At 38.8% G+C, this 57,671-nt stretch carries 41 protein-coding genes and 1 rRNA gene; 17 read left to right on the top strand and 25 right to left on the bottom strand.

Annotation, left to right across the window (positions count from 1 at the left end):
* The first annotated feature begins 243 nt into the window (after positions 1–243).
* The 4 genes from METLIM_RS07560 (at position 244) to METLIM_RS16570 (ending at position 1,861) form a co-directional block, all read left to right on the top strand.
* Positions 244–1,089 (top strand): MerR family transcriptional regulator, encoded by an 846-nt coding sequence (locus METLIM_RS07560; RefSeq protein ID WP_004077361.1) that lies wholly within the window; start codon positions 244–246, stop codon positions 1,087–1,089.
* A 35-nt stretch (positions 1,090–1,124) separates the two neighbouring features.
* The gene (locus METLIM_RS07555; RefSeq protein ID WP_048145751.1) at positions 1,125–1,304 is read left to right on the top strand and encodes a hypothetical protein; all 180 of its coding nucleotides are present in this window, start codon (positions 1,125–1,127) and stop codon (positions 1,302–1,304) included.
* Between the two features lie 224 nt (positions 1,305–1,528).
* Positions 1,529–1,663, top strand: coding sequence for a hypothetical protein (locus METLIM_RS17550; RefSeq protein WP_281034216.1), 135 nt, complete (start codon positions 1,529–1,531; stop codon positions 1,661–1,663).
* 57 nt (positions 1,664–1,720) lie between these two features.
* Positions 1,721–1,861 carry a hypothetical protein gene (locus METLIM_RS16570; RefSeq protein WP_157202258.1) on the top strand — a complete coding sequence of 47 codons (141 nt, stop codon included), beginning with the start codon at positions 1,721–1,723 and terminating at the stop codon, positions 1,859–1,861.
* A 22-nt stretch (positions 1,862–1,883) separates the two neighbouring features.
* On the opposite strand, the gene METLIM_RS15565 is transcribed toward METLIM_RS16570, so the two are convergent.
* Positions 1,884–3,977: a histidine kinase N-terminal 7TM domain-containing protein gene (locus tag METLIM_RS15565; protein ID WP_004077360.1), complete on the bottom strand. Its 2,094-nt coding sequence runs from the start codon at positions 3,975–3,977 to the stop codon at positions 1,884–1,886.
* Positions 3,978–4,667: 690 nt separating this feature from the next.
* On the opposite strand from METLIM_RS15565, the gene METLIM_RS07545 reads away from it, so the two are divergent.
* Complete coding sequence (locus METLIM_RS07545) at positions 4,668–5,348, top strand: nitrite/sulfite reductase domain-containing protein (RefSeq protein WP_004077359.1); 681 nt, start codon at positions 4,668–4,670, stop codon at positions 5,346–5,348.
* Between the two features lie 452 nt (positions 5,349–5,800).
* Here METLIM_RS07545 and METLIM_RS07540 read toward each other — a convergent pair whose 3' ends face one another.
* From METLIM_RS07540 to METLIM_RS07530, 3 genes are all read right to left on the bottom strand, one after another.
* A complete protein-coding gene (locus METLIM_RS07540) occupies positions 5,801–7,246 on the bottom strand; it encodes a PKD domain-containing protein (RefSeq protein WP_004077358.1) in 1,446 nt (481 codons plus the stop codon).
* Positions 7,247–7,456: 210 nt separating this feature from the next.
* The gene (locus METLIM_RS07535) at positions 7,457–8,842 is read right to left on the bottom strand and encodes a COG1361 S-layer family protein (protein ID WP_004077357.1); all 1,386 of its coding nucleotides are present in this window, start codon (positions 8,840–8,842) and stop codon (positions 7,457–7,459) included.
* Between the two features lie 16 nt (positions 8,843–8,858).
* Entirely contained in the window at positions 8,859–10,145 is a 1,287-nt protein-coding gene (locus METLIM_RS07530; protein ID WP_004077356.1) for a COG1361 S-layer family protein, read from the bottom strand.
* 351 nt (positions 10,146–10,496) lie between these two features.
* Between METLIM_RS07530 and METLIM_RS07525 the strand changes: the two genes are divergently transcribed.
* Positions 10,497–12,743 (top strand): efflux RND transporter permease subunit, encoded by a 2,247-nt coding sequence (locus METLIM_RS07525; protein WP_004077355.1) that lies wholly within the window; start codon positions 10,497–10,499, stop codon positions 12,741–12,743.
* A 117-nt stretch (positions 12,744–12,860) separates the two neighbouring features.
* Complete coding sequence (locus METLIM_RS17545; protein ID WP_157202257.1) at positions 12,861–13,535, top strand: CatB-related O-acetyltransferase; 675 nt, start codon at positions 12,861–12,863, stop codon at positions 13,533–13,535.
* 110 nt (positions 13,536–13,645) lie between these two features.
* Here METLIM_RS17545 and METLIM_RS07515 read toward each other — a convergent pair whose 3' ends face one another.
* The 5 genes from METLIM_RS07515 to METLIM_RS07495 form a co-directional block, all read right to left on the bottom strand.
* Complete coding sequence (locus tag METLIM_RS07515) at positions 13,646–13,930, bottom strand: YciI family protein (RefSeq protein WP_004077353.1); 285 nt, start codon at positions 13,928–13,930, stop codon at positions 13,646–13,648.
* A gap of 85 nt (positions 13,931–14,015) precedes the next feature.
* Positions 14,016–14,705 (bottom strand): hypothetical protein, encoded by a 690-nt coding sequence (locus METLIM_RS07510; RefSeq protein WP_004077352.1) that lies wholly within the window; start codon positions 14,703–14,705, stop codon positions 14,016–14,018.
* Positions 14,706–14,887: 182 nt separating this feature from the next.
* Entirely contained in the window at positions 14,888–15,073 is a 186-nt protein-coding gene (locus METLIM_RS07505; protein ID WP_004077351.1) for a hypothetical protein, read from the bottom strand.
* A gap of 139 nt (positions 15,074–15,212) precedes the next feature.
* The gene (locus METLIM_RS07500) at positions 15,213–16,544 is read right to left on the bottom strand and encodes a BaiN/RdsA family NAD(P)/FAD-dependent oxidoreductase (RefSeq protein WP_004077350.1); all 1,332 of its coding nucleotides are present in this window, start codon (positions 16,542–16,544) and stop codon (positions 15,213–15,215) included.
* 74 nt (positions 16,545–16,618) lie between these two features.
* Positions 16,619–17,374, bottom strand: coding sequence for a TrmB family transcriptional regulator (locus tag METLIM_RS07495; RefSeq protein ID WP_004077349.1), 756 nt, complete (start codon positions 17,372–17,374; stop codon positions 16,619–16,621).
* A 77-nt stretch (positions 17,375–17,451) separates the two neighbouring features.
* Here METLIM_RS07495 and METLIM_RS07490 point away from each other — a divergent pair, with 77 nt between their 5' ends.
* Positions 17,452–17,871, top strand: coding sequence for a hypothetical protein (locus METLIM_RS07490; RefSeq protein WP_004077348.1), 420 nt, complete (start codon positions 17,452–17,454; stop codon positions 17,869–17,871).
* A 59-nt stretch (positions 17,872–17,930) separates the two neighbouring features.
* On the top strand, positions 17,931–20,270 hold the full coding sequence (locus METLIM_RS07485) for an efflux RND transporter permease subunit (RefSeq protein ID WP_004077347.1): 2,340 nt from the start codon (positions 17,931–17,933) through the stop codon (positions 20,268–20,270).
* A gap of 80 nt (positions 20,271–20,350) precedes the next feature.
* Here the strand turns inward: METLIM_RS07485 and METLIM_RS07480 are convergent, their stop codons facing one another.
* A complete protein-coding gene (locus tag METLIM_RS07480) occupies positions 20,351–20,569 on the bottom strand; it encodes a hypothetical protein (protein ID WP_004077346.1) in 219 nt (72 codons plus the stop codon).
* A gap of 225 nt (positions 20,570–20,794) precedes the next feature.
* On the opposite strand from METLIM_RS07480, the gene METLIM_RS07475 reads away from it, so the two are divergent.
* A complete protein-coding gene (locus METLIM_RS07475; protein WP_048146279.1) occupies positions 20,795–21,982 on the top strand; it encodes an ammonium transporter in 1,188 nt (395 codons plus the stop codon).
* A 26-nt stretch (positions 21,983–22,008) separates the two neighbouring features.
* Here the strand turns inward: METLIM_RS07475 and METLIM_RS07470 are convergent, their stop codons facing one another.
* Complete coding sequence (locus tag METLIM_RS07470; RefSeq protein WP_245543616.1) at positions 22,009–22,950, bottom strand: AEC family transporter; 942 nt, start codon at positions 22,948–22,950, stop codon at positions 22,009–22,011.
* Between the two features lie 353 nt (positions 22,951–23,303).
* Between METLIM_RS07470 and METLIM_RS15560 the strand changes: the two genes are divergently transcribed.
* Positions 23,304–25,385 (top strand): S8 family serine peptidase, encoded by a 2,082-nt coding sequence (locus METLIM_RS15560; RefSeq protein WP_169312369.1) that lies wholly within the window; start codon positions 23,304–23,306, stop codon positions 25,383–25,385.
* Positions 25,386–25,443: 58 nt separating this feature from the next.
* On the opposite strand, the gene METLIM_RS07460 is transcribed toward METLIM_RS15560, so the two are convergent.
* Positions 25,444–26,637, bottom strand: a complete 1,194-nt coding sequence (locus tag METLIM_RS07460; protein WP_004077342.1) for a M24 family metallopeptidase — start codon at positions 26,635–26,637, stop codon at positions 25,444–25,446.
* Positions 26,638–26,860: 223 nt separating this feature from the next.
* Positions 26,861–29,551: a UPF0182 family membrane protein gene (locus tag METLIM_RS07455; RefSeq protein ID WP_004077341.1), complete on the bottom strand. Its 2,691-nt coding sequence runs from the start codon at positions 29,549–29,551 to the stop codon at positions 26,861–26,863.
* A gap of 264 nt (positions 29,552–29,815) precedes the next feature.
* On the opposite strand from METLIM_RS07455, the gene METLIM_RS15555 reads away from it, so the two are divergent.
* The gene (locus tag METLIM_RS15555) at positions 29,816–34,822 is read left to right on the top strand and encodes a PAS domain S-box protein (RefSeq protein ID WP_004077340.1); all 5,007 of its coding nucleotides are present in this window, start codon (positions 29,816–29,818) and stop codon (positions 34,820–34,822) included.
* A 27-nt stretch (positions 34,823–34,849) separates the two neighbouring features.
* Here METLIM_RS15555 and METLIM_RS15550 read toward each other — a convergent pair whose 3' ends face one another.
* Positions 34,850–35,503 (bottom strand): response regulator, encoded by a 654-nt coding sequence (locus METLIM_RS15550; protein ID WP_004077339.1) that lies wholly within the window; start codon positions 35,501–35,503, stop codon positions 34,850–34,852.
* Positions 35,504–35,738: 235 nt separating this feature from the next.
* Here METLIM_RS15550 and METLIM_RS07440 point away from each other — a divergent pair, with 235 nt between their 5' ends.
* Positions 35,739–37,019 carry a PAS domain-containing protein gene (locus METLIM_RS07440; RefSeq protein WP_004077338.1) on the top strand — a complete coding sequence of 427 codons (1,281 nt, stop codon included), beginning with the start codon at positions 35,739–35,741 and terminating at the stop codon, positions 37,017–37,019.
* Positions 37,020–37,026: 7 nt separating this feature from the next.
* Positions 37,027–37,605 carry a hypothetical protein gene (locus METLIM_RS07435; protein WP_004077337.1) on the top strand — a complete coding sequence of 193 codons (579 nt, stop codon included), beginning with the start codon at positions 37,027–37,029 and terminating at the stop codon, positions 37,603–37,605.
* Positions 37,606–37,734: 129 nt separating this feature from the next.
* On the opposite strand, the gene METLIM_RS15545 is transcribed toward METLIM_RS07435, so the two are convergent.
* Positions 37,735–39,975 carry a sensor histidine kinase gene (locus METLIM_RS15545; RefSeq protein ID WP_004077336.1) on the bottom strand — a complete coding sequence of 747 codons (2,241 nt, stop codon included), beginning with the start codon at positions 39,973–39,975 and terminating at the stop codon, positions 37,735–37,737.
* Between the two features lie 275 nt (positions 39,976–40,250).
* Here METLIM_RS15545 and METLIM_RS07420 point away from each other — a divergent pair, with 275 nt between their 5' ends.
* The 3 genes from METLIM_RS07420 (at position 40,251) to METLIM_RS07410 (ending at position 45,662) form a co-directional block, all read left to right on the top strand.
* Positions 40,251–40,439 carry a hypothetical protein gene (locus tag METLIM_RS07420; protein ID WP_245543615.1) on the top strand — a complete coding sequence of 63 codons (189 nt, stop codon included), beginning with the start codon at positions 40,251–40,253 and terminating at the stop codon, positions 40,437–40,439.
* A 429-nt stretch (positions 40,440–40,868) separates the two neighbouring features.
* Entirely contained in the window at positions 40,869–44,333 is a 3,465-nt protein-coding gene (locus METLIM_RS15540; protein WP_169312368.1) for a RecQ family ATP-dependent DNA helicase, read from the top strand.
* A gap of 405 nt (positions 44,334–44,738) precedes the next feature.
* Positions 44,739–45,662 (top strand): flavodoxin family protein, encoded by a 924-nt coding sequence (locus METLIM_RS07410; RefSeq protein ID WP_048146270.1) that lies wholly within the window; start codon positions 44,739–44,741, stop codon positions 45,660–45,662.
* 113 nt (positions 45,663–45,775) lie between these two features.
* Here the strand turns inward: METLIM_RS07410 and corA are convergent, their stop codons facing one another.
* The 10 genes from corA to rrf all read right to left on the bottom strand — a co-directional run bounded on the left by corA (position 45,776) and on the right by rrf (position 57,587).
* On the bottom strand, positions 45,776–46,927 hold the full coding sequence (gene corA, locus METLIM_RS07405) for a magnesium/cobalt transporter CorA (protein WP_004077332.1): 1,152 nt from the start codon (positions 46,925–46,927) through the stop codon (positions 45,776–45,778).
* A 119-nt stretch (positions 46,928–47,046) separates the two neighbouring features.
* Complete coding sequence (locus tag METLIM_RS15535) at positions 47,047–49,914, bottom strand: PAS domain S-box protein (protein WP_052300893.1); 2,868 nt, start codon at positions 49,912–49,914, stop codon at positions 47,047–47,049.
* Between the two features lie 529 nt (positions 49,915–50,443).
* Positions 50,444–51,583: a sulfopyruvate decarboxylase subunit alpha gene (gene comD, locus METLIM_RS07395; protein WP_004077330.1), complete on the bottom strand. Its 1,140-nt coding sequence runs from the start codon at positions 51,581–51,583 to the stop codon at positions 50,444–50,446.
* The gene (locus METLIM_RS07390; protein WP_004077329.1) at positions 51,570–52,856 is read right to left on the bottom strand and encodes a cysteate synthase; all 1,287 of its coding nucleotides are present in this window, start codon (positions 52,854–52,856) and stop codon (positions 51,570–51,572) included. Before METLIM_RS07390 ends, comD begins: the two co-directional genes overlap by 14 nt.
* Before the next feature lie 14 nt (positions 52,857–52,870).
* A complete protein-coding gene (locus METLIM_RS07385; RefSeq protein WP_004077328.1) occupies positions 52,871–54,097 on the bottom strand; it encodes a methanogenesis marker 16 metalloprotein in 1,227 nt (408 codons plus the stop codon).
* Positions 54,094–54,726: a (Fe-S)-binding protein gene (locus tag METLIM_RS07380; protein ID WP_004077327.1), complete on the bottom strand. Its 633-nt coding sequence runs from the start codon at positions 54,724–54,726 to the stop codon at positions 54,094–54,096. Before METLIM_RS07380 ends, METLIM_RS07385 begins: the two co-directional genes overlap by 4 nt.
* Position 54,727: 1 nt before the next feature.
* On the bottom strand, positions 54,728–55,435 hold the full coding sequence (locus tag METLIM_RS07375) for a GTP-binding protein (protein ID WP_004077326.1): 708 nt from the start codon (positions 55,433–55,435) through the stop codon (positions 54,728–54,730).
* Positions 55,432–56,385 carry an ATP-binding cassette domain-containing protein gene (locus tag METLIM_RS07370; RefSeq protein ID WP_004077325.1) on the bottom strand — a complete coding sequence of 318 codons (954 nt, stop codon included), beginning with the start codon at positions 56,383–56,385 and terminating at the stop codon, positions 55,432–55,434. Before METLIM_RS07370 ends, METLIM_RS07375 begins: the two co-directional genes overlap by 4 nt.
* A gap of 241 nt (positions 56,386–56,626) precedes the next feature.
* Entirely contained in the window at positions 56,627–57,268 is a 642-nt protein-coding gene (locus METLIM_RS07365) for a class I SAM-dependent methyltransferase (protein WP_004077324.1), read from the bottom strand.
* Between the two features lie 196 nt (positions 57,269–57,464).
* A 5S ribosomal RNA gene (gene rrf / locus METLIM_RS07360) occupies positions 57,465–57,587 on the bottom strand.
* Positions 57,588–57,671: the final 84 nt, after the last annotated feature.

The following is a 57,671-nucleotide window of genomic DNA, read 5'->3' as shown; positions in this document are numbered from 1 at the left end:
TTGCTGTTGTTTCTTCACAAAACAAGCAAATCGTATTTAAATGAATCAGTAGTTACATTTTCTATTAAATAGCCTTATTTTCTGTCACACCAAAAAAATTATCATACCTGTTCCAGGGCAGCAGATAAAAAAATCCCCGACAGAGTTTTCAGAGATAAAAGAACCAGAAAACGGGATATAAACCATAACCCGGGTAAGAGAAATACAGAATATAACAGATCCGGAATAATAATTAGATGTAATATGCAGTCCGACAGAATAACCATCAGCAGATTTTCACTTTATACATACCTGTCACAGAAGGCCCTGCGCCTCTATGACAAAAAGGGAATACTTGTACCTGAAGTAAAAGACCGTTTTACCGGATATCGCTATTACACAACCAGCCAGATTGAAGAAGCGCTTAAAATCAAGACATTGTGCAATCTTGATTTCAGCCTTAGTGATATTTCAGACCTTCTTCAGGCAGTGGATGAGAAAGAGGACAAAAAGGTCCAAAAGATCATAACAAAGTACCACAGCAGGACAATGAAGGAAATTAAGCGGCTGGAAAAGATAGAATCCCTTCTTAAGGAGAATAAGGATTTTACAGAGTTGTTTAAGATGAATGTATCAGAACCAGTTATAAAAGATATACCTGCAATGAGAGTGATCTCAGGCAGAAGAACCGGATCATATGAAGAAGTCTGCTCAGAAGTCTCAGAAGAACTCTTCAAAATTATATTCAGTCCCGTAAACCAGAAAAACGGAGTCAGAATTACCGGACCGTGCATGTCCATATGCTATGACAAAGAATACAGGGAAAAAGATGCAGATATTGAGATGGCCGTTCCTATACAGGGACAGATTGAAACCGATGGTGACAGATACAGCATCAGAAATCTTGAACCATGCAGAGTAATATCCGTCATTTACAAAGGGCCGTATGAACATGAAGGATTTTCAGCAACCTTCAACACTGCATTTAAATTTGCGGCTGATAAAAATCTTGAAACAACCGGCCCTGAAAGGCAGATATATATCAGTAATCCTAACGAAACAGCACCTGAAGAACTGCTGACAGAAGTTCAGATCCCTATTAAAGGCTAAACTATTTTTTTTATTGAACATACAATCAATAATAAATGAGTGATGAATCTCCCGGTTCAAATCCGGTCACAATTGTCAGAACCCATTTTGTAAAACCGGGATTTAAAGACAAATCTGAAGAGGAAATAATTCGCCTTTCAAAGATATTATCACAATATCCCGGATATCCGGGTGTAAACTTCTTCAGGCCGCCTGACCCTGCCGACGGAGACTAAAGGGTCGTCATAAAATTCCGGACTGAAAACGAGCATAAGAGCTGGAGAGAATCAGATGATTATAAAAGTTGGGAGGTAATTGAGAAGAAAATGGGAACTGTCTGAAAATCCAGTGATGACTGATCATTTATACTGACCAGTTCCTTTTCCGGTTGATTTGAGCAGGCAAAATCAGTTTCCTACTTATGCATCACTGAAAAATCCTACTGTGCCAGAAAATGACTATGGCTCCTCCCAGAACCTATAAAATAGACGATCCTGAAACATGGTTTACACTCCCGGGAAACATAGTTATGAAACCACCGGGAAAAGAGAGGCAGTATTTCATAACCTGGCTTGCAATCTGGCCGATCATATAAGTACTGGGGCCTGTTGAAGCCGTAATTTTCGGGGACCTGCCATATCTTCTTCAGAATATGCTCGATGTTGCGATCCTTGTATTTCTGGTGACATATATTGTAATGCCTTTCATGACAAAAATATTCCGAAAATTCCTCTACCCCGAAGGAACAAGAAAAATTCCTGAAAGTGATGACAGGCTGATAAACGAATATTAAACTCCCATATTCAAAAATATCTTCAGAGAACAACATCTAAGCGATAGGACCCTTTTGGAACTATAATCTCAAACCTTGCCCCTTCACCCGGAATACCGGTCTCTTTTATATTAATACCCGTGATTGAAAGAATCTCCCGTGATAAAAACATCCCAAGCCCTGTATTTCTGAAATATTTCCGATTAAAAATATTCTCCTTTTCACTCTCAGGAATCCCGATTCCGTCATCCTCAAAGACCAGAATTACGAATTCATCCTCCTTAATTAAGGAAAGCGAAATTTTAGTCAGCTTATCTCCATAATGAAGCGCATTTTCAACAAGATTGTAAAAAACCTTCTCCAAAAGAGGATCGGCATAAATTTCAATATTCCCCACATCTACAAGGATATCTACTCCGTTTGAATCAATATACTGAACAGACCGGACAAATATATTTTTAACATTCTGCCATTTAGGGGACTGAATTCCGATATCCTGATAATCTTCCGTAAATTTGATCTGCTGATGAATAATATCTGCCGCAGAAGATTCCTTCTCAAGATATTTCATTAACAGTGAATCTGAATTAACTGTTTCACTGAGATATTCCATGGATAAGTCCTGATAACCTTTCAGTATTGTGAGCTGATTTAAGATGTCATGCCGGGTTATTCCGGAGAGAAGGTTAAGCTTTTTGTTAGCCTGATTCAAAGATTCTTCATTTTTCTTCCGGGCCGTTATATCATGCAGAATACAATGTGTCCGCACAAAATTATATTCGGAATCGCGCTGAATTCGCCCGGAAATTATTGCTGTAATTATCTGACCGCTTTTATTGACCAGTTCCAGTTCCCTGTATATTGAACCCTCAGTTAAAAAATTCCTGAAATAATCTATAAATAAATGGGAGGTCCTCTCAGAAAAGAAAGAAGAAAATGGTTTGCCTAATACCTCTTCTCTTTCATACCCTAAAATATTACTCCATTCAGGATTAATTTCAATAATTTCACCATCACAGTTTAACGACTGATAAGCTACAGGCGACTGTAAAAAGAGGTTTCTGAATCTCCCCTCACTTTTACGCAATGTTTCCTCAGCATTTCTGCGCTCAGTCACATCAAGGAGAATAATGATCAGTCCTTCATTATGTCCGTACCTGTCCTTTAACGGAGTTGTCCGTATATTGATCGTTTTACTTAAGTCACCATGCTGATAAGAGAGTTCCACCTCCCGGGTGACAGGATTATTTTTAAGAATATCACTAATATATGCATCAAATTCAGGCCAGTCAAAATAGTATTCAGAGATAAGTTTCCCGGAATCTTCCCTGATATTGCATTCCAAAAGCTTATCCACAGAATCATTCGCTCCAATAACATAACCGGAATTATCAACTATCAGCACTCCTGAAGGTATAGCATGGAATATCAGATCATATGCAAGAGGTGTAAGCGAGAATAGCCTGTACCGGAATAATGCCCAGAAAGTTATAACAGAGACAGAGAGGAAGGCCAGAGGTGATATATCAATATGATAATATGGCCCTAAAATGAAAATATAAGCAATATATGCAGCAAGAGGGATTACAGCTCCATAAATTATAATTGTAACCTGTTTTTTAATTATCCCGTAAGTTCCGGGTAAAAAATCAAAAAGAACAATAATTCCGGCAGCAAAAGCAAGTATAAAATATGATGCATTCAGGAGATATACAAGTCCGGGATTAATGGACAGCAGCAGCAGGTCACCATATTTAACAAAATCCACAGACTGATACAGAAGAGGTATAAGATACCCGGAATTTATAACAATAAGAGTAAGAACCGGAATTGAAAAGAACAATGCGTAAACCGGAAATTTCAGCTCATCACCATGCCGGGTATAAGTTAAAACAAATATCAGCCATAGCGGGGGTATAAATACAATCCCAAAGTATTCGATCCGAATCATCAGCAATATCTGCTCCGGATCAGTAAGTGCCAGTTCTATACCATATGTAATTGAGTAATATGATACTGCCAGCAGAAGCAGTATAAATACATTGGAAGTACTGGATGGTTTCTTTGCAAGAACAAAGGAGATCAGTATTAAACCAAAAATTCCAGTGAACAGAAATATAGCCGATACAAAAATCATAATTCTGTATTACTCCCCAATTCCGGATTTTTCAGAATTTGTTATAGACCAAAATAATATACCGAACATAATATTTATACTCTCAATCACCTGCAAATGGATAAATTGCTTAATCATATCTGATGAATTCTTATGATACAGTTTTACAGCAATTATCAATCACCTGCAAATGGATAAATTGCTTAATCATAAGTAATTCTTATGAAATTATTATACCACCTGCAATTCACGAGCATTCTTTATTAGATCACAACCACACATCTGATTAAAATTTAATCATCCGGATTAAACATCTGCCCCATAATCAGCACCACACCATAATCTGCAACAGAATGTTTTACAGATTGTTTTATTAATTACTACTAAATACATGAAATAAATACCTGCCAATAATTATTCCGGTTGACAATTTCGGATGACATAATACCAATTTTTAAAAATATGCCATATTATTATAAATAACCATCGTGAGGGAGAAGCAGCTGAAATGAATGTTAAGAAAGACAATTATTTATCCCGACCCTATTTCCGGAGAGCATAACAATTTGCAGCAAAAATCCGGCAATATAAACCAATACAATTCATCCTTACCCATGAAACCGAAAGATGAAATTTCCGGACCACGTCAGTAATATATATTATAATAACAGATGGTGAATCAATTCCTTTAGTAAGGGAGGAGAAATGATCATGACTGAGAAAATACGAGGAGCAATAATCCAGAGAGACAGAGAGACTTATGCCATTGTCCCCAGAAGTCCGGCAGGGATAGTCACAACAAAAAATCTTGAAGATATTGTAAAAACTGTCAAAAAATATGATATTCCAATCATTAAAATGACATCAGGACAAAGAATGGTCCTGGTAGGTATTAAAAAAGAAGATATTGAAAATATTAAAACAGAACTTGGAATGCCTATTGGAGAGGCTACTGCACCCTGCCTTCATTATGTGCAGACCTGTCCCGGCACAGCAGTATGCAAGTACGGAAATCAGGACTCACTTTCACTTGGTCTTGAGATAGAGGAATTATACAAAGATCTAAATCTTCATGCAAAACTGAAATTCGGCATATCCGGCTGTCCAAGATGCTGCGGTGAGAGTTATGTCCGTGACATTGGAATATTTGGCTCAGGTAAAGGATGGACCGTAACATTTGGAGGTAACTCCGGCGGAAGACCAAGAATAGCCGATGTAATAGCTAAGAACATTACAAAGGATGAGGCTCTTGACCTGACAAAACGCCTGCTTGAATATTATAAAATTAGTGGTAAACCAGGAGAGAGGACAGCACGTTTCATGGAGAGAATCGGCTTTGATACCCTTCAGAGTGAACTTCTGACTACAATTCCATACATTGAGCTGAAATAATAGAAAGCTGATGAGGCTGTTGCACGGTTATTTTTTTGTAGATAATAAGATAATTTTATTTGGCAAACGGATATTTTTTTGACAATTTTCAACCAATAAATATAAATAATTTATCCATCAGTCCACCAAATTTTATTCACGCAACAGCCTCTGATAATACCCGGCAAATCTTTTTAGAGAATCATACCACAATATAACAATAATATTTTAAATTTAAAATAATGCTCAAAATTCAGAGTTCGCAGGAATGCCTAGAAAAATTAAGAATTTTCAGAATAATAAAAGATTAATATTACAAAATAGTCACTCATGAACAAGCTGGTTCACAGATAATGAATGAAACGGTGTATTGTTTCATAGGAGCTGTAAAAAAAACATTTGTGACAGATCATATCAGCCACAGATAAAATTAGAAGGCAATGAGATCGCCCATATCCGGAGATCAGGCATAACTATAATGCTGAAATCCTTCCAATGATAAAATAAGCAATCTTTGCCGCATCACCTACCTCAACAACATAATTTTCATTGAAATCTGCTGCTGGATCAAGGGTTTCCTTATCTGCAACCATATATGCAACTTTTGAGACATCTCCGATATCAACAACACCATTCCCATTGAAATCACCCTTTACCCCGACTGTAATGTTTCCCGAATTGTAAACACCCCCGTAAATTATTCCTTCAGCACTCTTACATTCCGGATCTGTAATCGGGAGATGAGTTGTTTCACCCGGAATTCCGGTACCTCTTACAACAATTTCAAAGAGAACTACCGGATTTTCGGATGTGAACCCATAATCATTATTAAATTCAAGCCGTGCTCCATATTCCTCATACCATACACTCATTTCAGCACCCTCAAATGCAGAATTCAGAATACTAAGGCCGGTGACATTCACTATCGCAGGATCATATGAAGCAGTACCTGAAAGGCTTTTAATTCCGGAACAATTGCTCAGATAAACCGGAATTATCGTATATCCATCTTTTGGTACAGTAACATCAGGAAGAGTCAGAACTGCACCGGTGGCAGATGACCTTATACTGATAAATTCATATTTTGTCACTGTATCAGAACCGCCTGCATTTGTCACAGTAAGAGTTACGTCATAAACTCCCGGTGCTGCATATGTATATTCGGGGTTCTTTTCATCTGATGTATTACCATCCCCAAAATCCCATAACCATTCTGAAGGACTGCCCGATGAGAGATCGCTGAACTGAACTGTAAGTGTATCCACACCGGTCAGATTCCCGGCAGTGAAATTCGCCACAGGAACCGGAGGTGTTCCTCCCACTTTAATATCTTCTGAAGAAATCACTTCACCGTCAACAAGAACGGTTATAACAGCATTACCCTCATCCATACCCTTAAGACCGAAAGTTATTGATGAATCGTCAGCACCGTTCTTTTTGCCTTCAAGCTGGAGTGTAAGATTAACAGTTGAAGTCCCTGTATCCATTTCACCAAAAAGTTTCAGAGAATCAACAGTTCCGGAACCTAAACTGTCAAGTCCCTGAGAGAAATCCACAATTTTATCTTCACCTGCGATATATTCAGCTGACTTAACTGAACCGTCATTCTGTGCCCTTAAACCGGCGCTGATTACGGGTTCTGCCCTAACATATACATCAGGTTTTTCAAGCGAAAATGGAAGGAAAACACTGGTTGCCTCAAAGGCAAAACTTTCAGAACCTTCAACATTCATATCAGACTGCATCCTGAGTCCGAATATGCTTTCGTCAGCCAGATCCTGAATGCCTATTGTGATAGTATCTCCTTCCTGAATATATCCGGGACTGACTGTAACTGTAACAGCAGATGCCCCGGCACAGATAAATGCCAGGAAAAATATGCATCCGGTAATGATGTAATTACTGTAATGATAGTTCATAAATTATCTCACTAAAAAGATTTATCCCTTAATTTTTGTGTTCAGAAGTTAAATGTGTACTGAAATACCTCAGGGAAAAACAGACCGGAAAAATATAAAGCGGGAATCTTAACCGGAAATTTACAGAATATTTAAAAAAAGAAATAACCCCCAAAAATTCACATGAAACGCATTCTGAATAAATTAGATCAATATTGTTCTGAATTTGATCTAATTCTTCTTTCTTCTCAGTGAATAGTACAATCCAAAGAGAATAACTGCCAGAATGACAGCATCTACTACAGGATTTGTAACCAGTTCACCAATGCCGGACTTATTTACTGCAACAAATTCCACCTTCAGTTCATCGGAAAGGCAGAGATTATCAGATTCATCTCTGTATTTTATCTCAGAATTTAACGCATAGGGCTTTAAAATTGCCGTTCCCCCAAGTGATAGTTTATATTCAGCAGTGACTGTCTCTCCCGGCGCAATATCACCCAGAATTACTGAATCAGTCACTGCCTTAAACGGATTTTTTGCAGTAATTTTTGAATTTGCACCATATGCAGTTGCATCTCCGGTATTTCTGTAACTGACACTAAAGCTTCTGGTTTCTCCCGGAGAAAATACAAATTCTTCAGACAAAATATCAAATTTCGGACCTTTGCCAACCGGAATTCCGACAATTTCAGCCTCGGACTTCGCTGAATTACCAGATTCATCAGTATACATTACAATAAACTCTGCCGGATATACTCCGCTCTCAACATCTCCGGAAACGACTGCCTTAAACCTGGCATTGCCGGAATCTCCAAAAGCTATATCACCGAGATATACACAGCCTTCCTCAATCTTTACCGGAGAATAGGGCGACATAATAATCTCTGCTTCGGCATCTTTTCCGGAAGCATAACCGGAATTGACAAAACCAACATTGATATAGCCTTCCTTTCCGGAATTCAGGTTTTCTGTTGTGACATTCAGATCCGATGGAATAAATTTCCCCTTAACCTTTACCGGAATTTCAATTTCCTGGAGAGAATTTCTGAAATCGTACCTCAACTCCCCCGACTCGTCAAAATAACCGGAGAAAACATATCTGGATTCAGTCATTAAGAACAGATTATAATTGCCTGCCTCTGCCTCATCGTCAATATAAATAAAATATGTAACTGTAAGGCTTTCACCCTGTTCGATATCACCCACCATATAGCTGTCACTCTTTACGTTTACAGGTGCATCACCGGATGTTAAAGCAGCATCAGTGCCGAGTGCAGTTGCCGGATCAGTCTCCACCATTGGATACTCCAGCCCTAAAAGCTCTTCAGTATCAACAGCTTTATTCTCAATCAAAATAGTCACAGGATATGTATTTCCGGGGAAGAACTCATTTGAACCTTCAATTGTTGCAGTAAGCTTTGGTTCACTCCAGATAAATTTCTCACCCGCACCAGATACCGGCATAACAAGCATGCAGATCAACAGTGCAGCAGCAAGAACACAACCGGTCAGAGAAGAACTCATTTTGCCTGAAATATGAGGGTCAGGCACAACAGATGTGACATTCTCTTTAATCCACCGGAATAAAAATATTATAATATCAAATATTATCATAATCTTTTCCAGTCAGTTATTTACCGTTCTTCTTTCTGGAATAAAACCATGCTCCCATTGCAAGAAGGATAACAAGCACCAAAAATCCGGCAATAAACATCGTACTGTCTGACCTCTTCTCAACAGACACCAGAACTTTGACAGTATCTGAGACATAATTATTATTCTCAGCATCATTATACCGGATCTCAGAGTCAAGTGCATATTCCTTTGCAGTTGCATCAGCAGATACTTTTACTTTATAGATGCTCTGCACTGAATCTCCGGGTTTTAAATTACCAAGATAAACATTGGAGTCATCACTTGAGAAGGGATCAACAACACTAATTCTCCCCTCTGCCTGATATGCAGTCGAATCTCCGGTGTTTTTGTAAGTGACATATATCAATGCGTCTTCACCGGAACTGACGACAGTCGGATCTCCGGTAGACTTAAACTGGATCTTCCCTTTAAATCCGACTCCGACAGATACAGGAGCGGTCTTCTGAACCTGATCTTCATAATTCTTATATGCCGCATAGACCTGCACCGGATAGACCTGTGTTGGATCGGCATCCTTTGAGACCGAAACTTTAAATCTGACACTGACCACATCTCCGGAATTCATATCACCAATATATACACTGTCCTCAACCGGAGTTATGGGGCTTTTTCCAACCGGCTGAATGAATATTGCTGTCTCTTTACCATCGTCAGAACCGTCATTTTTAATCTTGATTGTGACATAGCCCTCACCTCCGGCATAAAGCTCTTCAGAACTTACGCTCTCAACTTTGAGGTGAAGTGACGGTTTAATGATTATCTTAACCGGAATTTCCTCAGATACTTTTTTGAAGGTATATGAGATTTCATCAGTGCCCGACTGATCAGCATTATACATATATTCATATTCGACCTTCAGAAGAATTTCGTAACTTCCCTCCTTTGCATCCTTCGGGATATTAATCTCAAATTCTGCCGGTTTGTAATACCCTGAAGGAATGTCACCCAATATCTGATGGGCGGATTTTACAGTCAGGGGAGAATCTCCTGGCATAAGTGATGCCTTTACAGACTTTGCGGTAGTCGGGCTGTAATCCGGAGTTATATCCGTTGCCTTGACAAATTTCATATCTATAAGCCCACGGTTTTCAACAAGAATCACAATCGTCGTATCAAGTCCGGGAGGCAGCTCATTTGTCCCCTGAACCGCCGCAGAAAGTTCAGGTCCGTTTGAATAAAATTTATCTCCGGCTGATGCCGGGATTATGACTGCCGTAAATATGATAAATACGGCAAGGAAGAAGAAAGATATTCTTTTCATTGTTATCACTGGTTATTCAGGATATGCTCTCAAATAATATAAGTGATATTGAATTGTTCTTATTATCATATTGACAATTTCACCACAAAGAACAGCTATCACAGGTAAAGAAAAAATATCCATTTTATTCAGTTAAAATAAGAAATTATATCTGCCATTGTGATAAAATTCTCCGGTACAGAAAAATATGAAAGAAAAAGGTGGAGTATCCGGTTTTTTTACCTTCAGGTCTTTAAAATATAATTGGCCGGAGTAAGATTGACCTTCCGGGATTTCTGAAAAATATGTCCGCAAAAAAATACAGGAATAAAATAATGTCTAAAATCCGGATTGAAGACAGGAGTCTAATTAATGTCAGGGTTAAATGAAGCATACCGGAAAACCGGAGAGATAATAAACAGGCATCCGAAGACAATCCTTCTGTTACTGGTTGTTCTTTTCATCTGCGCCGGATATTTCACAACGTATATAAAATCGCAGAATATGTCAGATCAGTATCTTGACAAATCAACTCCTAAGGGGATAATCTATGACCAGTACAATGACAATTTTGTATCTGACACCTATATACTTTTAATTCAGACTGCAAATCCTGCCGATTACGAACTGCTAAAAGATCTGCTGATACTGGAGGAGCAGATAAACAGACTTGATTATATCAAATCATCAACGTCAATTGCAGATATTGTTTCAGAAATGAACGGCGGAGTTCTGCCGGATAATAACAAAGATATAAATGAACTGATTTCACTTCTGCCGGAAAAAGATTCCGGGATGTTTATACCTGACAGTGAAACCGCCATTGCATATATAGAAGTTGAACAGGGGATATCAACTGACATTTCAGCCACAATTCTCCCCGGTGTGCAGTCAATTGTTGATACTGCCGTTCTTCCGCCGGGAGTTTATATTGAGGTCACAGGCGGCACACCGTATAATGTTGAGATGCAGACAGCAATGGTTGAGAATGGTATTGTACTTGTCCTTGGTGCATTTGCCCTGATGTTTGTCGTTCTTGGCATTCTCTTCTCAAATATGAGACACTGGTATCTGCCGATTGTGCTTCTGCTTGTAAGTTTAATTTACACCTTCGGCTTTATGGGTGCATTTAATATTCCGTTTAACAACGGTGCTGTAGCAGCACTGCCGATTCTTCTTGGCCTCGGTATAGATTATGCAGTTCAGTTTCATGCAAGATTTGACGAGGAGAGAAGAAAAGACCAGTCAATACATGATTCAGTGCTTGAAACAGTATCAAACACAGGTCCGGCAGTCCTCCTTGCAATGCTTGCAACTACAATGGGTTTTATTGCAATGATTTTAACCCCGATTCCAATGATTCAGAGTTTTGGAATTGTGGCAATAATCGGAGTTGCATGCAGTTATTTAACTGCACTATTCGGATTCCCGGCAATTGCATCAGTCATGTCATACGAGCCGAAATATGACAACAGCGGCCCTGCACACAGAATAATGTCAGCATACGATCATGTCCTTGGCAGGTTATCCAAAAAGATCGTCAGGGTATCAGTTCCGATATTAATAATTGCAGTCTCAGTTGCGTACATCGGTGTGGTAACCGATTCAACTATTGCAATAGATACAAGTACCAAAGACATGGCACCGCCTGACCTTCCTGCACAGTTATCCCTTGATAAAGTGCAGGATGTCGCAGGATCTGTGACTGCCTTTCCCTATTACATAAAAGGGGATGAGCTTACAAATATCGAAGTAATACAATGGATTGACAGATTTGGCAGTTTTGCTGAGGACAATCATGAAGAAATCACCGGAGTTGACAGTATTGCAACTATTATCCGGAAATACAATAACAATGAGATTCCAGATGACCAGGGGACTCTGAACTATATCCTTGAAGAAATTCCGGATGATAAAAAAAATCCCTATCTTCAGGGACCGGATGAAGCAGTGGTTTCATTTTCAACAGTAAGTCTCTCAATGGATGAAGAGAGTGAACTTAAGGCAGCGGTTTCAGCAGATATTACCTGGCTTAATCCTCCGGCGGGTATAGAACTCTTCCCCACAGGCGATTTTGACCTGTATACTGCCCTGATATCCCAGATTGCAGAGAGCAAAGACCAGATGACAATTACAGGATTTATCCTGATATTCCTCTTCCTGCTTTTTGCATACAGAAAACTGGTTGCAGCAACACCCGTAGTACCCATAATATGTATTGTCGGCTGGAATACAGTCGCAATGCTGATTCTTGGGATGGAATATAATCCAATCAGTGCCTGCCTGGGTTCAATGACGATAGGAGTTGCATCCGAATATACAATTCTTGTCATGGAGAGATATATCGAAGAGTATGAGAAATCCGGAGATAAGACGGAAGCTATTATAACTGCGGTTAAAAAAATCGGCTCTGCAATAACAGTATCGGGACTTGTCACTGCAAGCGGTTTTTCGGCCCTCATGCTCTCGGCATTTCCAATCATCGGCACCTTCGGTCTTTCAACTGTCATTGCGGTAGGGTTCTCGCTTATAGGTGCAATTTTTATAATGCCGGCAATTCTGACATTTTATGCAGGTACTGAGAACATAATCAAAAAAGAGAGTAAATCTTCTTTATAATAATCTCTAACTTTTTCCTTTCATCCGTACAAATGAAGAATATATTTATCATTTCCATTCAATTATTCCTGTATGTTTGATCCCAAAGATGAGAGATTTAATTTTACCGGAAATCCGATGGAAGACGGATGTATCGGTCAGTATGCGGCGTACCACGATGGAAAAAAACTCAATTATGAACTGATGAAGAAATTTCCGGGTGCAGTTATCTTTGAAGGTGCAGTAGTATTTCCGGACTGCAAACTCGGCGATAACGTGGTCATACATCCGGGAGTAGGGATTTCATCATCTGTTATAGGAGATTACACATATACCTGGTCGGGCATGCATAATACCACAGTCGGGAAGTTCTGTTCAATTGCCCTGCATAACAGAATCGGATATGGTTTTCATCCTTCCGGAACTTTTGTTGCAACTCATCCGGCATTTTATTCAAAGTGGAATCCGGGGGTACTGGCTTCTTTTACAGATGAAACTGTCTTTCAGGAGAGTCTGCCAATAAAAATAGGGAATGATGTCTGGATCGGTACCGGATGCACCATACTTGACGGAAAAACAATAGGTGACGGGGCAATAATAGGTGCAGGTTCGGTTGTGACAAAAGATGTTCCGGACTATGCAATAGCTGCAGGGTCTCCGGCAAAAATTATTAAATACCGTTTTAATGAAGATCAGATCTCACTTCTGAAAGAATTCAAATGGTGGAATAAGAGTATTGAATGGATTAAAGAGAACGCAGGATTATTCAGGGACATTGATAAATTCTGTAAGTATATACAGATAAATAAATAAGAAAATTCTCAGATGCCAAATTTAAACGAGAGCCTGACTGATTCCCGGATTTTTTAAAAGAAACCTGGTAAATTATTTTTTCCTACCGGAAAAATACATTTTTTAATTATTCAGAGAATCCACTCAAGTTCTTCACATGACATAGTGGGTTCAAATTCAATGAATTCATAATCGGCAATGTTATTAATTTTAAAAGGATCTTTTTCGATTATTCCTTCCAGTTCATCCCTGCTGCACACATTTGCAAAAATAATACCGCCTGTACGTGGTATCTGTCTTCCGGAGATAATAAAATTCCCGTTTTGATATTGTTCGGTAAGGTAATCCCTGTGCGCCGGAAGATAATTGTCAATCATTTCCGTTTCTGTAATGTATTTCAGTAATACTACAAACATGATATTTTTCTAATCAGTATTCTACATCAGAATTAATAAGTGATGTGGTAAGAATACCTCCGGGAATTTTGACCGGAAACATATCTCAGCATTCATCATCAGCCAGTCCGCCTTCGTATCCACAGACTCCTGAACGGGGGGAATTTGCAGCCAAAAGCCAGGCATCATCACCGGATTTATGTTTTATGTGGCATTTATCGCAGTAAAATATGTCATCCTGATCTTCATAAAGGCGGAATATATAGGTTGCCGGCCTTCCGCATTTTGAACAGAATATTTCCGGTCTTTTATTTCTGGCAACGATCTCTGTTTTTCTGCCTTCTTTTGTCCGGTAAGGAAGTTCACATATAACCTTAAAATACAGAGTAGTCGGGCTTCCATTGTCATATACGTGCTTTCCTGTAAGGTTTACTGTTAAGAGCTTATCTACAGTAACATCAGCCATATCAAGTCCTTTGCCATATTCTAAATCTTCAGACGGATCAGATTCATATTCCTTTCCGGCTATATAAAACGATGAAAGATGACCGCAGCATTCAAGCCAGACATCCCTTAACTTCTGATCTATATCTTTAAGGGTTGAATTTCGATCTACGAGAAGATAGAGCCAGAATTTAGGATTTCTGAATCCAGTGAAAAGAATAAGCCATGAAACAGGTTCAGACTCTTCTCTGCGATATTTATTCAGCGAAAGAATAATCTCACTCTCTGCCTTCCGCTTTGTTGTATCTGACCCGGAGATGAGGCATCTGCCGGGATAAGTTCTCTGCACCATAAAATATATTGGACAGATTCAGGAATTATATTTGCCCCAGGTCACATTATCAGAGCAAATTATGAGAGAGGGACATATAGACAGATAATGCTGCACAAATCACAGATTAAACCTGATTAAAAAGAGCAGAATAAAATCCGGATAACAAAAATAAAAAAAGTAAAATAGCCAGAGAAACAGGTTTACTCGTATGCTACGAGTTTAAAACCAATCTTTGACTCAACATCCTGAATTGTCTTTAATGCTTCAGCAGAAAGATCCGCTACTTTTGGCTCCTTCTTGACAGCCAGGAGAACAACATTCATCTTCTCTTCACACTCTTTTAGTTCTGAGAGATCTTTCTCCTCAAGATTTGCATATCCGGTCATAGTCTACACCAACAGTAGATAATCGCTCAAACATATAATTTTATGTATCAGACATCCAGAATATATTGATCTAAGTCAAATCAGGAGGAGTAAATTATAACTCAGGTATTGTCGATAATCCATTACATCAAAATCAGAATTACTTTTTTCCGGAAATTGAACGAGCGGCAGCAAAAGCCATTGAAAATGCCGCCTGAAGATTATAACCACCGGTATCCCCGTCAATATCAGATACTTCACCGATAAAATAAAGACCGGGAATTATTTTAGACTCCAGCGTCTTCCGGTTTATCTCCTTTAGATCAACGCCGCCCTTTGTTACCATCGCTTCATTTAACCCGGAGAGAGAATCCACCAGGACTTCATAACCTAAAAGTCCTGATATAATCCTGTTTCTCATCTTCTTATTAAAGTGAGCACAGGTAAGATCAGCAGAAATCCCGGAAATCTCAAGATATTTTTTCACAAATCTCTCCGGGAGTCCGGATTCAGTCAGGACCTTTCTGACAGTTTTTGTACTGCTTTCTTCAATTTTTTCAGTTATATCCTGCCTGAAAATTTCAGGATTTTTTCCGGATATAAAAGAAATCTTAAGAATATCTCCCGGGAGAATATGCCTTGATAAATGAAGGATACAGGGGCCTGAAAACCCCTTATGGGTTATCAGCAGATCACCGGACTGCTCCGACATCTTACAATTATCTCTGAAAAGAGATATTTTAACGCCTTCAAAAGATATTCCTGAAAGATCAGATAGCTCAAAATCCCGGATATAAACAGCAGCAAGTGCAGGTGAAGGACTGATAACAGTATGCCCAAAACCACTGGCAAATTTATAACCGTCACCTGTTGAACCTGTTGCAGGATAGGTCATTCCTCCGGTTGCGACAACCAGATTTCTGCATTCGTATCTGTCATTCTCCGTATGAACTATAAATCTCCCTCCAGGATGCTCATCTGAGAGATTAATATCTGACAGACCCAAATCTCCGGGACGTTTATTGTCCTGATATTCAGTTTTAATTACAGCATCACCGGTTTTTATCAGAACTCCCTTCTTTTCACATTCAGAAATTAAAATATCAAGAACATCTGAAGCTTTTTTCGATTCCGGAAAAACCTTGCCGTTTTTATCTGTAACAAGTGGCAGACCCCTGCTCTCAAAGAAACTGATGAGATCCCTGTTTGAAAAAGACGATAAAGAAGGTTTAAGAAAATTCCCGTTGCCACCGTAATGTGCAGGAAATTTTTTTATCTCTTCCTTATTGGTAATATTGCACTGCCCTGTCCCGGTTATCAGGAGTTTTCTCCCGCAGAGTTTTTTCTTCTCCAGGATAAGAATTTTATTGTCAGAATTTCCATTATATTTTCCTTTTTCTGCGTGTTCTATGGAGATATTTGCAGCACAGAAAAGACCGGCCGGCCCGCCACCGATTATTATTGTATCATATATCTGATTATTATTGATCATTTTTTATTTTCCTGACAATGTATCAATTATCTAAATAATTAAGCGTTTAGTTTCATATGTACTGACATACTTCATTATATGCTGCCTTCCAGAATTTTGATATTATTTTTAAGCATAAAAACAAATGCCGGCATCATAATTATTGTACCGTAGTTCTCCTCCTCAGAAGAATTAATCACAAAAGCCGTTGATTCATCAATAATCATAAGTAACTTATTTTCTGTTATTTTTCCATCAAATCTCATTGACTTCTCCTCAACATTTTTCATGAACTTCTGCCATCTTTCAGAAAACTCTGTAATCCTTAAACCGGTTCCTTCAAAATCAGATTTTTTTGAGGCATAAATTTCAATATTCAGTCTTTTTTTTGCTTTTACAACATCACTTAATGCCCACTTAAAAGTACTAAAATCATCAACAACAAAAATTATCTCTTTTTCAGCATTTACAATAAGAGATTTAACCCTGTTCTTTATTGACCATTCACTCCGTATGGTCCAGAAAGGAGGTACAGGTTTTGTACCTAAATGAAGATCTCCAAGATATTTTATAGATTCATCAATATTTTTGTTAATTTCCATCCGGAATGAATTCAGGATTATTGAAGGATCAGGTGAAGAATAATAAGAAGGGTTTCCCTCCTGAACATCAATAAACCCCTTATCCGCCAGTTCTTTCAATACAGAGTATATTCTTCCAAGAGGAACACCGCTGTTTTCATGTATCTCCCTCGCTGAGGACATGCCCAGCCCCACAATAGAAACATAGGCTTTTGATTCATATTCGGTCAGTCCAAGTAATTTCAGAGCTTCAATCACCTTATTTTTCATTTACAACTCTATGAGTTGTACCTCATTGATATTAGATTCTTTCCAGATACTATTATGCAGGCCATGAGGCAGTATAAATGATCAGGAATAAAGCCCAACCCCAGGAAATAAATGAAGAGTTATCCAGTCCGGAAACTTATCATATATGGAATGAAACCGGATTTATTCCATCTAAATATTATATATCATTAATAGAATTGCTCCACCAGGCAGATTCAGAAGAATATATTATTCCGGATGACCTGATTCTTCATACGATTAAAAATCTTGAGAGTGAAACTGCTTCAGGCCGCACATCATATATTTTGTACTCACGGGAAAAGATGATAAATTTTGCCGGGATATGTAGGATAACCAATGAAATGCCGGGCAAATACGATGACAATTACCTGATGACAAAAATTACAGAGTCACTGATAAGAGACTATCTAAGCCCAAAATACCAATTTAAAAAACACAGGTCCAGCGATCTTAAACAGATTATTCCGGGAAAATAATAGATATTCTGTCATTCTGAATTATAACCGGAAAATTTTAAGAAAAGGGAGGATTTTTTTTGAGATCACCATTTGAATACATAGCAAATTCGATAAACAGACATCCATATATCGTTGCCGGAATTGTAATAGGAGTTCTCCTCTTTGCAATGTACGGTGCCACCCTTACAAAGATGGAAACAGGGACTAAGACTTACCTGGACACAGATAAACCTGTCGGGTCACTGCTTCTGCATTATGAAAATGAGTTCAGTTCAGATACAATTATTCTTATTATTGAAGGAGATGATGTAACAGACCCTCAGGTAATAAAATATATTGACAATCTGGAAAATGATCTGGAAGGTGAGAGATATGTCGCAGGTGTCACCGGACTTCCCGACCTTCTTCGCCTTGCAACCGGAGGAGAACTTCCAGATTCAATAAGTGAGACAGAAGATGCGCTGGCGCTTCTTCCTGAGGATTATGTGAGCAAGGTACTGCCATCAAAGACAATGACACTTGCAAGCATCCCGCTTGAAACAGGAATGCCGGAAGATGCCGCAGAAAGTCTCGTTAAAAATGTTGAAAATGTCATCAGGTTTTCCGAGCCACCACCAGGAATAACTGTAACTGTCTCTGGCAGTCCTTCTTTTACTGTTGAGATGAAAGAGGATATGCAGAAGAATATGGGTACTTTAATCGGGCTTGCAATGCTGCTGATGATCGTTGCAATGGCACTTTTATTTGGCCATGTCCGCTACAGAATGCTGCCAGTATTTGTTGTATTCTGTGGGATTATTCTTACATTCGGATTCATGGGTCTTGCAGGAATTGGTCTTAGCTCAATAGTTGTGGCTGCATTTCCGGTGCTGATAGGAATAGGAATTGATTATGCAATTCAGTTCCATTCGAGATTTGACGAGGAGATACGCCGTGTACCAATGAAAGAAGCCATATTCACGACAATCACCAGTTCCGGCCCGGCAATTCTCCTTGCAATGGTTGCAACTGCCCTTGGATTTATTGCACTCTCAGCACTCGCTCCTGCACCGATGGTTGCTGATTTCGGAACAATCTGCATCATAGGAATTGTCTGCTGTTATCTATGTGCAATGATAATTGTGCCGCTCTTCGCCCTCATAATGAATTATACTCCAAAAGAAAGCGGAAACATACTTGACGAAGCCGAAAGCTGCCAGTTTGACTGGAGGGGCTGTGACCACGATCCTGTAAATACTCATAAAATCTCCAAAGGCTCTATGATGGAGAGATATGATAAGCTGCTTGGCAAAATTGCTGTTAAAATTGCAAAAAATCCTGTACCAATCGTGATAATCCTGCTTATGCTGGCAGTAATCGGCTTTCAGCTTGACGGAAATGTCATAATTGATACTGATGAAGATTCAATGGTTCCTCAGGGTATGCCTGCCAAAGTATCTATGGATAAACTTGGAAGTGTCATTGGATCAACAAGCTCGGTTACCACATTCATAAAGGCAGATTCTGTAAAGGATATTGACACCATAAAATGGATTGATGGATTTAGTGATTATGCCCTTAAGAAGCAGAGCGATCTGACAGGTGCAACAAGCATTGCCACATACCTGAAACTATACAATAATGGTGTCCTGCCGGCAGATGCACAGACATTAAATGAAGTCTGGGAAAAAATCCCAAAGAGCAATATTGAGAGTTATGTAAACGGCAATACTGAAGCAGTGATTCAGTTTAGTCTGGAGGACATCTCAATTCCGGCAACACAGTCACTGGTTGAGGATATGCAGAAAGACCTTGAATGGTACACAATGCACCCCGGAATGTCTGCTGCATACACCGGACAGATGGTTATGTTTACAGACCTCATCAATGGAATAAAAGATACCAAAAATCCTATGACCTATCTTGGGTTTATACTGATTCTGATATTCCTGCTGCTTGTGTACCGGAATTTTTCAGCAATATCCCCTCTTGTTCCTATTGTCATGATTGTCGGGTGGAACGGTCTGATTATGTATTCATTTGGTCTTACCTACTCGCTCCTGACAGCAACACTTGGTGCGATGACGATCGGAATTGCATCCGAATATACCATCCTTATAATGGAGCGCTACCAGGAGGAGAAGGAGAAGGGCGAAGATATGCTTACTGCAATTCAGACATCAATACAAAAGATTGGCACAGCAGTTTCAGTCTCCGGACTAACAACAGCTTTTGGTTTTTCAGCCCTTCTGCTGTCTACATCACCGATAATTCAGAATTTCGGAACAGTCACAGTTTTGACAGTAGGGTTCTCCCTCATTGGCGGGATTGTGGTTATGCCCGCTGTAATTTCACTATTTGAGAAATTTTCCGGGAAAATATGCCATGAGGATAAAAATAAGGTCCGGAGAGAGGAAAAGTCTAAACTTCCGGAATGAATAAAATAAGACTGAAACCAGGAATATTTCCCTCTGTGGTTTTAAAATTTAAATTAAAATAAATATTCTTTTTTCAGTCATCAGTCCCGCTGATCTATTGCTCCCTGTATTTTCTGTTCATTTGGAAGACCGTGACGCACTTTTGCCATTCTGGCCTTCATTGATGCTTCCTCCGCTTCAATTCTTTCATTCTCTTTTTCCATAAGCAGTTCTGCCTCCTGGTTCAGACGGATATCTTCGGCTTCTGCTTTTTCCTTTTCAAGATGTTTTTTGATACCTGAACTTTTATCTGCTGACATTATTACCCCCCCACTGTTGAGGATTAATACCTTTCAATGATCTCTCAGGCAATATTTGTTTCGGACATATTACCTGAGAAAAATTATGCTTCCTCTTTAGATTATAGAACAGGTAAATAAAATATATACTCAAAATAGATAACTATAAATACGCATGGAAATTAACTTCCATCTCGCATCCGGAGACAATTATCGATAGTGATTATGATGGAATTCAATGAAATAATGATCAATTCGGGATTTGTATTGATATGTACAGCTATGGTAATGCTGATGACACCCGGGGTCGGCCTGTTTTATGCCGGACTTGTCAGAAAAAAGAATTTAATTTCAATGCTGACGCTTTCATTTATCTCTTTTGCTCTCGTAACCATTCAGTGGGTTGTAATTGGTTACAGTCTTGCATTTGGTCCGGATATAGGCGGAATTATTGGCGGACCGGATCATTTCATGCTTAATGGTGTCGGATTTAACGGTGAACCAGTCCCTGATCTTCTGTTTATGGTTTTTCAGCTTGTTTTTGCTGCAATAACACTTGCAATCATCACCTCGGCGGTCGCTGAAAGAATAAAATTAAGCTCTTTTATTATATTTGGTCTGCTGTGGACGACACTGATCTATGACCCCCTTGTTCACTGGGTATGGGGCGGCGGATGGCTATCACAGATGGGCGTTTTAGATTTCGCAGGCGGAATTGCAGTACATATTGGTGCCGGATTCGGGGCACTTGCCCTTGCTTTTGCAATCGGTAAGAGACTTGGATTCGGTGACCACAGTATGGAGCCACACAACATCACATTAACGCTGATTGGCGGTGCACTCCTGTGGTTCGGATGGTTTGGGTTTAATGCAGGAAGTGCACTTGCGGTCAATGAAATTGCCATCAATGCCTTTATAGTTACAAATATTTCTGCGTCTGCCGGTGCTCTTGCATGGCTTGGTGCGTCCTGGGTTAACGGAAAACCAGGTTCAATGGGTATGATTTCAGGTGCAATTGCCGGACTTGGAGCAATAACTCCTGCTGCGGGTTATGTAGGGCCGGTATCGGCCATATTAATAGGTGTTATATCAGGCATGCTATGCTATGGAGCACTCCTTTTCAGGATGAACAAAGGATGGGACGAATCACTTGATGCCTGGGCAATTCACGGTGTCGGTGGTCTGTGGGGAACCATCGCTCTTGGAATCTTTGCAGTGCCGGCGATTGGCGGAATCGTTGGCCTGATATCAGGTGGATACGGACAACTGGAGATCCAGATTTTGGGTGCAGTTTCAGCTGCGATATTTGCCTTTACGGCAACCTATATTCTGGCAAAAATTATCGACAGGATACATGGTTTAAGGGTTAGTGAAGAAGAGGAGTATGTCGGACTTGATATATCACAGCATGGTGAAGCAACCATAAACTCCTGACCATAAATCAAAAATATTTTTTTACCCTAAAGCAGGAAATATGCCGTAAGGGGAATTGTAAAAATACATAACAGTGTTGAGATAAAAACTCCTTTTGAGGCCGCAGTTGAATCTACATTGTACTCCTCTGCCAGCAGCACTGCATTTGCCGCAACGGGCATACCTGCAAGAATTACAATAATTCCAAGAAGCAGTCTGTCAGATACAAACGGATTTAGTATCAGATAGAGGACAGCGGGGATTATTACCAGACGGAATAATGTCATCGCATAAATTCTGAAATCCTTAAACATGGAAGATGCCGGCATTGTGGCAAGAAGTGATCCTGTTACAACCATTGCAAGGGGGGTTGTCAGTGATCCGAGTATCTCAAGGACATCAATGAATGGTGCAGGGATATGAAATCCGGTGAAGAAGAAGATCAGTCCTGTTATGGATGCAATAATGCCGGAATTTAAGAAGAGTTTTGGATCAAAATATCTGCCCATATCCGGTCTTAACATCAGAATTCCGACTGAGAAGGCAAGTATCCCAAACGGAAGCATGACCAGTGATGTATAAAATACGGCCCCATTGCCAAATATTGCTGCTGTTACAGGGATGCCCATAAAACCAAGGTTTGAAAATACAAGCATGAAGCTGTACACACCTTTTTCAAGGTCGCTTTCTGTCAGGTATTTTGGGACAGTGAATGCAAATGCAAATGAAAGAATATAATAGATAATTGCAATTGCAAACATCTCCATTGTTCTTCCAAAAGTTTCACTGCTCAGTGGGATCTGCATTGAAACAATAATGAGTGACGGAAGTGTGATATTTACAAGAAATGATGAAAGTCCGTGTGCACCATCACGGGTAATAATTCCGGATTTATACGATGCATAACCAACGCCCATCAGTATGAAAAGAATTACAATGCTGTCAATTATTGTCAGGAAATTCATCTGTGAGGATAGATTATGTCTCAAAGATGATTAAACCGGCGTTTATGAAGAGAAGATTAAATTAAATCAAATATGTAAGACCAGAAAATCAAAATGCATTAAAAGGAGGTAATATATATCTTAAAAATCCATAAAAACTGATCAAATCATAGCGTTTTATCACTAACGGAAAAACTGCATCTCAAGAGATAAGGATGAATAAAATATCATTATCCGGACAAATAATTCATGAGGCATCTTCATCAGTAATAGTGTGCTGTATATTAATGTGCCTTTTATTCATTCCTGGATTGGGCAGTGCAGATGACGAAATCACGGGACTTCCGGATAGATCAGGAGATAATTTTACCGATATTAAACCGGATTCAATAATAGTTATGATGAATCCGGATACACCTGTAAAATTAATGTCCGGAAGTTATGCTGTAAAAGATGGGAATAAAATAAATGAATCAGTTAAGGCTGGTCAGAATTCAGAAAACCTGATTCGGGAAGAGAATATAATCAGAGACTATTCAGATGCCGGGATTCCAGGGCTTAAAGTAGTTAAAATTCCGGACAATTCATCTCTGGATGAAACCCTTGAAGTTTACAGCAATAACCCGGAAGTGCTGTACGCAGAACCAAATTATATTTATTATGCCCATGACATACCGGACGATCCGGATTTCGGGCAACTCTGGGGACTTCAAAATGACGGGCAGTATGTATATGGTGCATCAGGTACTCCCGGTGCAGATATTGATGCCTTAAATGCCTGGAATATCACCACAGGATCGGATGAAGTTGTTATCGCCGTAATTGACACCGGGGTTTTGCTCACCCATCCGGATCTTAAGGATAATATCTGGGAGAATCCGGGTGAGGTTATAGACGGCATTGACAATGACAATAACGGATATATTGACGATATTCACGGATGGGACTTTTATTCGGATGACAATGATCCGACTGATCTGAACGGTCACGGCTCACATTGTGCCGGAATTATCGCAGGTGTGGGGAATAATTCAATCGGCATTACAGGTGTTATGTGGGATGCAAAGATAATGCCGCTTCGTTTTCTCGGTGCAGACGGATCAGGCTCAACTGCGGATGCAATAGATGCTATAATTTATGCCCGGAATAACGGGGCAGATATAATCAGTAACTCCTGGGGTGGTGGCGGATATTCAGTTGCCCTTGAAGATGCCATCAGGGATTTTGCCGGCCCTGCGATCTGTTCTGCCGGAAATAAAGGATATAACACCGATGTAATACCATCATATCCGGGATCTTACAGTCTTGACAATATCATTACAGTTGCTGCAACTGACAGCAGTGACCTCAGAGCCTCATTTTCAAACTACGGAGCTAAATCTGTAGATGTCGGTGCTCCGGGTGTGAATATCTACAGTACTGTTACAGGCAATTCATATACATATAAGAGAGGAACTTCAATGTCAGGCCCCTATGTGTCCGGACTTGCAGGACTTATTCTCTCGTTAAACTCAACCCTTTCAGCAACTGAAGTTAAGAAACTTATAATAGACAATGTTGACCCGCTTGCATCCCTCTCATCGACAACAGTATCAGGCGGAAGGATTAATGCATTTAAAACCCTCTCTGCTGTCCCTGTCCCGGAAAAACTGCCCAAAGCCGGATTTACCGCAGATGTGACTTTAGGTGAAAATCCGCTGTCAGTCAGTTTTACAGATTTATCGACCGGAGATCCGGACGGGTGGCTCTGGGACTTTGGTGACAATACAACATCAGATGAAAGAGATCCTGTAAAGGTATTCAATAAAACCGGAGTTTATTCAGTCAGTCTGACAGTAATGAATTCAGCAGGTACTGACAATATTACAAAGACTGATTATATTAATGTAACCGGGAAGAATGCTGAAATTCCGTACCTGAAAATGCCGGCCGGAGAGATTGAGCCGGCCGGAAGCGGCATATTTACTGTCCCTGCCGGCAATATTACAGATGCAGTCAGTCTGTCCTTTGAGATTGTCTATGATTCATCTGTTATTTCTGTAAATAATATCACCTTAAATACCACAGTTTCGGATGCAGACCTTACAGTAAATATTACTGAAGGAAAGGCTGTTGCATGGTTTAAATCGGCTACGCCTTTCACATCCGGAAATGAGACCGAATTATTCTGTTTCAATATCAGTGCAGCAGGGGAATACGGGAGCAATACAACACTTCAATGCCTGAATGCGACATATACCGATAACTCATTCAGCACCCACAATATAACTTCAGCTGATGGCATAATCTCAATAATAGTCAAAGGTGACTTCAATAACAACGGAGTTGTTGATATCGGTGACGTCTCGAAGGTTGCCTATATGGTTGCCGGAAAAATCCCGGAGGATATGACAGCAGACTTTAATGGTGACGGCAGAGTCGATATTGGAGACGCATCAAAAATTGCCTGGTATTTTGTCGGAAAAACAGCTGAACTTTAGAAAGTTCAGCCAAAAATAAATATTTACTTTTCCAGGCTGAAACGGCATTTACCGTGGTTCAGTCAATCACCATAAGTCCGGGATGAAGACCTGTCACACTCTCGCCACCTTTGGCAGTTACAATAAATGTATTTTCAGTCCCAACCATACCAAATCCTTCTATTCCCTTCTTAGGCTCAATCGCAAAGACCATATTCTTCTCAATGGGTTCATCAAATCCTTTTGCTATTACCGGAAGTTCGTCAATCTGAAGACCTATACTGTGACCGAGAAAACTTGCCCGACGGTTTTTAAATCCCATGAAATTATCCAGAAATTCCGGTTCAATAGAATCCATAACAGTATCATATATTTCAGAAGGTATTGCACCCGGCTTTAAGAGCTTTGCAGTCTCCATCTGAATATCATACAGCCGGTCATTAATATCGGAAATATCATTTTTAGGATGGCTGTTCATCATATAAGTCATCGTCTTATCTGTATGGTACCCACACACACCACATCCAATATCAATAAATACAAGATCTCCGTTCTTTAGCTTTCGCCTTCTGCTTCCAAGAACAGGCACTGAAATTCCCATGCCCAGAAATCCGCTCGGACTGTCAAAATTGGTGGGGTTTAAGGAGTTTTCACCAAACGCAATCTGCCCAAGCATAAAATCGGTATCAAATGCCCTGAATCTGATTATGCCCTGATGGCCCTCATCAAGCAATGCACGGTATAATTCAGTACCAAGATCAGCTTCAGTCATTCTCGCCCTTAAAAGGCCGGGAACCACATCTTCAAGGACAAACCTGTGAATCTTTCCGGCTTCTCGAATATAATCCAGTTCATACCTGCTTTTTACTGACCGGAGTTTTAGTATTATATTGTCAACACCTAAAATCTCCTGTGCAGGGAAGTGCTTTGTAAATCTTTCCATAAGTGAGAGGGGGACAATCTCTTTTTCAGTGTAGATCTTCTTTGGAGCCAAACCCATATCAGATGCAGCATCCCTGTAACTTCTCATCTGTTTTATAACCGGAAAATTTGATTCTTCTTTAGCCCTCTCAAAACTCCTTCGTACAAAAAATTCAGCCTCACCATCGGAAGGTATAAGCAAAACCCCGTCCTGCATCGTCCCTGCAAAATAATACTGATTAATTTTACTGAAAACTGCCGCCATTTCCCAGTCAGGATCTATACGTAACATCTCATCCCTGAAGCGTGTCATACGCCTCTTAAGCTCTGGTGCCGGCACTTTCTTATGCATAGATAATATTTATTCAGGCTGATATATACAGATATCGAAAGCAGAAATAATAAAAAAGAGAAAAAAAGAGATAAAAATGGATAATACAGAAAACTGAAATGCAATGCCGAAAACTGAGGCGTAATACAGATAAAAATCACGTAAAAATTGAAGATATCATAATTTTACCGCACTAAAAAAAGATTTGACTGAATAATTACCTTAAAAAGGTTCAATCAAAAGATCAGGAGTTAATTATATCCCCAATCTGGTCAATATTTCGCTGGTATGCTCCAAGATCCCCTTTATTAAGCGCATCCTGTGCACTGTCGTACAGTTCGGCAATACGGTTCAGCTTATCCAGAACCTCACTGCTTAGAACCTCGACCTCTTCACCTTCGCCAATGCCTTCCCCTGCACCTCCGACAGGCCTTTCTATAGCAATATCACCAAATATTTCATCCAGTGCCTCAGCAAGGGTATCCTTCATAGTAAGGCGGTCGCCATAGGCAACAATTACACGCTTTAACTGTGGAAGAGTTCCTTTTTCCGTCGCCTCAAGATAAAGCGGTTCAACATAAAGTATTGAGTTCTCAATCGGGATTATGAGTGTATTGCCTCTTAAAACTGAAGAGCCTGACTGTGACCATAATGTAATGTCCTGTGATATCTCAGTGTCCTGGTCAATTCTGGCCTCAATCTGCATAGGACCATACGTAAGCTCCTGTTTTGAGAACTGATAGACCACAATACCACCGTAATTCGGCGTATCAGACCTTACAGCCATCCAGGCAATCAGATTCTCCTTACTGCGTGGAGTGAACGGGAGCATCTGAATGAACTCCTCAGATTCTTCACCCGGAAGCTTCATGATGATGTAATACGGCTCCATCCTCTGTCTTGATCCTCTGTACACCTCATCCGGAACATTCCAGGCATCTTCCCGGTTATAAAACACCCTTGGATCTTTCATATGATACAGTGAATAGACCTCAGACTGAATTTCAAAAATTCCTGCCGGATATCTGACATGACTGCGGAGATCTTCAGGCATCTCTGAAAAGTCTTTAAATGCGCCCGGAAAGATCCCATTATAGGCCTGAATCAGGGGATCGTTTCCATTGACAATATAATATGTAATGTCGCCATTATAGGCATCAATTACAACTTTGGCACTGTTTCTCAGATAATTGAATTCTTCATAATCAGATGTCTGAACAGTCGCCGAATACGGGAATTTACCCGTTGAAGTATAAGCATCAATTATCCAGAAGAGCCTGCCCTCCGAAACAACGACATATGGATCAGAATCATATGACAAAAACGGTGCAACAGCATCTGCACGTTCAAGAATGTTCCTGTTCATCAGGATCCTGCTGTCAGAATCAAGTGAACCTGAAACCAGAAGCTCAACAGACTTAAATTTAATGGCGTAGATCAGCCTCTGAAGAATTCCGGATAATTCAACACCTCCGGAACCCTGATATGTAGTATAGATATTTTCATCACTTGAAGGATAATCAAACTCCTCAGTTTTTGTCATGACAACAGAGTAATCATCCAGACCCTCACCGTAATAAATTCCGGGCTGGTTAAGCTCAATGTATTCAGAAGTTGGGGGAATGTCCTTTAAATAAAAATCAGGCAGACCCTCTTTTGAGACGACATCAACCGGACTCATAACAGCACCATATCCATGAGTATAGACAAGATGAGTATTGACCCATGTCTGCGCCTGTGAAGGGAGATCCTTAATATTCATCTCCCTTGCTGAGATCAGGACCTGCTTATAACTGTCACCAAAGGTATAACGGTCAACATCAATATCATTGAATTCATAATATGTCCTGAAAAGCTGAAGCTGTTCATATGTCGTCTTCAGCGGGCGCCAGTCCCAGAGACGGATATTTTCAACAGTGGCACTGTTCTCAATAATATCAGTATTAGTCAGATTATAATCAACAGTAAACTGCTTCTCATCCACATCATCAAGACCATAAGCAACAAGAGTGCTGTTTATATTATGTGACAGATACGGTTTTTCAAGGTTAAACTCATTTGGTGATACAATGAGAACCTGGACAACCCCGCCTGCAATTACTCCAATAACAGCAACTGCAATGAAGATAATGACGCCGTATTTAATAACCTCCGGTCTGCGCAGCCTTTCATTGATCAAAAATCCGATTCCAATCAGAAATGAAACAAATGTAAGAACTGCCATAACCGGAAGCGTAACTGTCGCATCGGTATATCCTACACCAAATACCGTTTCACCCGGAGTGAAGAGCAGATCATAGCGTGCAAGCCAGATACGGGCCGATATTGCAGAGAACAGGAAGAAGAGCAGAACACTGAGCTGTGGAATGAAAGAATCTATCTTTAACTGACCTTTAAATTCAGTTATTGGATATTCATTGAAATTGAGAGTCAGAATTTCTGATTCCAGAAGATAACCCAGGAAAGAAACGATTATCGAGAATATAACAACCCCAATAACGAAATTCGCAATCAGGTTAAAAAAAGGCAGTGAAAACACATAAAATCCTGCGTCAAGGCCAAAAATCGGATCTAAGACACCAAAAGGACTCTGGTTTAAGAACATCAGCACTGTTTCCCACTGTGATGATACAGATAATCCGCCAAAAAGCGCCCCAAGTCCGCAGAATAACAGAACTATCCTTTTGTTTAAAACCGAAACATCACCTCCGTTTGCCGCTGACTTAAGCGAAATTCTGGCACAGATATAACTGAAACCGAAAAATACAACTGCTGCAATTATTCCAAGAATTACTGATACTGCAATTATATTTAAGAAAATACCGGCATAACCGACAGAATCAAACCAGTAATAATCACCCAGAAATGAGATTAATGCCGCAAATACTATAATTATTATTACAGGTATTAATGCGAGATACTGAGAATATTTCATAATGTATGTATAGGGTAAATACGAAAATATTTAAAACCATAGCATGCCTGAAATCCCACGCAGAATTTTAAAAACTTCACCAGATTAAAAAATTAATGAAGATACAATATTTAAAAACACACTAAATGAGATAAATTAAAAAATATAATGATACTTTCTTTTTCCGACACAACCGGAGAATCTTATTTATATCTTGAAAGTTACTTTTAATTAGTAACCGGAATTATACGGGCCTGGTTTCGGAGACAATAATATCATGAGAGAATGGTAAATGGGGGTGTCAATATAAATAACATTCTGGCTGTTGCTGAAGATAAGGAGATATTTAACGAAGTTCTTTCAACAATCAGAAGAATCACGGATATTAAAATAATATCAGTCACTGATTCAGAACTGAATGAATTATCGGCCGGCAAAAGCTCTCCGGAATTAATCTATGATGCCATAATTTTCTGTGAATCTGTAAAAAACAAAGAGACTGATCAGCTCATTAATAATATAAAGGAACTTTACCCAAATATCCCTCTTATACTTCTCACGGAAGAGAATGGAGAAAATTACAGGGAAAAGGAACTGTTAAGGAATATTGATCTTTATATCGAATACAAATCCGGCAATGAAAAAGAGACAGATTTTCCGGCCAGGAGAATCATTAATTTTTTAAGAGCAGTCAGTAATAAGAGAGAAAAAGAATACAAGATAAATGTCTCCCATATACTAAACCTCATGCCCGGATTTTCATGCATCATAAAACAGGATATGTCCATCTATCTGGCAAATGATGAATTTATCCGGATTTTTGGGGAACCGGAGAACTATACATATTTTGAACTGACAGAATGCCTTAATGGAGATTATGACAACTGTCCGGTACATGAGGTTTTAAAGACAAAAAAAGAGCAGTCTTCGAGATGGCTTAGTGATGACGGGAGAATTTATTCTGTACATGACACAATAATAAAAGGGCCGGCAGACGAGGAGATGGTTATTGAGTCTGGGATTGACATTACCAAAAGAGTTAATGCCGAGGAAAAAATCAAAGCAGTCTCAGAGAAATTAAAAGAGCAGATAAATATAATCAATAAAAGTCCGGTTATAATCTACCTTCAGGATGTAGAAGACCCGCGAAATATAGAACTAATCAGTGATAATATATCTCAGTTCGGATATTCTCCGGATGACTTCAGATCAGGTAATCTAAACTATAAATCTCTGATTCATCCGGATGACCTGCCGGTAATCAGTAATAAAATAAAGAAGAACATAACTTCCGGAAATGACGATTTCATTCTTAATTACAGGATTTATGACGCAAATAATAATATCAGATTTATAGAAGATCATGTATTCACAAAATATGACAATAACGGGAAACTGACACACCTTCAGGGAATTATTATTGACATAACAGAGAATAAAATTTCAGAAGATACCATTAGAAAATTTAAGAAAGTATCAGACAATGCAAATTATGGCATTGCAATAGCAGATTTAAACGGCAGACTTACCTACACAAACAGATGGTTTGCAGATCTGCACGGATACAGCCCGGATGAGCTAACAGGAAAACCAATAAAATTCCTGCACTCAGAAGAACATATCGGTTATGTAAATGCTCTGCTTGATCAACTAAAGGAAAAAGGACATTTTGAGGATAAGGAAGTCTGGCACAGGCATAAAAGCGGCAGAATATTTCCGACAAGGATGAATGCAAATGTCATTTCTGATAAAAATAACAACCCGTTATATCTCTCAACAACACTCTCCGACATCACAGAAGAGAAAGAAAAAGAGAAAATTATCCGGGATAATGAAGAAAAAATCAGGCTAAAGCTTGAAAGTATTCTCTCTCCCGATTATGACATAAAAGACGAAGAATTAAGGAATATCATAAACACCGAAGAAATTCAGTCACTGATGGATGACTTTCACAGAATTACAGATATAGGAATTGCAATTCTTGATACAAAGGGAAATATTCTTATTGCAGCCGGATGGCAGGATATATGCACAAAATTCCATCGTATACATCCTGAAACGCAGAAAAACTGTAATGAAAGCGATTTGGAACTGACAACAGATATAAAACCGGGAGAGATCAGGCAGTACAAATGCAAAAACAATCTCTGGGATATTTCAACACCGATCTATATCGCCGGCAGGCATATGGGAAATATGTACCTGGGGCAGTTCTTCTACGAAGATGAAATTCCGGATTACTCAGTCTTTGAAAAACAGGCAGAAACTTACGGTTTTGACAGGACAAAATATCTTGCAGCACTGGAGAAAGTACCCCGTCTTAAAAGGGAAAAAATCCGCAATATAATGTCTTTTTATAAAAAATTTGCACTGATGGTCTCAAGGCTGAGCTACAGCAATATTAAACTTGCAAGAATTCTTATTGAGCATAAAGAGACAGAAAAGAGGCTTCAATTATCTGAAGAGAAATACCGCAGCTATATTGACAGATCTCCGGAAGGAATTTTTGTTGCAGATGAGCAGGGTAGTTTCATTGAGGTTAATAAAGCAGCCTGTGAGACACTTGGATACACCGAAGATGAACTTCTCACAATGTCGGTCCAGGAACTTGTAATTGAAGAGAAATCAGGCAAATCACCCGAATATTTTGAGAAACTAAAAAATAGAAATCAATATATTCATGAGATTAACCTTAAAAGGAAAGACGGTTCCGCATGCCCGGTAATACTAAGTACAACTGCACTGCCGGACAGAAAATATCTTGCATTTTCAACCGATATAACGGACAGAAAAGAGTCAGAATATAAAATATACCAGTTAAACCGCCTGCTTGACGCAATCAGAAATATAAACAGATTAATTGTAAGTGTTAAGAACAAAGAAAATCTGATTGAAAAAACATGCAGGATACTTACTGATAACGGAGGATATAACAATGCCTGGATTATTTTATTTGACGAAAATAAAAATGTCATAAATTGGGCACATTCAAATCCGGATAAGAGTAATTATCCCTTTAAAGAATACATTGAAGGCGGGAATATTCCCAAGTGTGCAGAAAAAGCCATTGAATCTGATGAAATAACTGTCAAATCCGAAACTCATGAAAACTGCGGTGAGTGCCCCCTATCTGACAACCCAAAACAAATTAAAAGACTTACAAAAAGTCTGAAATACAGGAATAAATTATTTGGAGTAATTTCAATATCAATTCCGGATGATAAAACACCGGATGATGAGGAGTATAATCTATTTTCAGAAGTGTCAGGCGATCTCGGATTTGCTCTTTATAGTATTGAACTTGAAGAAGAACGCCTCATTCAGAAAACAGAAATATTAGAGATTAACCGGAGACTGACAGTTGCATATGGGGAACTTGAAGAAAATGAGGAAGAATTAAGGCAGAGTTACAACGAAATTCTTGAGAGCAAGAATAAACTGCTTGAAAGTGAAAACAGGCTATTAAATATAATAAATTTCCTTCCGGATGCAACTTTTGCCGTTGATAAAAAAGGCAGGGTAATTACATGGAATAAAGCAATGGAAAGGATGACAGGCACACCTGCATCAGAAATAATTGGAAAGAACAATTCTGAATACTCAATAAAGGTATATGGCAGGAGAAGACCGTTATTAATAGATCTCATACTTAATGAAAAACTCAGAGACAAATCCAGATACCCCCTATTATATAAAGAAGGAGATAAACTGGTAGCAGAAAATTATGTACCCTATCTTGCAGAGGGAAAGGGAGCATATCTCTGGTTTACCGCATCACCGCTTTATGATTCTGATAAAAATGTTGTAGGTGCTATAGAATCCATAAGGGATATAAGCGAAGTTAAATCAGCGGAAGAAAAAATTGTTCAGACTTCCTTTCAGTTATCAGAGAGAGTTAAGGAGCTGACTGCATTAAAAGAGATCTCTGACCTTATGATTAGGAAACCGGATGAAGATGAATTTTTTTATGCTGTAGCCAATATCATAAAAAATGCCATGCAGTATCCAGAGTCCACCGGTGTTTCAATTGAAAAAGGAGGGAAGAGATATCAGACAGAAGGATATTATAAGAGTGATATTGCAATAGAGAACGATTTTTATTCAGATAATATTAAAGAAGGTGAAATAACCGTATGTTACCTCAACCATTCTCCGGACGGGTACTCAGGGGAATTTCTCAATGAAGAAAAAAACCTTCTTGAAATTATCTGTGAGAGAATAGGAAATTATATCGACAGAAAAAATGCAGAGATCAATCTGAAGAACAGTGAAGAGAGATTCAGGGAATTGTTCAATAATATGAGCAGCGGTGTTGCCATATATGGAGTGACTGATAAAGGTGAAGACTTTATATTTAAAGATATTAATAAAGCCTCTGAAGAGATAGACGCCATTGAAAGAGATAAAATAATAAACAGAAGCATTTACGATGTATTTCCCGGTGTTGAGGAGTTTGGATTAATTGACAGACTAAAAAAGGTATGGTCAACAGGAAAACCTGAGCATTATCAGTTAGGCGAATATAGGGATGAGAGAATTCACGGTTGGAGAGAGAATTTCATATACAGGCTCCCTTCCGGAGAAGTGGTATCAGTATATAATGATCTTACTGAAAAAAAGAAGGCCGAAGATGCACTAAAAGAAAGGGAGCAGAAATACCATGAACTATTTAACAATATAAATGAGGCCGTATTTCTCCATAAGATAGAACAGGACAATACACTTGGTAATTTTGTTGAAGTCAATGATGTTGCCTGCCGCCGCCTGGGTTACTCAAGGGATGAACTGTTAAAACTTTCAATCAAAGCTATTAACACTAAAAGTATAAATAAAAATGAACCGGTGATTATAAATGCTCTTAAAAAGAACGAACAGATCTCATTTGAAGCCGAACATAAAAGAAAAGACGGCTCTGCCTTCCCTGTACATGTCAAAGCAAGAATGATTGAACTGGGCGGCCAATATTACATTATTTCACTTGCACGGGATATTACTGAAGAGAAAGAGGCAAGAATACGTGAAAATAACGCTCTTAAACAGATTGAAAAAAATATAGCACAACTTGCAATACTAAATGATGAGATCAGAAATCCGCTCACAATAATAGTTGGTCTTGCAGATCTGGGTGAGGAGAAATTTAAGGATAAAATTCTTGACCAGTCTATGCAGATCAATGATATAATTACCCGTCTTGATCGCGGATGGCTTGAATCTGCAAAAATAAGAGATTATCTGACGAAACACCACGGCATAATATCAGAAAACGGTAAGAATAAAAAATCAGATGATTAAAAAAAGACGAAAACATATGAGATAATCTCAGATATAACCTAAAAGTGAAACCGGTATATATTCTCTAACACCAAGCCCCGTTATCTGTTCTGTAAATTTCCGTTGCAAATTATCAAAATGACTGTTCAGCCTTTCAATATCAACAATCGGGCCATCATCAATATCTGCCGAATCATCTTCGGAATTAATATCAATAAGTTTGTCAATAACCATTCTGAAAAAAAGCATATCTTCAGCAGTCTTTCCAACAGCCAGAGCTTTTTCATAATCTGACGTTTTTAGAGCTGTATTTTTAATAAAGATCTCAATCTCTTCTTTATTCTTAAAAAAAGAATTTATACAGTTAATAAGACTTTCAATCTTCAGGGGCTTTTTAATATAACCGCTGATCAGGTCTCCATACTGAAAAATATCATCCGGAAAAAGTTTTTTTGCAGTCATCATAATTACAGGTATATCTGAAATTTCAGGGTCAGACCTGATATAATCAAGAGTTTCCCATCCATCCATTACCGGCATCATAATATCCAGAAGAATTAAATCTGTTTTTATTGATTTAAGTTTCTCTATACCATTTAATCCGGAAATTGAAGAATATACACTGTAGCCCTCATTCTGAAGAACCTCAACGAATATATTATTTAACAGTTCCATATCGTCGATAATAAGTATCGTCTTCATAACTGATTCCTTTAGGATATATATTGTTCTGCCGGCAGATTCAGAGAGAAATATATGACTCTAAACAAACAATAATATTTTTACTTTCTGTACAAATAAGTATTTTGTATAATATTCATAAATTTAATATTTTAAATATCAATATTGAGATCCTTCAATATTAAATTCTACAGGATTAATCTTAACTTTAAAAATATATTTATACTTTTAAGAAAAATCAGAGAATATGAAAATAATGGTGAATAATAAACTGTTCATAGATACAATAATAATTTTTACAGTCCTTATAACAATAATAATTACCTGGTACAGTATTCAGAACCAGATATTTGACGTTTTCCCGCACATATACTATATCCCGATAATATTATCCGCCTATATCTACCGTAGATATGGCATGATACTGATATCAGGTCTTTGTATTTATTACCTGACTACTGTTGGATTTTTCTATTCCATGGATTATTCAGTAATTGTGCCTGCAATAATAAGATCGCTCTCATATATTCTGATTGGCGGCATAATAATCATACTTGCCGAAAGAATAGAAGACGAGCGTAAGATCTTCCATAAAACATTTGAATGCGCAAAATCCGGGCTTGCACTTATATCTCCGGATCTGAAGATTTTAGTTATGAATCCGGAACTGAAAAATATCTCAGGATATACAAATTATAATGAAGGAAAGCTTGACATTAAAGATCTCTTCAGTAAAAAAAATTATAATGAAATAGACAGCTGCATAGAAGGCAGAAAAGAATTCTGCTACAGAGAAGTAATTTTAAAATCAGGAATGGGAGAAGATAAAACAGTTATTCTCAATTTTACAGAATTAAATGAGAAAAACCTGATATTAATGTCAGTAACTGATATTACAAAAAGGGTTGAAGCAGAAGAGAAAATTAAAGCTTCAGAAATAAAATTCCGGACACTATGGGAGAATACATCCGCAGGAATGATGATCCTTGATGAAAAAACGCATGAAATCATATCTGCAAATCCGGAAATAAAAAAACTCGGCGGATATAATGAAGAAGAAATTGAAGGAAATATCTGCCACAATATCGTCTGCCCAAATAAATTGGGAAGATGCCCCATATCAGATCTCAGTCAGGATGTAAATCATACGGAAACGGTACTTATTACAAAAAACAGAGACAAAATTCCGGTACTAAAATCTGCTGCCATTGCTGAAATTGATGGCAAAAAGGTTATCATTGAAAATATAATAGACATAAGAAAGCAGAAAGAGGCAGAACTTGATCTATTATCATATATACGGGAGACTGCACTGAGAATTAAAAACCCCGTTGATATTGTAAAACAATATCTGAATGATCTTGTCTGTGAGCTTAAAAAAGAGGAGGAGATTGACAGAGAAGATCTAATTATTCAGCTTTCAGTACAGATTTTTAACCTTAAAACGATTAAAAACAACCTTTCTGAAATGGACAGAGCAATTACAGAGAAAAGAAAGGAAATTCCGGATGCATTCAAAGAATACCTGATAAAATAAACAGTTCATGGAAAAAATAAATATTTTCCCGGATGAGAATCCGGCAATACTGCTTGCATTTATAGCTCCGGATAATCTAAGAGAAACAACGATTAATCTGGTTAAAATAGCCTCAGAAAGAGCAGAACAGATAATATATATCTCTGTTAATCAGCCTGCGCCTTACCTGAATAAGCAGTTTCAAAAATCCGGGATTGATATTTCTAAAATATATTATATTGATGCAATTACAAAATATGCCGTAGGGAAACCACCCGATGATTTTAATCAATGTATATTCTTAAATACACCGTCAGACCTAACCGGAATGAGCGTTGCAATATCTGAAAGCATAAAAAACCGCAGTGAAGGGAGAGTGATTATATGCCTGGATTCTGTGAATGCAATGCTCATCCACATGCCATCCAAGAGCGTATCAAAATTTATACACTTTATGACATCGAAGATGAAGGTATTAAATATATCCGGAATATACCTGGCTATTGAGGAAGGACTGGACCCTGTTATTATCTCTCAGCTGACCCTGTTTTCAGATTCAATATTCAAATCCGGAAGTATACCCACAAGTCCTGAACTTCCGGATTAACTACAGTATAATTGAGCTAAACTACACACTAATTATGCTCAATTCAGAACTTGTTGACAGATAAATCCTGCTTACATTGATACAAGATTGAAATAATACATAATGATTCAACGAGAATCTGAGAATATATCATTGTGAAATACGGAAATAACCATTAGGAATATAAATCTCAAATCTTGCCCCTTCACCATAAATACCCGTCTCCTTTATAGAAATATCAGTTATCGACAATATCTCTCCGGATAGAAAGAGACCAAAACCGGTATTCTGATAATATTGTCTTTTAAAGATTTTTTCTTTTACATCCGGATGAACACCTGCACCGTCATCCTGACAAATAAGGATAGTATGATCAGGTTTAACTTCATATGAGAATGAAATTGTGGTTATCTTTTCACCATATTTTACTGCATTATCAAAGAGGTTATAGATAACTTTCTCAAAAAGCGGATCTGCAAATATTTCAAGGTTCTCAACATCATTTACTGTGTTTAGCTTTTCAAACGAATTAATCTGAGATATTTCCCGGATGATAAAACCAACATTCTGCCAGCGGGGAGATGAGGCACCAAGATTGCTGTAATCTCCTGTGAATAGTATCTGTTTTTCGACAATGTCCACATAGGATATTACATTATTCAGATATTCTAAAGATTTTGTACCGGCAGAAATCTCATTAAGCTCAACAATTAATTCAAGATACCCTTCAATTGCTGTAAGCTGATTCAGTATATCATGTCTTGTTATACTGCTCAGGAGATTTAATTTTTTATTTATCTGCTGCAAAGCTTTTTCTGCTGCTTTCTGCTCAGTTACATCCTGCAATGCACCGGAAACTTTTATGATTCTGCCATTTTCATCCGGAATACGTTCAGCCACAGATTTGATGATTTTCTGAGGACCGCCATCTGCCGGATTAACTGCAAATTCAAGGTTGTATTCTTTGCCGCTCCCTATGAGGTCCATCAACGCCTGATGAACTTTTTCTCTTTCAGGAATACATGCTTCAATGTCCCCAATTGGAAATATATTCCCTTCAGGAGGATTATATCCATAAATTCTGAATCCCTCATCAGAACCCCAGATTTCCCCGGATGCAATATTATATTCCCAGCTGCCGGTATGGCTAATCTCCTGCGCCTTATTTAATCTCTCTTTTTCAATAGATAATTGATTCTCATACTTTATCCGTTCAGTAATATCTTCACCTGAACTGAGTGTACCGATAATTTTTCCGTTACCATCTTTTAAAATGCGGTTATGCCATAGAATGATTCTCCTTTCCCCGGTCTTTGTGACAACCGCATTCTCATAAGACTCAATGAATTTATCCGTTCCTGAAATATTACTGATTCGAACTGAATTTACTCCCACTTTTTCTCCTTCCGGTATGAAACTGTCCACCCACTTTTTGCCGACAATCTCCTCTCTGTCATATCCAAGAATCTCACAACCTTTTGGATTAACAAGTTTTACAAAACCCTTTACATCCAGAATCAGAAAAATTACACCGGCTACATTTATGTACAGGTCAAGCATATCTCTCTCTTTCCTGACTTCAGACTCTTTCTGACTGAGTGACCTAAATATTGTCTCATACGGGCGCCTTATACCTGAATCCACAATTGCATAATATATAAGGGCGAACTCAGTAATTTTAAACAGATGTCCGATAAGGTTCGAAAAGCCATAAACACTTACATAAAATGTAAATGCAATCTCAGAGAGGATTGTAAATATTATCGACAGTACAATCAGACGGTATATTTTCCGTTCAAAATACTCTCTTTTTCTGAATAAAAGATATATTGAGAGAAAAAGCAGAACTGAGATCAGGTATTCGCTGTAAATTTTAAAGCTGGTAAGGCCCTCCCCCTCAATGTAGCAGTCCGGAAAAAAGCCTGCAAATATTGATAAAATCAAAACTACTGTAATTAGAGAATAAATTATTAATTCATGCGTTATATTCGTTTTTTTATGCATCAGAAGAGGGGCAGCAATCAGTGTTCCTGCCTGCATATATCTTGAGGCTATCCAGAGTTCTGTCGGCAGGTTGGCACCATATCCGGCAAAAATATTCATGCCATTATAAGCAAGCGTATGCAGAAAATCAATGCCACCGATGAAGATAAATGCAATTCCTAAAAAAAGCAGGTAATAATTTGTGATATAATCCCGGCTGTTCCATGCAATTACAAAAATAATTGCTGCAATTACAATACTGAATAATTCAGTAATAGTATGAAAAAGAAGATAACTGTACAGTGATGAGAGAGAGAAAAATGTCAGAATCAGTATAAGGGTAACAAAAAATGTGGTGTCGTATTTATTGTGCATAAATTTCAGACTGATATTAAGCTCCCCCGCCATAATTAATTATAATAGGCAATTATATCGCAAGAATATTTAGTTCTTGTGAATTTAATTAAACCAGACAAGATATATCTCACAGAACATAATTATACCGGTTCTCAGATCATAATTATACCGGTTCTCAGATCATAATTATACCGGTTCTCAGATCATAATTATACCGGTTCTCAGATCATAATTATACCGGTTCTCAGATCATAATTATACCGGTTCTCAGATCATATAATAGCAGTCACATAAATATCATAAATCTTTTAAAGTCAATGAGCAATATGAAATCAATGAAAAATATTGAAATGACTGTTGATGGAAATATTCTGACTATGAAGATAGATATTTCAAAAGACTATGGGGAGTCAAAATCCGGAAAATCGATCACAATTGCATCAACGGAAGGAAATATTTCCCTTCCCGATAATGAGGATATTAAAATAGGGGTTAATGTTTACCGGAAAAAATAAAGAAAAGAAATCCATATAATAGCATATATCCGGATAGCACTTCATGAAAACTTCTATTTTTTATCCATCATATTTGGGCCTTTGCTCAGTAGTCACTTTTTAAAAGCTCAAATGCAGATCTTATTCGTTCAGTAAATCGAAGCATCCAAATCTTTAATCAGGAAACTATCTGATAGCTGCACCCTGATATAGCACAATGCAGAACTTTCCGGAATGGTCCGTAAAGTTTGCTTATTACTATGAAATGCGGTATAAGTGCATATTTTGGAATAATCTCTGTTACAGTTTAATTATCCCAAAATATTATCCAGTGCACTATAATTAGCAGTCCTGATTATCAATCATCCGGTATAATTAAATTTTCAATATTTATCGGGGACATTTCGCTATGAATATATGCCTTATTTTACCAAACTAAAAAGTATAATTATGCCATCCCCTGAAGACATTTTAAAAGAAAAATTTGGCCACAGTGAATTTCTGCCTTTTCAAAAGAAAATAATTGATGATATATTAAATGGCAGGGACACACTTGGTATTTTAGCCACCGGGAGTGGCAAATCTATATGCTATCAATTACCGGCACTGCTTCTGGATGGCATAACACTTGTAATATCACCATTAAAGGCATTAATGAAAGATCAGGTTGATAACCTGAAGATAAACGGGATTCCGGTTGCGACAATAAACAGCTCAAACTATGGAAAACATTGGGAAATCAAAAAAAGAGCAGAAAATCAGGAGATAAAGATACTTTTTGTTTCACCCGAACGAGTGACAAACAATGATTTTATCAGTTTTTTAAAGAAACTGAAGATCTCACTGATTGCGGTTGACGAAGCACACTGCATCTCAATGTGGGGGCATAATTTCAGGCCGGAATACCGCGAAATCCGGGTATTAAGAGATACTTTTCCGGATGTTCCTATAATAGCGCTGACTGCTACAGCAATTCCTGAAGTGCGAAATGACATCATAAAACAACTTGAATTGAGAGATCCAAACGTCTATGTGGGAAGTTTTAACCGGGAAAATCTGTATTATTACGTAAAAGAGAAGAAAAAAGCGAAAGAACAGATATTGCAATACTTAAATGAAAATCACGGTTCCTGCGGAATTATATACTGCCTTTCAAGAAAAACAACAGAAGAAATTGCCGGATTTCTCCGGAATAACGGATTTAATGCAAAGCCATTCCATGCAAATCTTCAGGAGGATGTAAAAAGAGAGACGCAGGAAGAGTTCCTCTATGGAAAAACTCCAATCATCTGTTCAACTGTCGCATTCGGAATGGGAGTTGATAAGCCGGACATAAGATTTGTAATTCATTACGATCCTCCCAAAGATCTTGAATCCTATTATCAGGAAACCGGACGTGCAGGACGTGACCGGGAAAACAGCGACTGCATCTTCTTTTATTCACTTGGTGACTTCTCAAAGATCAGAAATATGGTCTATGAAGAAAATTCCGGAAATTCAGGGCGCAGATCAATTGCAATGAAGAGAATTAACGACCTGATTAACTTCTGTGAAACCTCACAGTGCAGGAGAAAATATCTACTCAGTTATTTTGGAGAAGATTATAATGAAGAACCCTGCCCCGGATGCGACAACTGCATAAACAGGCCTGAAAAAATAAACGGCAAAGATGTTGCAAATCTGGTATATAACTGCCTCAGGGAGTTAAGAGGTAAATCATCAGCCGGACAGATTGCAGATATTCTTAAGGGGTCAAAAAATAAGGACATTCTGAAATTCAATCGTGACCGACTTAATTCCTATAACAAAGGTTCAGCTTATGGTAAAGATGAGCTTAAGAGCTATATCTATGAACTGGTCTCGCAGGGATACTTTGAATGGACTGATGAGAAATTCCTGCTATTAAGCATATGCGGGAAGAGCCGTGAAATTGAGGACGAAGACACAAAAATATTCCTCAGAAAAAGAAACAACAGATATATGCCTGCATTTCAGACAATGTCTGAAAAGAGAAGTGAAATCAGTTATGATCCGGAACTTCTTGACAACCTGAAGAGGCTGACAGAAAAGATATCCACTGAAATGAGGGTAATATCATTTAATATCTGCCCGACAGTAGCACTTAAAAATATGGCCGCAACTCTGCCAGAAACCAGAGATGAATTATACAGAATAGGTGGTTTTAGTAAAAACAGGGTGGATGAGTTTGGAGAGCTGTACCTGGAAGAAATAGCAGCATATTGTAGAAAAAAAGATAGTTCTGCATGTTCAAATGAAGATAACTGCGGTAACGGCAACCGCATCTTTAATATCAATAATTATTCAGGTTCTGAAATAACCCGTGAACACGAAATTTCCAACATAGATATTCATTCAGAAGGAATAACCTCTATTTCCACGGCAGATGCAAAAGCGCCGGAAGAAAAGAACCGGAATTATTCTTTTGAAGACAATACCGATTCACCACATAAAAATGATTCAGATGAAATATCATATGAATTTTCAGAAACGAAAGAACACTGGATCAATGATTACCTTGGGAAGTATGAACCAAAACTTCTCAGAATGCACAAAAATGTATCAGATACACTTGAACTTCTGAAAATGGATTACGACATCCCGCAAATTATATTATTAACAGGGTTTGAAAAAGAAACTATACTTGGGCATATAATCCCGCTCATGATATCAGGCGACCATAAAATTCCGGAAGAGTTAATAAACGGATTGGATTCAACTTTCTCCCCGGAAATTTCAGAGATAATGATTGATGCCCTTTATTTAGGTACTGAACCTGAAGAACTGAATTATGAACTGTCATTGTACACACTTGCAGATTATTATAGCACAATAATCACCATTGCAGGCAGAATCAATGGTGAAAGTTTCCGGGTTAAAAATAATGACAAAAACAGGCCCGGCCAAAAAATACCTTATGACTATAATATGTCAGATCTATGCTCCGCTCTTTACCCGGGAGTTACCGGAGACTTTGATATCAGTTCATATCAGTCCCTCAAATATAACGCTAAAAGGGCATTTATAAAGCAGCTTATAACATCCGGTTCAGAAAAAACAATTATCGTTCTCAGAGAAATTTTCAGTGCTGAGGACAGCAGACAGATAAAACTGATGATATTAAGGAGCCTTAAAAATATGTACTCTCCGGATAACACAGAATTTCTTGAGAAGTGCATATCTGAAGAGGAAGATTCAAGAGTTATCAGTTATTCATTTTCAGCACTGGCAAACAATGATCCTGAGAGAATCAGAAGTAATATTATGGAATTTGCTGCAATTCCTGAGATCAGAAATGAGATCATCTGTTTTATGGGAGGCTGCACTGACACAAACACCTTCAGGTACCTCATAGAAAAATTAACCTCATCAGACGAAACGGAGGTCAGTTCTGCCATAAAGGCACTTGGAAGAAGGAAAAATAATTCTGCAATAAGACATCTTGTAAAAATATCAGGCAGGAGTGAGAAAACGGATGGTGAAATTATATCTGCACTGGGAAATATCGGCAGCGATGAATCAACCGAATTCATTGAAAAATATCTTGACTGTCAGGATGAAAGCCTCAAAGGAAGAGCAATTGAAGCACTAATAAGTATTGACAGGACGAAAATTCACGAATACATTGAAATTTTCAGCGGGAACGAATCTGAAACAATCAGAAAAGCAGTTGCATATGCAGCATACGGAATTTCATCCCCGGAATTGTGCCCGTTATTTTCCCGGTACGCATATGATCCCTCACCTGAAATCCGTGCCCTTGCAGCAGAATGGATTGGAAAAACCTGTTATATATTAATGGCAGATGCAATCTGTGACCTGATGAAGGATGAATCCATTTCTGTAAAAAGAAAGGCACACAGTGCCTACGTGGAATATTATTACAGATACTGCTAAAAAAGTCACTAATGTGCCGGCAATTCTGCTTTCACACAGATAATAATGAAACATTCAAGATGACCGGAACAGATATTTCATAGGAGATATTGAGCATTAATCTTCAGTTCAGGATGATCTCTTAGAGAAGATCATTTACAGTTTTTTCAGAACCTGAACAGGTCCAATACACACCAGATAAATTCATAAACCGCACATCCGGAGAACAAAATAAGTTCAGATAAATAATCAGCTGAAAAAGCAGGCAGTAAATTTAAATATACTAAACTGTAACAGTCAGATAAAATCTATACTCCAATAATAAATAAAACTCCGGCCAAAAAATAAAACATCGCGAAATATCCTGAAACTATATATTATCAGCAGTCCCCAGTAACTCATGTGCTGCTTACATCCGGAATCCTGATGAAAAATGACTTTGTAAAGAACAATATCCGGTATTCCCTCATTCTTAAAAGATATAACCTGACTGCTATGTACCCTGAGATGTACCTGTATGTACTCACCCTCAGTTCATCAGGAAATGTTCTGGCAGAATTCCGGACCAACACATACGAATATTCACCAACTGTACCTTACAGTGCAGATCAAACTGCATGTAAACTTTATTCGGTGTGGATGGAAGGAATAGAAAATGAACCGGAGGAATATATAGAATATCTGGAGAAAAACGAATATAATAAGAGAAAGAGAAGAGAAAGACCAGAAACAGACTCAAAAGATGCAGTTATCATCCAGGGAAGTCCACGTCCTGACGGGAACTGCGCCATTATTTCAGGATGGGTAAAAGAAACACTGGAGTCGTCCGGATTATCATGTAAAATCATATTCCCGGATGACATGATCATTCATCCCTGCATAGGCTGCTATCAGTGCTACAATTATGGGTGCTGCACATTTAAAGATGAAATGGATGAAATTATCGGCTCCGTAAAAAATTCATCCCTGCTAATAGTCTGCACACCTGTTTACACAGATACAGTACCGGCCGGAATTAAAATCTGCATTGACCGCTTTCAGTCATATCACGCCATGAACAAAATTGCAGGAATTAGAGGTCTGCAAATCACAGAACCTTCAGGAAATAACAGAAATGTAAACAAACAGAAGAAAGAGATCAAAGGACTTCTCTTTTCAGTTGCCGGAAGAAAAGGAAAGTCAAATTTCGATCATCTCCTGCCGGTAATAGAGGCATTCTTTGCAAACGCCAAAATAAGATATTCAGGAAGAGTACTGGCTGATAATATGGATAACATCAGAGATATCAGTAAGTGCAAAAATCTGGAGGACAAAATAAAAAATCTCACCAAAAAAACAGCAGAAAGCTGAGGGATAACAAAATAAATCCATATGCCCCCAAAACAGATTTAAGCCGCAAAAATCCGCCCGATATAAAAAAATATCCCATAAAAACTAATTCATGCCAATAAAAGTTAAACCCGTCAGATCCACTTCTTTTTCCTGAAATAAACAAGCATAAGAAGAGCAGTTCCAAGCATCACAATAATTGCAGATGGATAACCATGCTCCCACGCAAGTTCAGGCATGTAAACAAAATTCATACCATAAATTCCGGCAATGAAAGTCAGAGGAATAAATATTGTTGCAATAATGGTCAGAACCTTCATGACCTCATTCATCCGGTTGCTCAGGGTGGAGAGATAAATCTCATAAAATCCGGTTGACATCTCCCTGTATGATTCAAGAATGTCATTCAGCTGATGGAGATGATCTGAGACATCATTGAGATAAACGATAATCTTCTCAGATATTAATTCCGGTTGATTCCTGATAATTCCTGACACTGCCTCCCTGACAGGCCATATCTGTTTCCGTATAAATAATAAATTTCTTTTAAGTGCATATATCTCCTCCATCACCCCGTCATCACCCTCTTCAATAATCCTTCCTTCAAGATCCTCGATATACTCCCCTATATTTTCAAACACAGCAAAATATCTGTCAACAATACAGTCTGTAAGTGCATACATAAGATAATCAGAACCGTACTTTCTGATACGGCTTTTACTGTCAAAAAGTCTTTTTACAATACTATCAAAGAGATCACTACCGGCTTCTTCAAAAGAACAGACAACCCCTTCGCCAAGAATAATGCTAACCTGACCGGAGGAGATACTGTTATCCTGCCGTAACAGATCTCCGGAAAAATAATTTATTGCAGCACCATTATTATTTTCATTTTTGACAGAATCATTAAAATTATTGTAAACACCATTATTCCGGATATTTTTCAGCACCAGAAATATATAATCATCAAACTCTTCATATTTAGGACGCTGATTAGTATTGAGAATATCTTCAAGGGTTAAAGGATGAAGTCTGAGCAGAACGCCAATTCTTTTTATTTCTTCAAGGTTAAAAAGACCGGAGACATTTATCCAGATATTACTATCTCTTATCCGGAACAGTTCCTCCAGGCATTCCGGGTTTTTTTCTTCTGCAAAATCCGGCCCATATACAAATACACGGACATTTGTTGGTTCAGGATCCCTTTCACCCACATGCTGTAATGTTCCCGGAGGAAGTCCTGCTTTTGAAGACTGCGAAACTGCAATCTTTCTCCCAGATTTCATAACTCTGAATTATACCTAATACCAGAAAAATATAACTGACAATAATAAATACACATATAATAATTATATTTTCCCGAAATATCAGTTATTAAAAATATTGTTGCTATACAAAAAACCTTTCACTCTCTTTTCCACACACCATCAGGAACAGTCATTTCAAATCTTGCACCAGATCCATACACACCATTCTCTTCAATTTTAATTCCGGTTATAGAGAGTATCTCTCTTGCAAGAAATAGTCCCATGCCGGTATTATCTCCAAAACCGCGATTGAAGATCATCCCCTTCTTCTTATCCGGAATTCCGCCCCCGTCATCTTCATAAATTATTTTGCAGCAGTTATCTCTGTCTTCAAAATAAATATTAACATTATTCGGATTTATTCCATGACGAACAGTATTTTCAAAGAGATTGTTAAACACCATCTCAATCATAGGATCAGCATAAATAAAAAGTCCTTTACAATGTTCCCTGATAAGAAGGCCATCAGTTATGCTGTTTTCAATAAGTTTTGACACCCCATACCACTTTGGATTCTCAATTCCAAGTTTCTGGTAATTCCGTGAGAAATCGATCTGATTTAACACAATGTTCAGACCATTCTCAATCTTACTCAAAAACTCATCGAGTTTTGGATTGCTGCATTCATCCTGAACGATCTCTCTTGAAAACATCGCATAAACTTTAAGCGCTGTAACCTGATTGAGAATATCATGGCGGGAGATCTCAGAGAGCATCTTTAATTTATCATTACTCACCTTTAATGCTTCTTCAGCACTTTTACGACCGCTAATATCTACATGAGTGCCATATATAACCTGAGGAATTCCGCCACCATCAGTTTTTTTCACCCGGCCCCTTGCATGCACCCAGACCCATCTGCCGGATTTATGCTTCATCCTGTACTCAGTGTCGTAATAATCAGAAATTCCGCTGATACATTCATTTAATCCCTCTTTAACATAACTGAGATCATCCGGATGAACCAGATTCAGCCAGGTCTCTGAATTAATACCGGATTTTGTTATATCAGGAAAATCCTGCACAGAATATCCCAATATTTCCTCCCATGTATCAGTAAACTGAACATTAATTATATCATTCTGAGTATTATACTCCCACAGTCCCGCCCGGCTGCCACTCAGAGCTTCATTAAGAATGAATCTGCTCCTGTCCAGTTCACGCTCAGATTCAACCCTGTCAGTAATATCAATAATTATTGCAGCAAAAACTTCTTTATCACCGGACTTTGTTATCTGAAGGTGCACCTTAACAGGATAACATGAACCGTCTTTCCTTCTGTGAATGGTAATAAAGTCCACATACTCCGCTTTACCTGATTTAAGCGGTGCAATAAGTTCTTCAAATAATTCAGCAGTAAATTCCGGTTTCAAATCAAGAGGAGTCATATTTGACAGTTCTTCTTCAGAATAGCCAATATTCATCCTTGCACCACGATTGGCATGCTGAAATTTCAGTGTACCTGTATCAAATATATATATTTCATTCAGGGAATTTTCAAGTATATTGCCAAGCTGCTCTGCCTTAATCTCAGCCTCCTTTTTATCAGTCACATCATGAAATATTGTTGCAAAATATCCGGGTTTGGGTGAGTATGCCGATACTGAAAAATATTTGCACATTTCATTGCTGTACTTCTCAATCAGTAACGGCTCTCCGGTAAGTGCAACTTTACCGTAACTTTCAATCCAGTAATCCTCAGTGCCGGGAAGCACTTCAAGAACTCTCTTTCCGGCAATATCATGATTTTTCAGCCCGGTCATCTTCTCAAAAGCGGGATTTACCTCTATAAAACGATAATCAGAGGGCTTTCCTTCAATATCAGTAATTAGTTCATGGAGGGCAAACCCGAAATTCAGATTCCTGAATAAAAGACAGTATTTTTCCTCACTATCAATTAATAATTTCTGTGCTTCCATAAGAATTTCAAGCTGCTGCCTTAACTCCTCCTCAGCTGCGGAAAGAGTTTCATTTGAGGCGATTAGCTCCTTATTTGATTTAATAAGTGAAGAATCCTTCCTCAGCCTTTCAACTGCATCACCAAAAATGTCTGCTACAACTGTCAGAATATCAATATTACCGGTTGTGCATCCGGCTGATACTTTAAAATTCTCAATAGAGATAAATCCTTCAAGGCGATCATTAATTAATATCGGGAGAAAAATTAGCGATTTTATTCCAAAACCAGACAGATATTTACAATCATTTTTACCTTCTTCAGCAACTGTATCAAATGAAGGCAGATAAATAAACTTACCAGCTTTAAGTTCTGTTAAGAGCCGGGGTATTTTACTCTCCGGAATTGTGACAAAAATATCTTTTCTCCCGCCTGCATTATCTTTAAACCATGAATTTGTGACAGTATATGAATTATTGATATTATCAAAAAATAAAAGATTTACAGATTCTGCACAGGTAACAACACCTAAGTCATAGAGAGAATTATCAACGGCATAGTTGAATGACTTAAAGTTGACAAAACGGGATGAAATATCTGATATTGTTTTTTCTAACAGAAGTCTTCTCTGAAGTATTTTTCCGGCAAGTAATTCAGAAAAAATATTGCGGATTATTGATTCAGGTACTTTAAACTGTGCCTCAGCATCATGGTTTATTAAAATATAATAATCAGCACGGCTGTTAATTGTCTCTATACCCGCAGCATCGTCCCCTTTACTTTTAAAAAGAATAAAGGGTATATTTTCCTTATTTAACCGTAAATATTCTATAAATTCTGTGTTTTCCGTTCCCGTCATTCTGTAATCCGGGATAATTACATTATAATCCTTACCTGACAGTAATTCAGCTGTTTCGGCTGCATCTGAAACTGCTATGGCGTTTATTCCTTCTGAGTTTTCAAGAAATTCATTTATTTCATTTAGGAATAATAAATCATCATCAATTAATAATATCCGTACTTCAGGGTATTCATACTCATACGGAGTCATCTGTTTTATGATAGGCACTTACCATAGATAAAGCTGCCACATAATACAAAAAAATAAAATAACAAATAAGGAGGAAATTAGAAATAAAAATTCATATTGTAGATATAAAGTAATAATTAATTCCAATATTAAAAACATAACAAAAAATTAATATAACGCCACATATCTTAAAAGAAGCGCGCTCAACTTAACTAACTGATAATATATGACATATCTGCATTTATTGAACCAGAGCTTAAATTATAGGACTCATCTCCAATTTTCTGAGAGGATAAATTAGACTTATGGCAAACAACATAATAAACCGCAGAAATAACATACAATGACCAAAATAAACACATGATAAAAGAGGCTGTTGCGTGAATAAAATATAGTGGACAAATGAATAAATTGTTAGTATTTATTGATTATAAATTGTCAAAAAAATACCCGTTTGTCAAATGAAATTGTCTTATTATCTACAAGAAAAGAACCGTGCAACAGCCTCAAAATATAATACTAATTGTGAAACTGAAAATATTGCATATAAAATTTGAATTAAATTCAGCTATCTTTTAGACGTTACAACACCCAAAAACCTGTCTTTAATTTCAGATGCACTTAACGGTACATTAGGAGCATCCGAATTTCCCGGAAGAATAATAGCATGAATAAATAAAGTTCCCCGGAGTTCTCCATTTTTCCTTCTGTCAAGAACAGCCCACAACTCTTCTTTAGTATGTACCTTAACTGTGTTCTTTATCCCTGCCCCGATTGCCATAAATTCCAGATCGCATATATTCCAGGCGTGGGTTATCTGCATACCGGTACTTCCGAATGCTCCATTATCAAGGGCAAGAATTATAAGATTTTCAGGAGATTCTGCTGCAACAGCCGGTAAAACAGCAGTGCCAAGAAGGCTTCCGTCACCGTCAACCACCATAACATCCTTCTCCTGTCCAAGTGCAACCCCAAACCCTATAGGGGTTGCCTGGGTATAGCTGCCAAGCATATAGAAGTTTTCAGGCCGGTCATCTGCCCTGTAAAGTTCCTTGCATGGAACGCCGATATTGCAGACAACAGGCATATCAGATAGAAACGGAACGAGAGCTTCAATTGCATCAGCTCTTTTCATCACCGGAGATTTAATCTCACGCTCGTATGAGAGAGAGATATGCCTGCACCTTTCAGGGAATTTATCAGGAATACAGCATTCAGGAGTACTGCCCTCCCAGAATTTAGGTGTAATCAGAATCACATGAACTTCCGAATTATCAAAAGCCTTCATTATCCCTTCTCTGATGAGTTCGGATTCAGAAGGATTGCTTACAATTGTATATCCTATATTAAATGCCTCAAGCATCTCAGGTATTTTAGAATTAAACGGAATCTGGGCAGAAATTTTCTCATTATAGACTCCACGCCAGCTTGCAATAACCGGAAGCGGCAGGCCGTAAAGGTCTGTAAGTGTCATAACAGCATTCATTGAATTTCCAAGACCGGAGCTCTGCATCTGAAGAAGAGGCCTCCTGCCCGCAAGAGCAAGTCCGGCACAGACACCAATCCCGTCCTCCTCACGGTTTATATTAACATAATGAAACTTACTCTCCATTCCTGCACAGAGATCCTTTGTCCTGTCGCATGGCAGGGAAACAACAAATTCAATGTTCAGATCTTTTAGAATATCAAGTACCTTATCCTCGTTCATAATTTTTCAGCCACTCCACAATTTCAGTTCTGACGGTTTCATTAGTGCTCCCTGCCGGAAGACTGGCAGACGGGAATAAAGGAATCATATCGTAATCTTCGATAAGCCGCCTGTAACCGCCTCCGGTGATATTTAACAGAATATAATCATCATTATTTACGGTTCCGGCATCAACTGCATCAATCAGGGACGCAACACAGACTTCTGCTGCGGGATCAAGATCAATGCCTTCGGTATCCTCAAAAAGCTTACCGGCAGATTTCGCATCCGGAGTTTTAACTGAGGTCATAATCCCTTCTGTATCGGTAAGAGCATCAAAGAGGCCGCCCGGCACAGAATACGGCGGATGCCGGTTTGTCAAAACACCGGCATACACATCAAGAGCAAGTTCTCTTGAAACTTCCTCACCGGAATCAGAAACAATGTCCCTCAGCCTCTTATTCCATGCATCTGCCATCGGTGTAAACGGTTCATTCTGGCAGAGATGAAGCCTTGGAAGCTTATTCCCAAACCGACCATCGGCTATGAGCCTCAGTGACATCTCCCATGCGGCAATTCCCCCGGTACCGCTTCCGACAGCCTGAAAATACCAGTCAGGGAGCCGTTTCATCGTGACCGCACCATCAAGAAGTGTTGTACCCATACCATCCCTTCTCGCCGGATTTTTTGCTCCGCCTTCAGGAATTACACCCGGAATATCACATAAACTGTTCCCAAATTCTATTGCATCAGTATAATCACCTGAAACGGAATACATAAGGACATCTTCAGTCTCTTCAGTAGTCCAGATATTTTTCACTCCTTTCTCCGGCACTGACAGAATAACCGGAATCTTCGATTTTGCAGATACTTCTGCAAATGCACGCCCGGTATTTCCTGCGGATGATACCTGTAAAACCCCTCCGCCATGCTCTTTTAGCCGTAGCGATGTCGGCAGAGCTTCAAGTTCCTTAAAAGAGCATGTTTTGATAAAAGCAGATTTTTCAGGCCAGTAGCCGTTAAAACAGATATACAGTTCTGAAAGGCCGAGTTCTTCTGCAAGCTCAAGGCTCTTATATGTGACAGATCCGGCATCCGACTCGATATACCCCATCACAGGCAGCCAGTCATGAAATCTGAACATTCCGGGAAGTTTTCTGACTGTAAGCTGTTTCTGACTGTAAGCTGCGCGAATCAGTCCGCATTTTGACGGGCATTCGTTTGTATAGTCATCCGGAAATGTTTTGCTACAATAAGGACATTTTAACTGATATTCTCCCATCTCACTCACCATCCGGAAGATTTCCTTCAAAGGAAGAAGAAGGTTCCATCAATAATTTTCTCCTTTAATTCTACTGATATTTTATCTCCTCTTGTCCTGTCAGACTGTCTGAGGGTTACAGGAACTTCTCTACCACCAACATTAACCGGCTTTGTCTTCATTGAATAAACCTCACCGGGACATGTCCTGATACAGTTCCCACATGAGACGCACCTTGATAAAATCACTCCGCCACCAGGCATAATGGCCCTGGTAGGGCATTTTGCAAGTGCAGGACACTCTCCACAAAATATGCAGTTCATTGGATTTACATTAATTCTGTGATCAGTCCCCTGCCAGATGTCCGCATTTGTGCCATATGCAACCGGAGACCTGTCCTTTATATCTACAATAGGAAGAGGGATATTCTCATCAAGTATGCTTACATCTGAAAGGATCTTTTCATCTGTTACCGGAATTGCACCCGCCACAGACATTATACATTCAGGACCGGCAGAGGTAACAAATCCACCGGTATATTCAGCGGACATCTCCATCATATCAGCAAATGCCGAGAGGTTAGGTTTTTCCGGTGTACTCCTGGTGCCAGGACCCATGATAATGCCTTCAGCGCCGTTTAAAAGAATATTTGCACCGGATTTAAGGAATCTCATATCAGGATCATTCTGAAGCGGATTTATTTCACCACATCCGCTGACTGTGGCTTCAGTAAGATTGCCGCGAAGAGGCAGGGCTGAAAATATTGTATTGACATCTTCAGGAGATTTATTCACGAAACAGGAGTAGTTTTTGTAGGCACATCTTGTGGCTATCATCCTTGAAGAGAGAAATTCATCACCGTACAGTATATTTGAATAGCTTTTCCCATCGGCCTGTGCAATAACTTCAATCTCCTTTTCCTCAATGATATCACGGAATAAATGGCCGCCACCATATTCATCCGACGCATGGGTGGTCCCATAGACCACAAGATCCACTATGCCAAGACCTTCATTTGGACTTGGGCCCGGATATGCAGGAACTCCGTTAAGAGAGATCGTATCTGCACGCCTGAAAGTTCCCGGTTTTGCCACCTGAAGGCTTATTACCGCCATTGCACCCGACATTATCCCGCATGTTCCGCATGTAACAATATCAACATCATCCAGTGTGGGTTTTTTTCCCTCACGGATTAATTTTTTAAATTCAGCTGCCGTATAGACTTTTGCCTCTCCTTTATCCAGTTTTGCTTTTATTTCAGCAGTTGTCTTCATATAATAATATCCTCCACCCTTATGTGAATGCCTGAAGGTTTTTTCAGCACCATATTAACCACCCCGGTATGGCCAAGATGCATCATGCAGTAGCCCGGTAAAAACCTCTGCCTCATCCCAAATACCGGAGGATTCCTTTTAGTCTCTGCAATTCCTTCAAAAGCTATCATATTATAGGCCTTAACGTCTTTAACATCTGTCTTTGGATCTCTTGCAATAAGAGGGCTTACCACATGGGTAGTTAAAACTCCTGTTACCGGATCGGCATCTATTACAGAGAGGACATGCTGAACCGGACAGCCTGCACCTTCAGGCCGCCCAAGAACGATGTCACCCGGAATTATATTCCATTTTTCGACAAGATCAGGTCGAAAAGGCTGTACAACTTTTCTTGCAGACGGTTCTCCGGGAAGTGCATGCAGTATAAAATCTAGAGAATTGCCAATGATATCAGTATCTTTATACTCTGCATCTCCGGCAATATTTCTCAGATGAGGCTCAGTTTCCGGTCTGTAAAAAGGGCAGTCTGTAAGCACTTTTTTTCCGGAATTTAAGAGTTCTGTAAATCCACTGCATTCAGGACAACCACATCTGCCGCAGTTTTTTCCGGGCGGCTGCCATGCGGCCATTTCATTCACCCCGAAACATGAATTCTGCACTGTCAAGCGGCCTTATAACCCCAAAATGATTCTGCCAGCCAATCTCTTTTTTTCCGACACATACTGTACAGACTCCAAGGGGCGGTGTTCCTTTGAGAACAATTTCACAGGGATCAGAAATACCCGTCTGTTCATCTATTGCCCTGAAAAGGTATCTCATGCCTGTACCCTGAACTGCATTCGTTTCAACAATGTCAAGATTCCCGTTTACACCTTTTATTCTCTCCCTGAATACCTCTTTTTCCGCCTGGGAAACAAGGTCAGTTCTTGTCACAACCGCAAGATCGGCAAGTGCCAGCATTGGCGCCATCTTTAAGGGAGAATTTATTCCGGATACAGCACTCAGGACTACAATTCCAAGTGACTGGGTAGTATATGGAGAGCATCTGAGGCAGAGACCTGCACTCTCTACAATCAGCATATCTGCATCCTCTTCTTCTGCCCATAAAATTGCGTCCTTCATGACCATAATTCCGGCATGATCCGGGCACAGATCACCGGAGCAGATCTTTCTTGCCGGAATACCAAACTCCTCTGAAAGTTCCCGGTCCTCAAATGCCGTCACAACATCAATTTTAAGGTATGCGCACCGGACTTCCGGGTTGAAATGTTTTATAACCTGTCTTACAACCGCAGTTTTTCCGGCAGAAGGCGGCCCGGCGATGACAAGTAATTTCATATTGCCACGACCGATGTAATCAACTCACCGGCCCTTATCTTCTCCCTCATACGGCAGAGCAGCCCGTCCATTCTGATAATCTCACGAAGAGCATCGCTCTCTTCAGTTCCGGGTGTGAGTATTTTATCTACAGCTCCGTTTTTCATTACAATTCTTCTGTCCGAAAGAAGGGATACAAGAGGATCATGAGTTACAAAAATCAGGGCTTTCTGATGCTGTTTTAAGGCTTCAATAACTTTTTCCTTGAAAATTCCTGCATTTTCAACTTCATCCAGAAGAACTATCGGGGCATTGGAGATTGTTATCGCATCGGCCACCATAAGTGACCTCGTCTGCCCGCCGGAAAGTGAGGTCATCTTCACATCCGGAATTATTTTTTCTCCGGTGAACTCATTTGCAAGTGAGATTGTATCCTCAATAATACTTTCTCCGGATATTTTCCTTGAAATAAGGTGCATCTGAAGAAAATCCCTGACAATTAGATCTGCAAGGCACTTTGTATTCTGAGTAATCAGTGCAACGGGTTTCTTTGCAGGATCCCTGATGTATTCATCCGGAGGATCTTCACCATTTATGAGAATGGTTCTTCCGGTGACTGTATCTTTTCTGGCAAAGATCTCAATATCGTTAATAAGTGCACTTTTACCTGAACCGGTCGGCCCGACAACTGATATTGTATCACCCGGACGTATGGTTATACTGCTAAAATTTTCCCGGCAGCCATTCCGGTTAATCCCGGGAAGAATGGTGATCTCCGATATTTCCGGATAATCAGAGCTTTTTAAGGTTACAGAACCGCATGTATCCGTAGATCTGCTCTTCTTACCGGAATTAATAGTTGTTTCCGGAATCTGGATAAAATTTTTTGTCACTTCTTCATCCTTACCTTTAAAGAAATCAGAAGGTATTTTCTGCTTTTCTTCAGCACTGCCTGTGGAGATGATCTTCATTACTCCTTATTTTTGCTGGTTTTAAAGATTAATGTTTGTAATTTGGTAGAATCTATTAGGACAAAAGTACAAAAAATAATAATTAAATGTACCAAAAAATATAGGAGAAGCGTTACGAAGAACTACAGACCAAAGAAACAAAGTTTAAAAAGTCAGTTAATGATATAATATCTCAATAGATACCCATTTAACGCAGAAATTTAAAATAACGCAGCATCAGAATTATATTTCATCAGGCAGGTCATTTATATGCAACAATAATTCCATAATATTCTCTCCGGTACGGAACAATCACACGGCTAAAACCAGCTGAGTCCAGCATTTCTTCAAAAGATGAAATCGTATTTCCCTGACAATAATCATCAAGGGGATCAATCATTCCTTTTGCCTCTTCCGGTGAAAAGCCTTTTTTAATCATGAATTTCGCCCACAATTTCTTATAAAGATCCCTCTCAAACAAACTTTCCGGGCAGAAGATGTCGCCTGCAATAAATACCCCGCCATCAGTGAGCATATGATGAATATTTTCTCCCAGTTTCTGCCTGTCATAATCTGTTAAAAAGGCCAGAGCCTGTGAAATTAATATTGTATCATATCTGCGGCGGGAGAGAAACTTACGCATATCTCCGGTTATGAATTTAACACCTGCCAGATTTTTTTTACGCCGGGCAAATTCAATATACTCCCTGTTAATATCAAGGCATGTTATATCAGTGCAAGGAAGTTTTTCAACTAAAATTTCGGTTAAAAAACCGGTTCCTGATGCCAGCTCCAGAATATTCCCGCAATTATCCGGAATAAATTCAAGAAGGGTATCAAAAAAAACATTCCAGTAGGGCAGACATTTTTTTTCAGCAGAATCATAATCAGATGCAGGTATCACAATTAAAACGCGATTTTGAAATATTTAACAATTACCACAGTTGCCAAAACTTAACTGTTAAAGAAATTTATAGCTTAAATATTAAAATAAAAACCAAAAACAGTCGAATTAAGACCCACTTTTAAGCAGAAGAGGTGAATACAGCAGTCACTGCTATGATAATAACTTTTGAGAATAGACACAATTACTCACTGAGCAATTGCAGCGTTTGGTGGTTCCCGGGAACTCTCGTATCTCAGTACAGCACCAAAACGTGGGCGGGCTTAACTGCCGGGTTCGAGATGAGTCCGGGTGTTGCCCCGCCGCTATGGCCGCAATCGCAGACCGGACACTGAGTCACGAACCCAGATGTAATCTGCAATTATCCGGCATATTGGCATTCACACAACGATTTCGTCTGGAT

The sequence above is a fragment of the Methanoplanus limicola DSM 2279 genome (assembly GCF_000243255.1).
Lineage (GTDB): Archaea > Halobacteriota > Methanomicrobia > Methanomicrobiales > Methanomicrobiaceae > Methanoplanus > Methanoplanus limicola.
This window is presented reverse-complemented; position numbering and strand designations above follow the sequence as displayed.

Excerpts from the sequence above, each read along its gene's own strand:
- METLIM_RS07560 (WP_004077361.1), top strand. The coding sequence starts at position 244 with ATGCAGTCCGACAGAATAACCATCAGCAGATTTTCACTTTATACATAC.
- METLIM_RS07555 (WP_048145751.1), top strand. The coding sequence starts at position 1,125 with ATGAGTGATGAATCTCCCGGTTCAAATCCGGTCACAATTGTCAGAACC.
- METLIM_RS17550 (WP_281034216.1), top strand. The coding sequence starts at position 1,529 with ATGGCTCCTCCCAGAACCTATAAAATAGACGATCCTGAAACATGGTTT.
- METLIM_RS16570 (WP_157202258.1), top strand. The coding sequence starts at position 1,721 with ATGCTCGATGTTGCGATCCTTGTATTTCTGGTGACATATATTGTAATG.
- METLIM_RS15565 (WP_004077360.1), bottom strand. The coding sequence starts at position 3,977 with ATGATTTTTGTATCGGCTATATTTCTGTTCACTGGAATTTTTGGTTTA.
- METLIM_RS07545 (WP_004077359.1), top strand. The coding sequence starts at position 4,668 with ATGACTGAGAAAATACGAGGAGCAATAATCCAGAGAGACAGAGAGACT.
- METLIM_RS07540 (WP_004077358.1), bottom strand. The coding sequence starts at position 7,246 with ATGAACTATCATTACAGTAATTACATCATTACCGGATGCATATTTTTC.
- METLIM_RS07535 (WP_004077357.1), bottom strand. The coding sequence starts at position 8,842 with ATGATAATATTTGATATTATAATATTTTTATTCCGGTGGATTAAAGAG.
- METLIM_RS07530 (WP_004077356.1), bottom strand. The coding sequence starts at position 10,145 with ATGAAAAGAATATCTTTCTTCTTCCTTGCCGTATTTATCATATTTACG.
- METLIM_RS07525 (WP_004077355.1), top strand. The coding sequence starts at position 10,497 with ATGTCAGGGTTAAATGAAGCATACCGGAAAACCGGAGAGATAATAAAC.
- METLIM_RS17545 (WP_157202257.1), top strand. The coding sequence starts at position 12,861 with ATGGAAGACGGATGTATCGGTCAGTATGCGGCGTACCACGATGGAAAA.
- METLIM_RS07515 (WP_004077353.1), bottom strand. The coding sequence starts at position 13,930 with ATGTTTGTAGTATTACTGAAATACATTACAGAAACGGAAATGATTGAC.
- METLIM_RS07510 (WP_004077352.1), bottom strand. The coding sequence starts at position 14,705 with ATGGTGCAGAGAACTTATCCCGGCAGATGCCTCATCTCCGGGTCAGAT.
- METLIM_RS07505 (WP_004077351.1), bottom strand. The coding sequence starts at position 15,073 with ATGACCGGATATGCAAATCTTGAGGAGAAAGATCTCTCAGAACTAAAA.
- METLIM_RS07500 (WP_004077350.1), bottom strand. The coding sequence starts at position 16,544 with ATGATCAATAATAATCAGATATATGATACAATAATAATCGGTGGCGGG.
- METLIM_RS07495 (WP_004077349.1), bottom strand. The coding sequence starts at position 17,374 with ATGAAAAATAAGGTGATTGAAGCTCTGAAATTACTTGGACTGACCGAA.
- METLIM_RS07490 (WP_004077348.1), top strand. The coding sequence starts at position 17,452 with ATGATCAGGAATAAAGCCCAACCCCAGGAAATAAATGAAGAGTTATCC.
- METLIM_RS07480 (WP_004077346.1), bottom strand. The coding sequence starts at position 20,569 with ATGTCAGCAGATAAAAGTTCAGGTATCAAAAAACATCTTGAAAAGGAA.
- METLIM_RS07475 (WP_048146279.1), top strand. The coding sequence starts at position 20,795 with ATGATCAATTCGGGATTTGTATTGATATGTACAGCTATGGTAATGCTG.
- METLIM_RS15560 (WP_169312369.1), top strand. The coding sequence starts at position 23,304 with ATGATGAATCCGGATACACCTGTAAAATTAATGTCCGGAAGTTATGCT.
- METLIM_RS07460 (WP_004077342.1), bottom strand. The coding sequence starts at position 26,637 with ATGCATAAGAAAGTGCCGGCACCAGAGCTTAAGAGGCGTATGACACGC.
- METLIM_RS07455 (WP_004077341.1), bottom strand. The coding sequence starts at position 29,551 with ATGAAATATTCTCAGTATCTCGCATTAATACCTGTAATAATAATTATA.
- METLIM_RS15555 (WP_004077340.1), top strand. The coding sequence starts at position 29,816 with ATGGTAAATGGGGGTGTCAATATAAATAACATTCTGGCTGTTGCTGAA.
- METLIM_RS15550 (WP_004077339.1), bottom strand. The coding sequence starts at position 35,503 with ATGAAGACGATACTTATTATCGACGATATGGAACTGTTAAATAATATA.
- METLIM_RS07440 (WP_004077338.1), top strand. The coding sequence starts at position 35,739 with ATGGTGAATAATAAACTGTTCATAGATACAATAATAATTTTTACAGTC.
- METLIM_RS07435 (WP_004077337.1), top strand. The coding sequence starts at position 37,027 with ATGGAAAAAATAAATATTTTCCCGGATGAGAATCCGGCAATACTGCTT.
- METLIM_RS15545 (WP_004077336.1), bottom strand. The coding sequence starts at position 39,975 with ATGGCGGGGGAGCTTAATATCAGTCTGAAATTTATGCACAATAAATAC.
- METLIM_RS07420 (WP_245543615.1), top strand. The coding sequence starts at position 40,251 with ATGAAATCAATGAAAAATATTGAAATGACTGTTGATGGAAATATTCTG.
- METLIM_RS15540 (WP_169312368.1), top strand. The coding sequence starts at position 40,869 with ATGCCATCCCCTGAAGACATTTTAAAAGAAAAATTTGGCCACAGTGAA.
- METLIM_RS07410 (WP_048146270.1), top strand. The coding sequence starts at position 44,739 with ATGAAAAATGACTTTGTAAAGAACAATATCCGGTATTCCCTCATTCTT.
- corA (WP_004077332.1), bottom strand. The coding sequence starts at position 46,927 with ATGAAATCTGGGAGAAAGATTGCAGTTTCGCAGTCTTCAAAAGCAGGA.
- comD (WP_004077330.1), bottom strand. The coding sequence starts at position 51,583 with ATGAACGAGGATAAGGTACTTGATATTCTAAAAGATCTGAACATTGAA.
- METLIM_RS07390 (WP_004077329.1), bottom strand. The coding sequence starts at position 52,856 with ATGGTGAGTGAGATGGGAGAATATCAGTTAAAATGTCCTTATTGTAGC.
- METLIM_RS07385 (WP_004077328.1), bottom strand. The coding sequence starts at position 54,097 with ATGAAGACAACTGCTGAAATAAAAGCAAAACTGGATAAAGGAGAGGCA.
- METLIM_RS07380 (WP_004077327.1), bottom strand. The coding sequence starts at position 54,726 with ATGGCCGCATGGCAGCCGCCCGGAAAAAACTGCGGCAGATGTGGTTGT.
- METLIM_RS07375 (WP_004077326.1), bottom strand. The coding sequence starts at position 55,435 with ATGAAATTACTTGTCATCGCCGGGCCGCCTTCTGCCGGAAAAACTGCG.
- METLIM_RS07370 (WP_004077325.1), bottom strand. The coding sequence starts at position 56,385 with ATGAAGATCATCTCCACAGGCAGTGCTGAAGAAAAGCAGAAAATACCT.